Genomic DNA, 57,671 nt, shown 5'->3' with positions numbered 1-57,671 from the left:
GGCCGCCGACCCGGGCATGGAGAACTGGGACTACGCGCACTGCCTGCCGTACTTCAAGCGCATGGAGCACTGCGTCGCCGGGGCCGACCAGTGGCGCGGCCAGGGCGGCCCGCTGTGGCTGGAACGCGGTCCGGCGCGGAACCCGCTGTTCGCCGCGTTCCTCGAGGCGGCGCAGCAGGCCGGCCACCCGCTGACCTCCGACGTCAACGGCTACCGCCAGGAGGGCTTCGCCCGCTTCGACCGCAACATCCGCCGCGGCCGGCGCTGGTCGGCCGCGCGCGCCTACCTCCACCCGGTCAAGAAGCGGCCGAACCTGACGGTGCAGTGCTTCTCGCAGGTGGACCGGGTGCTGTTCAAGGGCAAGCGCGCGGTCGGCGTGGACTACCGCCGCTGGGGCCGGGAACGCCGGCGGGTCTTCGGCGGCGAGGTGATCCTCTGCGGCGGCGCCATCAACACGCCGCAGCTGCTGCAGCTCTCCGGAATCGGCAATCCCGACGAACTCCGGCCGCTGGGCGTCGACATGGTGCACGAACTGCGTGGCGTCGGCGAAAACCTCCAGGACCACCTCGAGGTCTATGTGCAGCACGCGTGCAAGCTGCCGATCTCGTACAACCCGTCGCTCAAATGGTCCCGGCGGCCCGCGATCGGTCTCCAATGGCTGCTTTTCCGCACCGGACCGGCGGCGACCAATCATTTCGAGGCGGGCGGATTCGTCCGCGGCAACGACGAGGTGCGCTATCCCAATCTGATGTTCCACTTCCTGCCCATCGCGGTGCGCTACGACGGCACGCCGGTGGACGCGGAGCACGGCTATCAGGTGCACATCGGGCCCATGTATTCGGATGTGCGCGGGTCGGTGAAAATCAAGTCCCGCGACCCGAAGGTGTATCCGGCGCTGCGGTTCAATTATCTGTCCACGCCCAATGACCGGAAGGAATGGGTGGAGGCGATCCGCGTCGCGCGCGAGATCCTCGCCCAGCCCGCCTTCGCCCTGTACGACGCGGGCGAGTTGTCGCCCGGCCCGGGGGTCGAGACGGACGAGGAGATTCTGGAGTGGGTCGCCCGCGACGCCGAGACCGCGTACCACCCGTCCTGCACCGCCCGCATGGGCGTCGACGAGATGTCGGTGCTGGACCCCGACACCATGCGCGTGCACGGCGTCGAGGGGCTGCGTGTGGTCGACGCGTCCGCGATGCCGTACCTCACCAACGGCAACATCTACGCGCCGGTGATGATGCTCGCCGAGAAGTCGGCCGACCTCATCCTCGGCAACACCCCGCTGCCCCCGGCCACAGTGGACTTCTACCGGCACAGCACCCAGGAGAGCTGACACCGTGTCGATCGACGGAGGAAGCGGCAACGTACCGGAGCCGCAGGACCCGGCAGCAGCGGTCACCGGCCCGGGGAGGGAGAGCAGGCTCAAGCCCGTCGTCTTCTTCGGGTCGTCCGTGCTCATCCTCGCCATCTCGATCTGGGCCATCATCACGCCGACGGGCGCGGAGAACACCATCGGCGTCGTGGTGGACTGGATCTCCTCGGTGTTCGGCTGGTACTACTTCCTCGCCGCCACCCTGTATCTGCTGTTCGTCGTGTTCGTGGCCGCTTCCCGGTACGGAGCCATCAAGCTGGGGCCGCAGCACTCCACCCCCGACTACGGGCTGTTCGCCTGGGCCACCATGCTGTTCGCGGCGGGCATCGGCATCGACCTGATGTTCTTCTCCGTGGCCGGGCCGGTCAGTCACTACCTCGCCCCGCCCGAGGGCGATCCGCAGACCGTGGAGGCGGCCCGGCAGGCGGTCGTGTGGACCCTGTTCCACTACGGCATCACCGGCTGGGCGATGTACGCGCTGATGGGCATGACCCTCGGCTACTTCGCCTTCCGTTACCGGCTGCCCCTGGCCATCCGGTCCGCGCTGTACCCGATCATCGGCAAGCGCATCCACGGCCGGATCGGTGACGCGGTCGACCTCGCGGCCATCATCGGCACGGTCTTCGGCATCTCCGTGTCGCTCGGCATCGGCGTCGTGCAGCTGAACTACGGCCTGACGTTCCTCTTCGACATCCCCCAGGGGACCGCCGCGCAGATCGGCCTGATCGTCCTCGCCGTGGTCCTGGCGACGGTGTCCGCCGTCGCCGGTGTCGACCGGGGCATCAGACGGCTGTCCGAGCTCAACGTCGTGCTCGCCATCATCCTGATGCTCTACATGCTGTTCGTCGACAGCCCGATCCGGATCCTCAACAGCCTCATCCTCAACATCGGCGACTACGTCAGCCGCTTCCCGTCGATGACGCTGAACACCTTCGCCTACGACCAGCCGACCGACTGGCTCAATGCCTGGACGCTGTTCTTCTGGGCCTGGTGGATCGCCTGGGCGCCGTTCGTCGGGCTGTTCCTGGCGAGGATCTCGCGCGGCCGCACCATCCGGCAGTTCGTGGCGGCGACGCTGGTCATCCCGTTCCTGTTCACGCTGACCTTCCTCTCCGTCTTCGGCAACAGCGCCCTGGGGCTGGTGCGGGCCGGCAACGAGGAATTCGGCGAGACCGCCGCGAACGCCCCCGAACAGGGCTTCTACGAGCTGCTCGCGCAGTTCCCCGGCGCCACGTTCAGCGCCGGGCTGGCCACCTTCGTCGGTCTGCTGCTCTACGTCACCTCCGCGGACTCCGGCGCGCTGGTCATGAGCAATCTCAGCTCCCATCTGCGCACCCCGCTGACGGACGCCCCCTCGTGGGTCCGCATTTTCTGGGCGTCGGCGACCGGACTGCTGACCCTCGCCATGCTCCTGGTCGGGGGGGTGGCAGCGCTGACCGACGCGACGATCATCATGGGCCTGCCGTTCTCGTTCGTGATGTTCCTGATCATCTGGGGCCTGTACAAAGCGCTGCGCATCGAACGGATGCGGGAGGACGCGCTGACCACCACGCTGCCGTCGTCGCTGTCCGGGCGGATGGTGCAGGCGGGCCGGGGCACGGAATGGAACTGGCGGCGGCGCCTGGCGAGGGCGATGAGCTTCCCCAGTCATCGGACGGCGGTCAGATTCGTCGACGAGGTCTGCCACCCCGCGTTCGAGGACGTCGCCGCGGAGTTGGGCCGGCAGGGAGCGGAGGCGTCGATCGTCGAGGGAGTCGACGACGTGAACGGGCTGCCGCACATGGAACTGCGGGTCCCGATGGGAGGGGACGAGGTCTTCATCTACCGCCTGTGGCCGGTCGAGGTCCCCACGCCGGCGTTCGCCCACCGCGTGGTCACCGAGCACGACACGTATGTGCGGTTCGAAGTGCACCTCGCCGACGGCAGCCAGGGCTACGACGTGATGGGTTACAGCAAGGAGCAGCTCATCGGCAACATCCTCGACCAGTACGAGCGGCACCTGGAGTTCCTGCGGCTGCACCGGGAGTCCACCGCACGCTCGGCGCTGCCCGACCACCGGCCCGACACGGCCGAGGTGCATCTGCCCGGCAAGGAGGTCTGACGCCGGACGCGGTGCCCCGCCCCGCCGTCCGGCGGGCCGTCAGGACGGCGGCACGGGGCGGACGGCGAGGACGGCGATGTCGTCGTCGCTGCCCGCGCCCAGCCCGATGAGGAGTTCGTCGCACAACACGTCGAGCGGTTCGCGGGCCAGCGCGGCGGCGTGCCGGCGGAGCCGGTCCATGGCGTGGCTCAGGGACTCGTCGCGGCGCTCGATCAGACCGTCGGTGTAGAGCAGTACGGTCGAACCGGCCGGGATCGCGTCATTGGCCCGGGGGCGGGGCATTTCGGGGTCCATCCCGAGCAGCAGTCCCGAGCCGCCCTCCAGGAACCGGGTGCGGCCGTCCTCGCTGATCAGCAGCGGCGGCAGATGCCCCGCGGATGAGTGCACCAGTTCCCAGGGGCCGTCCGCGGGCCCCTTGATCAGACCGTAGATGCAGGTGGCGGTGGCCTCCCGGTACAGACTGTGGTTCGCCATGTCCAGGCGGCGCAGCACCGTCTCCGGAGGCTCCTGCCGGTCCACGGCGATACCGCGCAGCATGCTGCGCAGCTGGCTCATGGCGATGGCCGCGTCGAGGTTGTGCCCGGTGACGTCGCCGATGACCAGCGCCGTGTCCCCGCTGGGCAGGGTGAAGCAGTCGTACCAGTCGCCGCCGACCTGGGCGGTGGTGGAGGAGGCCGCGTAACGGGCGGCGAGCTGGAGGTGGTCGATCTCCGGCAGTACGGGCAGCAGCGAGCGCTGGAGGCGCTCGGCGATGTTCCGCGTCTCCTGGTAGAGACGGGCGTTGTCCGTTCCCAGGGCGAGGCCGCGGGCCAGGTCGTCGACGAGCGGCAGATCCTGTTCCGTGAACGGCCGCTGCGAGCCGCCGCGGGCCACCGTCAGAGCGCCGATGACCTCCCGGCGGGCCCGGAGCGGTGCGACGACGGCGCTCGTCGCGCCCATTCTCCGGAACAGCTCCAGATAGTGGGCGTCCAGCGGACTCGCGCCCTGACTCGGCGGCGGGGGATCGGTGAGCAGCAGCGGGCCCGCGCCGCGCAGTGCGCGGGCCAGCGGACCCCGGGCGGCTTCCGACACCGGCGGCAGCCGGCCCTCGTACTCCTCCGGCCACGGCCCCTGGGCGGCGCAGCGGATCACACAGACCCGCTCCACCTGGGCGTCCTCCGTGATCAGGTCGACCGCGCACCAGTCGGCCAGCTGGTCGGTGAGGATCGCGCCCACCTGCTGCAGGCCCTCGTCCAGGTCCGTGGCGTTGCTCAGCGCGGCCCCGATGTCGGCCAGCAGGGTGAGCCGCTCCAGCGCCGACATGCCCGCCGGGCCGCGGTCCGCCCTGCGGTCGCCCTCGCGGACCGGCGCGGGCGCTCCGCCCGGCTCCTGCGGCGCGGCGGGCCGGACCCGGACGGGCGGGCGGGGCGACGGGCCGGGCGCGGCCGCCCGCGGGGAGAGCTGGGCGACGAACACCGTACGGCCGTCGGCCGTCTCCTGGGTCTGGATGAACAGCCGGACGGGGACCAGCCGGCCGTCGCGGTGCAACGCGGGCAGCGGGACGGAGCGGCCCAGGATCCGGGGCTGGCCGCTGAGCAGCAGGGACGTGAACGCCGTGATGTGGCGCTTGCGGAGGTGCTCCGGGATGAGTGTGGTCAGCGGCAGTCCGACGAGATCGTCCGCGGGCCAGCCGAGCAGGTCCGCGGCCAGTCCGTTCACCGCGATGACCCGGTTCCGCTCGTCGGCGGCGATCGTCGGATTCCGGCTGACCTGGACCTGGCTCGGGTCCCACGGCACCAGCTCGGAGGGGCCGGCGCCCGGCTCCCTGGGTACCACCGTCCAGGCGGTGGGATGTGCCCCGGCGAGCTGGTCGACGATCTGGTCGAACAGCCACTGGTGGAAGACGCGGCTGCGCGGCAGCGCCGGCAGCGTCAGCAGGCGCTCGTCACGGGCCGACTCCTCCGCCCGGTCCAGAACTCTTCGCAGAGCCTGCACCGCGGGGCCGGCGTCCGGCGGCATGGACAGGGGGAGCGAGCGGATCTCCGCCTCCGCGGCCCACTCCCGCAGCGCACTCGTCACACAGGCGCTGATCACGTTGCTCATGTCCTGGGCGGCCGCGAGGTCTTCCGGGGAGACCCCGGGGTCGGCCCCGGTGGCCGCAGCCAGGGTGAGCTCGCGCAGCAGCGTGTGCCGGTGCTGCTGGGAGGCGGCGTACAGCGCCGCCGGCACGTCGACCAGCGTCACGGTCTCTTCGGCGCCGGAGGCCGGCGCGACGGGCTGCCAGCCGTCCGGTTCCGGCCGCGCCCCGTCGGGCCGCAGCTCGAACCACACCGTCTTGGCCGCGTCGTCGGTGTCGACGCCGTACCGGGACGCCAGCCGTTCGACGAGGGCCAGGCCCTGCCCCGTACCGGCGTACGGAGGGCACTCGTTCGGCACCAGGGCGCGGTCCGGCCGCAGGTCCCTCACCCGTACGCGGACCGTGCCGCCGTCGGCGCCGGCCGACACCTCGGTCTCCGTGCGGGCATGGAGGACGGCGTTGGTCACCAGCTCGCTGACCAGGAGCTGGGCGGTGTCCACGATGTCCGGCGCGACGCCGGCGAGAGCGCCCCGCACGAACCGCCGGGCCTCCGCCACGCTCTCCGGTCCCCGGGGGAACCGCCGTGATGGTGCCTCCGGGGCAATGACGTCGCCCATGGATTCAGTCTGCCTCACGAGATCCGCCGCCGCGCTGACGCCCGCCCCACGCGTGGCGGACCGTCCGGGAGCCGGCATGCACCCCCGTGACGGGGACGGGGCGGGCCGGCTCGGGGATCAGGGCTGGTCGCGTGCCTGGTCGGCGGCCTGGCCGGCGGCGGCGGTCTCGGTGGTGGCGCCGCGCGTGCTGAGCCTGCCGCCGCTGGACTCGAGGTGGGCGCGGACGAACCACTGGAACAGTTCCAGCGAGCGAAGCTGCTCGATGAGCATGTCCTGGGTGACCGGGTCGGACGTCTCGGTGGCCTGCATGGCCTCGCGATGGTCCTTGATGACCGACGAGTAGACGAGGTCCAGCGCACCGAGGTGTTCGATCGACTCCGCACGGCCGATCGAGTAGTCGTTCCAGGTGCGCTCGTCGACCAGCGCCCCGGGGGTGCCGTTGGGCTCGCCGCCGAGGGTGGAGATCCGCTCGGCGAGGTCGTCCGTCATGTCGCGGACCTGGTCGACCTGCGGGTCGATCATCTCGTGCACCGCGATGAAGTGCGGTCCGACGACGTTCCAGTGGATGTGCTTCAACGTGAGGTGGAGATCGTTGAGGGAGTGCAGGCGCATCTGCAGCAGCGAGATGATCTGCCTGCTGTCCTGGGTGCTCATCCCCGGCACTGTGTACGAGATCTCCGGACGCTGTGACGACACGGCGGTGCTCCTTGGTGTCCCTGATGTCTTCGGCTGAGGTGTTCAGGAAATCAGCCGCAGCGGGACACCGCCGCTCGGCCGCGTGCGGGCGGAGCGAGGTTCACCGGTGCGGACGCAGACCGCGGTCACGCCCCCGCCGGCGGCCTGCGCGCCGCGTACGCTCCCGCGCACGACGCCAGCACCAGGACGAACCCGGTGAAGATCAGCCCGGCGGGGCGCAGTCCGAGCCAGGTCGCCAGCGCGCCGACGCCGACCACCGGCACCGAGATCCCCGCGTAGGCGACGACGAAGAACGCCGAGATGGTGCCGCCGCGGTGCCGGGACGGAGCCGCGCCGCTGATGAGGGTGAGCGCCGCGCGGAACGCCAGTCCCTGGCCACCGCCGCCGCACAGCGCGCCCGCGACCAGCAGCGGCAGCGACTCGGCGATCAGCGACGACGCCACCAGCAGCAGCCCGGCGACGAGGACGCCGCACCCCACGGGCAGCGCCCGTCGCGCGCCGATCCGCCCGGTCCCGTACTGCCCCAGGGTCGACGCGAGGAACACGCAGAAGACCACCGCGCCCGACACCGCGAGGTTGTGGACCCCCAGCGTCCGCGACGTGAAGCTCGGCGCGACCGCCGTGAACAGGCCGAGCAGCGCGAAACCGGCGAACGCCGCGACCGAGGCCGGCGCGAACACGCCCTTGACCTCGGGCGGCACCGTGACCCCCTGCGGAGCCGGCGGCGGCCACCGGCGCGTCACCGCCACGGTCTCCGGCAGGAACCAGGTCACCACCGCGGCCACCGCGACCAGCACGAGATGGATCCAGAACGGCAGCGTCAGCGGCCACGGCGTGTACTGCGCGACCAGGCCCGAGAGCAGCGGACCGCAGCCCAGCCCGCCCATGTTCGCCGCGGTGGCGGCGAACGCGGCCCGCTCCTTGTGCCGGGGGCCGGCGAGTTCGATCACGGCCGCCGTCGCCGCGCCGCTCAGCAGTCCGGCCGCGCCGCCGGACAGCAGCCGCCCCGCGAAGAGCAGCGGCAGACCGCTCTGCAGCAGGAAGCACCCCGCGCTCGCGGCCGACAGGGCCATGGCGCACAGCAGGACGGGCCGGCGGCCGGCCGCGTCCGAGTAGTTCCCCGCCAGCAGCAGCACCAGGATGACGGCGACGGCGTACACGGCGAAGACGACGGTCACCATCAGCTCGGAGAAGCCGATCTGCTCCTGGTACCGCCCGTACAGCGGCGTGGGCAGCGTGGTCCCGGCCATCCCCACGGCGAACACCCCGGCGGCCGCCGGGTAGCCCGGCCGCCTCCCCCCGCTCATGCCGTCACACCCCGTCGGGCTCGGGGTCGGCCTCCCGGCGCCGGGTCGACTGCGGCTTGGTGTGGATGTAGAGGTCCTGGCGCTGCGGTGTCGTGGCGCGGTGCGTGGGCAGCGGCAGTTCGTAGCGGACGGGCCGGCGGTGGTCGGCCATCTGGCGGTCGGCGTTGTAGACGCGGCCGAACTTCCACAGCATGCGGGCGAAGTTCGTCTGGCCGCGCAGCAGATTGCGCCCCAGGATGCCCATGGCCCCGACGGCGGTGCGCAGTCCGAGATGCTTGCGGTTCAGCACGCCCTGGGTGCGCACGAGTTCCCGGTAGAAGACCTCCAGCGGGAGCTTGGTCGGGACGACCGCGTGCTGGATGTCGAAGAGCCGGTAGTCACGGGTGGTCAGCTGCCGTGCCTCCGTGTGCCAGATCTCCGTGCCCGGATACGGCGTCATCACCGTGAGATGCACGATCTCCGGCACGGAGAGGGCGAACTCCCGTACCAGGCGGAACTGTTCCTCGTCCCACGCCGGGTCCACGATCAGGTTGATCGCCACCATGATCCCCATGCGGCGGGCGGCTTCCAGGGCGCGGAAGTTCTCGTCCGGGCTGACCCGCTTGCGGTAGAGGTCCAGCCCCTCCGCGTCGATGGCCTCCATGCCGAGGAACATGTACCGCAGGCCGAGCCTGGTCCAGCGTTCGAAGACCTCCTCGTTGCGCAGGAGGACGTCGCTCCGGGTCTCCAGGTAGTACTGCTTGCGGATCTTCCGGCGCTCCAGTTCGGCGGCGATGCCGTGGCCGTGCTCGGGCCGGATGAAGGCGACGTCGTCGACGATGAAGACGTTGGGCTCCCGGATGGTCGCCATCTCCTCCGCGGCGGCCTCCGGCGACGCCTTGCGGTAACTGCGCCCGTAGAACGTCCAGGCGGAGCAGAAGGAGCAGTCCCACGGGCAGCCGCGGGTGAACTCGATGGAGGCGCAGGGGTCGAGCTCCCCGATGAAGTAGCGGTTGCGCCGGCGCATGAGGTCACGCGCGGGCGGCAGGTCGTCGAGGGTGTCCAGCAGGCGGGGCGCCGGTCCGCGGCCGTCCGCGCACACCACGCCCGGCACGGTCGCCAAGCCCCCGTCGCGTGCCGCTTCCAGCAGCGGCGCGACGGCCGGCTCGCCCTCGCCGCGCACGATCGCGTCGACCGCGCCCTCGGCCTGTTCCAGTACGTGTTCCGCGATGAAGGAGACGCTGTGCCCGCCGAAGAAGACGAAGCATCCGGGGGAGGCGGACTTGACCTGCCGGGCGATGTCGATCGCCTCGGGGATGTTCGCCAGATAGTTGAGCGAGATTCCCAGCGCCTCGGGTGCGAAGGAGCGCATCTCCCGTTCGAGGAGTTCGTGCGACAGCACCTGGAGGTCCACCACCCGGACCTCGTGCCCGGCGGCCCGCGCCGCCGCCGCCACCCGTTCCAGCCCCAGCGGTTCGAGTCGCAGAAAGATCTCCGAGTACATCAGGGCGCTCGGATGGACGAGCATCACGCGCATGGGGAACTCCCAGGATGAAGGTGCACAGCCGCCGGACCCGGCGCCTACGTGGACATGCGCCGCGTCGACGGGCGGCGGAGCGGGCGGCGGCGCGGCTGCCGGACCGCGGTACGTGTGATCGATGCACCTCCCTGCGGTTTCCAGCCAGGAATACCGCATGGCCGCCCGGTCACGGAGACAGCGCGCGCCCGGCACGCCTTCGTGGCCGCCATACGGGTGGGCGGCGGTTTCCGCCCCCGCTTCCGGCCGGTGTCCGCCGGCGGCAGGCGGGGCCTTTTCGGGCGACGGCCCTGTGTCCTGCGCGCTTCGCGCGGCCCGGCCCGTGAGACTGGGCCCATGGAACCGGTCACCCTAGGGGTGGAAGAGGAATTTCTGCTGCTCGACCCGGAGACCGGGGTGCCGGTGCCGCTGGCGGAGCGGGTGCGCGCGGCCGCCGGTCTGGCGCCGGGCGTCGACGAGGAGGAACTGCAGTCGGAACTGCTGCAGGTCCAGGTGGAGCTGGTCACGCCCGTCTGCACGGACCTCGAGGAGGTCGGCGGCAACCTGCTGCGGATGCGGCACGCCGTCGGCGCGGCCGCGGAGGCGAACGGGTGCCGGCTCGCGGCCTGTGCCACCCCGCCGCGGCGGGGCGCCGTGTCGGCGCTGGTGACCGAGCAGCCGCGCTATCGCGCCATGCGGGCGCAGGCTCCGCAACTCGTCGCCGAGCACCTGGTCAACGGGATGCATGTGCATGCGGGGGTGCCGTCCAGGGAAACCGGGGTAGCCGTCCTGAACCGGCTGCGCGGCTGGCTGCCCGTCCTGGTCGCCATGTCCGCGAACTCGCCGCTGTGGGACGGCCGGGACACCGGATTCGCCAGTTGGCGAACCGTGATCTTCGGCCGCTGGCCCGTCAGCGGGCCGCCGCCGGTCTTCCGCGACCTCGCGGACCACGACGAGCGCATCGCGACACTGCGCTCCAGCGGCATCATCTCCGACACCGGGCAGCTGTACTGGCAGGCCCGGCTCTCCGACCGCTTCCCGACCGTCGAGGTGCGCTGCGCGGATGTGCAGCTGCGGGCCGACGACGCGGTCATGTTCGCCGGCATCGTACGTGCGCTGGTCACCGTCGCGATCCAGGAGGCCGCAGCCGGTACGCCGCTGGTCGCCGGGCCGCCCGAAGTGGCGCAGGCGGCGAACTGGCAGGCCGCCCGGCACGGGCTGAACGGGCATCTGATCACCGCGACGGGGGAGCGCAGAAGCGCCGGCGACGTCGTCGCCCTGCTCATGGAGCACATCGCGCCCGCGCTGGACGCCGCCGGCGACAGCCGGGAGGTGGTGTCGCTGGTGCACCGGTTGCTGCGGCAGGGCACACCGGCCGACCGGCAGCGGCGGGCACTGGCCGAGGGCGGCCTGAAAGCGGTGACCGACCTGGTCGTCGCGGAGACCACGGCCCCCTGATCAGGCCCCCGACACGCCGTGACGGCGTTTCCCGGGGCCCCGGTCGGGCGCCTGGGCCTCGGCCGACCGCGGACGCAGTCTGCGTCCGACGACGTCGGCCAGTGAGATGACCAGAGCGGCGACGACGAAGGCGACGGACACGAGGAGACCGGCGTCGAAGGCGGAGGACCAGTCGCCCGGACGGAGGCGGGCGAAGAAGACCGACCCGACGGCGGCGATCCCCACCGCGGAGCCGACGCGCTGAGCGGTCTGCAGTGTGCCGGCGGCACTGCCCGCGGAACCCACCGGCACCTGGTCCAGGGTCAGGGTCTGATTCGGTGCGATCACCAGGCCGCCGCCCAGCCCCGCGATCAGCAGCGGACCCGCCATGGCCCAGCCCGCCCCGCGGCCGGGGGCCAGGCCGACGGCGAGCGCGGTACCGGCGAGCCCCAGCGCGACCATCGTCAGACCGACGGTGATCAGGGGCCGGCCGAAACGGCTCACCAGCCGGCCCCCCACCGTCGCGGAGACCCCCGAGCCGAGGGCGAACGGCGTGATGGTGGCCCCGGCCAGCAGCGCGCTGTAGCCCAGACCGCTCTGGAGATAGAGCGTGGAGACGAAGAAGATCGAGGTGAATCCGGCGAAGTAGAAGAGGATGAGCAGGCACCCGAGCCAGTAGCTGCGGACCCGGAACAGCGACAGGTCCAGCACTGGTTCCTCGCCGCGGCGCTGCCATCGGCGCTCCCAGAGCGCGAAGCAAGCGAGCAGGACCGCGGAAGGGACGGTCAGCAGCCACTTCCAGGACCCCTCCCACTGGTGTGCCTGGACGAAGGGCAGCAGCAGGGTCAGCAGTCCGGCCCCGAGCAGCAGGACACCGACGGGATCGAGCCGGCGCACGGTGATCCGGCCCGCCGAAGGGGTGTCCGGCAGCAGCCGCCTGGCCAGGACCAGGCAGACCGCGCCGAGCGGGAGATTCACGTAGAACACCCAGCGCCAGCCCTCCTGGGCACCGGCGAGATGGATCAGCAGTCCGCCGAGCAGGGGGCCGACCGCCGTGGAGATGGCTACGACGGTGCCGAAGACTCCGAAGGCGCGACCGCGTTCCGGACCGGAGAACATCTGCTGGATCAGCGCCGAGACCTGCGGCGTGATCAGACCTCCCGCCAAACCCTGCGCCACACGGGCGACGACCAGCCAGGTGCCCGACTGGGCGGCCCCGCAGGCGGCGGAGGCGAGGGTGAACAGGACCAGCCCCAGCATGAACACCGCACGCCGTCCCCGGGCGTCGCCCAGCCGCCCGGCCGGGACCAGCACCAGACCGAAGGCCAGCGCGTACCCCGACAGCACCCACTGCAGGACGGACTCGGGCGCGTCGAGCCCCTCACGGATGGACGGCAGCGCCACATTGACGATCGACACGTCCAGCAGGGTCATGAACCCGGCCATCAGGCAGACGGCCAGCGCCTGCCACCGCTGTGCGGGGGAGAGGTCGCCTGCGCCGTGCGGCCGGACACCGCTCGGCGGCGCGCCGCCGGACGAACCCGAGGTCACAGGAACCACCCTCTTCGGCGCCGTGTCCGCGCCCGGTGCCACGGACGGCACGGACTCCTCCACCGCCACTCTGGCAGCTCCACGGCCGACCGGCTCGGGAACGCTGCGTCGTGCGCGGCGGCGGAGGACGCCCGGCCGGGGCCGCGGCCGGGTCGGCGTCCGCGGCCCCGGCGGGCCCTGCGCGGACGGTCAGGCGGCCCGCGCCGACCGGGCCGCTCCATGGGCGCGGATCAGGTCCGCGCAGTGCCGGCCGCTGCCCTTGACCGTGCGGCGCTGGGTCGCGTAGTCGACGTGGACCAGGCCGAAACGCTTGTCGTAGCCGTACGCCCACTCGAAGTTGTCCAGCAGCGACCAGGCGAAGTAGCCGGCCGGCGGCGCGCCCTTGCCGGCGGCGCGGGCGCAGGCGGCGAGGTGCTCCTCCAGATAGCGGGCGCGCTCCGGGTCGTCGACGGTGCCGTCGGCGCGGACCGTGTCCGGGTAGGCGGAGCCGTTCTCCGTGACGTAGAGCCTGCGGGCGCCGTACTCCTCGGTGAGGCGGAGCAGCAGGGTCTCCATGCCGCCCGCGTCGACCTCCCAGTCCATGCCGGTGCGAGGTACGCCCGGCCGGGGGATCTGCCGGGCGAACGGTGCGGGGCCCGTCGGGTCGTCGGTCACCACGGCCGGGAAGTAGTAGTTCAGCCCCAGCCAGTCCAGCGGCGCGGCGATGGTCTCCAGGTCGCCGGGGCGTTCGGGCAGTTCGACGCCGTACACGTCGAGCATGTCGGCGGGGAAGCCGCGGCCGTGGACCGGGTCGAGCCACCAGCGGTTGGTGTGGCCGTCCATCCGGCGGGCGGCGGCCAGGTCGCCTCGCTGTCGCTCGCCGGGGCCACGGTGGAGAGGTTGTTGACGATGCCGACCTGCGCGCCCGTCGCCGCCGCCCGGATCGCCCGGGCGGCCAGGCCGTGCCCGAGCAGCAGATGGTACGAGGCGCGGACGGCGGCCGTGAGGTCGGTCAGACCGGGGGCCACGTGGGCTCGGAGAGCGCTCTCCGATCGCAGAGACTGCCTGGCGCCGACGGGTGTGGTCAATACGTGCGACAGGGCTTTTCCTTAGCCTTGATTTTAAGTCGGAAGTTTGTCCCGTCCGGCGTCCGTGCTCGGTTGTTCGGAGGCGTGCTGCGTGGCGATCAACCCGCGGGCCGCGTGACCATGGAGAGGACGGGCAGAGAGGAGCGGTGGTCCGACATGTGCCGATGGCTGGCCTACACGGGCACGCCCGTCCTTCTCGACTCCGTGCTCTACCGCCCCGCCCACTCGCTCATCGACCAGAGCCTGCACGCCAGGATGGGCGTCGAGACCACCAACGGCGACGGATTCGGCATCGGCTGGTACAGCCCCGACATGGACACTCCGGCCGTGGTCCGGGAGACGGGACCCGCGTGGAACAACCGCAACCTCCGGGAGATCTCGGCGCACATCCGCTCCCACCTGTTCTTCGCCCACATCCGGGCGTCGACCGGCTCGGCCGTCCAGCAGACGAACTGCCACCCGTTCCGCCACGGGCGGTGGCTGTGGATGCACAACGGCGCGATAGCCGACTTCCACCGGCTGCGCCGGGACCTCTGCCTGGTCATCGACCCGTCCCTGTTCGCCGACATCGAGGGATCGACCGACTCCGAGGTGATGTTCTTCCTGGCGCTGACCTTCGGCCTGGACCAGGACCCGCTGACGGCCGTCGCACGCATGGCGGGGCATGTGGAGCACCTGGGCCGCCGGCACGGTGTGGACTCCCCGCTCCAGATGACCGTCGCGGTGACGGACGGAGAGCGGCTGTGGGCCTTCCGGTACTCCAGTGAGCGGCGCTCACGGTCGCTCTACTACAGCGCGGACGTCGACACCCTGCGCGCGCTTCACCCGGATCTGACGTTCCTGGACGGGCTGTCCCAGGAGACGCGCCTCGTGGTGTCGGAGCCGCTCAGCGGCCTGCAGGGCGCGTGGACCGAGTTCCCCGAGAGCAGCTGCGGTCTGGTCGGGGCGGGCGCGGACTTCGTACAGGACTTCGTCCCGCTCTCCGCGGACGGCGAACTGCCGCACCCGGCGGTGGGCTGACTTCCGCGCGGGCCTGGCTCAGGGTCATCGGCAGCCGCTGCTCGGCGGGGAAGTCCACCCCGACTTCCGCGCGCGCCCGGCTCAGGGCGCCGGATGGCCGGGGTTCAGATCGATGACGTCGCGGAGCGTGAGCGCCGATCCGCGCGGCAGGGGGCGGGCCCCGCCGTCGACGGGCGTCAGTGCGAACCCGACGTGGTCCCCCCAGTCGGCCCGGTCCTCGATCCTCCCGACGAACCAGGCGCAGGCGTCGTCGAGCACGGGTACGCCCTCGCTTCCGGGCGCCCAGCGGGCCCGGGCGAACTTGTCCACCCGGTCACCGGTCTCCTCACCGAACAGCCGCGCCAGGCCGCGCTGTTCGCGGCCCAGCAGGTGCACGCCGAGGAACGAGGCCCGGCACGCCACGCGGTAGGTGTGGTTCACCTTGGAGAGCCACACCGCGAACCGGACCGGGCTCAGCGAGCACTGCGAGGCGAAGCCGACCAGGCAGCCCGCCCGCTCCCCGTCCGCCGCCGCCGTCACCACGTACACGGGGGGATCCAGCAGGTCCACGAACCCGTCCACCGCCACCATGCGCCGCCCTTCCGTACGTCCGCCTCGCCCGCGAACATCATCCAGCACGGCCTCGTGCGTCGCGCCTCGACGGGGAGCATTCCGGCATACCGCGCGCTTCACGGGGCAGGCGGTGGGCGTGGGCCGAAGGGCCCTGCAGCACCGATCCGGAAAGGAGCTCCTCCATGTCCATGAAACTGAGCTCGATCGTCCGCGGCATTCGGCGCCACGGGATCGCGCCGCGCCGCCGCCAGCCCCATCCGCCCTCCCGCCTCGGGCGCGGACCGCACGGCATCTCGACCGTGGCCGTCGGCCGCAGGCTCGTCGACGCCCTCCGCGGCCGGGCCGGCTCACGCCGGCACTGACAGGGCGCCGGGGCGGGAGTCGGTGGGGGCATGACCTGCCGCGTCACGGCAGGGCGAGCCCCCGTCGCGCCTGGACGATCAGGTGCTGGGCCTGGGCCCCGAACATTGCCGACTCCTTCAGCTTCAGCCACACCCGCTGATACGTGGCGATGGTGTGGGTGTCGTCGAGCCAGAGTTCCGCGTGCCAGTCCTCGGTGATGGCGAGGCGGTCGTCGAAGATCCAGAAGCCGTCGGCGGCAGGAACCTCCAGAAGTGCCCCCATGGGCACGATGCCGAGTTCCACCGTGTCCATCCCGACGACTCCGGTGAGGCGGTCGAGCTGGGCGGCCAGCACCGAGGGCGGACAGACGAGGGCGTGAAGGGCTGCCTCCCCACAGCAGCACGTGGAGCTTGCTGCCCGGGCGGTACAGCCACTCCTGTCGCTTCATTCTCGAGCGCACGGCTTCTTCGGTGTCACGCGGCGAGTTCTGCAGTTCGGCGTAGCGGATGAAGACATGGCGTGCGTAGTCGGCCGTCTGGAGCAGGCCCGACACCATGGCGGGCTCCCATTCCTGGATGACGGAGGTGTCTGCCACGAGTTCGTTCCACGCGTCCTGCACGGGCCGGTGTCCGGCGGCGAGCTGCCGCCGCCACGAGCGGATGTGCGACTCGAAACCTCTGAGCCGCGCATGCAGCTCGTCGAAGGTCTCCGGCCGGCCGGTGGCCGTCGCCCACGCTCTCAGGTCGTCCGCGGTCGCCGTCTGCCGGCCGTTCTCCAGCTTGCTGACCTTCGACTGTGTCCAGCCGAGCCGGCCCGCCAACTGGGGCCCGGTGAGGGGGCCCTGTGGGCAGGACGTCCGAAGCTCCCGGAGCCTGGCTCCGAGAGCTGATCGCGCCTGCTGGTAGTCCGTGCTCACCTGCTCAACAACGCTCCGGGGCCCGCTCGTCCGATGCGGCCGAGCAGGCGGCGAACGTCTGGAACGGGACGGCGTGATGCCAGGCGGTGTCCCGGATCAGCGAGCGCGCGACCACCTCGGCCGGCTCGGTGATCAGCTCGACGTCCACGAGCCGGTCGTCGTCGGTGAAGTTGAGCCTGGCGACGATCCGGGAGTCGAAAATCCAGAAGTCCTCCTGAGGGAGCCGCAGCCGCTCGGCGTCGGGCCTCGACAGGTTTCTGATGTCCTCACCGATGGCGCTGTTCCGCCTGGCGTTGTCCAGCAGGTAGAGCTGACCGGTCGTCGGCGGCGTGTCGACGATGCGGACCCGTTCCACCCGCTTCCCCTGGCCGGTCTGCGCGCGAATCATCGCGCAGTACGCGTCATCGAGGTCCCACTGCGCCGCGCCGGTCTCGACGAACCGGCGATAGGTCTCAGTGGTCTCGTCGCTCGCGTACCTGCGTCGGGACTCCAGCCGCCAGGCCGTGTGCTCGAAGGTCCGGAACAGGTTCTCGAACTCTGCCAGGTCGATGATCCGCGCCGCGCGGGTCGCGTCCTTCGGCGCGTAGTCGACCAGCAGTTCGCGGGGCACCACGACAGCCACCTCGCCCTCGGAGAGATGCTGAAGCTGTGCCACGTCCGCCGGGTCGTCCAGCGGCCGGCCGTGAACGATGACCTCCCGGCTGTCCACGTCCTCATGGATGGACGGACAACCCGTGCCTCCGCTGCCCGTGCCGTTGAAGCGCAACCTGCGTGCCATGTCCGTGCCCCTCACGTGTCGAAGCCTGTCGGGTTCCAGGGTCCGGGCCGGCGTCAGCGAATGTCGAGGCATAGCGGATCCGGTCGCGAGAATAATCGAGAATATCCCTCACTTTGCCGAACTCGTCATCCGTAGCGTCCCGTTCATGAGCGAGCCCACGCGGTACCACACTGCTCCCCTTGAGTTGCCCATCGACAACTGGATCTTCGAGGCCCACCCCGCGAACGGCTGCGGTGTCTGCGCCGCACTGGACGGGGAGCTGGGCGAGGCCCGGAGGCGAGGGGAGGACAGGAAGGCATTCCTGGTCGCGGCCGAGATCCGGAACCATCCCCGGGATCACCGGTGACGGTCCCGAGGGCGGCCTACCGCTACGTGCTGCACCGCATCCGTCGAGCACCCGGACACCGACGTCACCTACGAGGCGGAGTGCCTGTGGTGCGAGTGGCGGGCGACGCCCTCGGAGGACTCGGCGGCGGTCGACGTCGAGTGCATGAGCCACACCGGCCGCAGCGGGCACACGTCGTTCCGGCGGCTGCGCACGTCGTTCGCTCTGGTGGTCCGGGCGGAGTGACGAACCGGGCGGCGGACGGGAGGCGCGGAGCAAGTACTGGTCGCCGCCCCGCCACCCCGCCGCCCCGGCCCGGGCTCGCGCGCCGCCCAGGGTCAGGCCGAGTCCCGGCGTACCAGTTCGGTCGGGAGGATGACGGCCGCCGGGTCGTCGCCGCCTATGCGGGCCAGGAGCATGCGCACCATCTCCCGGCTGATCCGGTCCCACGGCTGGCGGATCGTGGTGAGGCGGGGGCGGGTCGACAGGGCGGCGGGGGAGTCGTCGAAGCCGCCGACCGCCACGTCGTCCGGCACCGAGCGACCGACGCGGCTCAGTGTGTCGAGGACGCCCTGGGCCATCAGGTCCGAGGCGACGAACACCGCGTCGAGGTCCGGGGCGCGGTCCAGGAGGAGTTCGGCGGCCTGTTCGCCGCTCGACCTGCTGTAGTCGCCCGTCGCGATCAGCGACTCGTCGGCGGGCAGTCCGCATTCGGCCAGCGTCTCGCGGTAGCCGGCGAGGCGCTCGACACCGCCGGGCGTGTCCAGCGGGCCGGAGACCGTGGCGATCCGCCGGCGGCCGGACGCGTGGAGGTAGCGGACCATGTCGCGGGCCCCCTCCCGGTCGTCGGCCGCCACGTAACTGACCTTGGCCTGCTGGCCGATGGGCTTGCCGCAGGCGACCACGGGCACGCCCGCAGCCTGGAGCTCCCCGGCCACCGGGTCGCCGGAGTGGCTCGAGACCAGCAGCACCCCGTCGACGTGGCCGGCCTCGATGTACCGCAGGTTGCGGCGCCGTTCGTCCTCGCTGCCGGCGATCATCAGCAGCAGCGGGATGTCCTGCGCGGCGAGCGCCTGGGTGCAGGAGCGCAGCAGGACGTTGAAGTTGGGGTCCTCGAAGAAGCGCTCCTGGGGTTCGGTCAGCAGGAAGGCCACCGAGTCGGACTTTCCGGTGATCAGCGACCGGGCATGCCGGTTGACGACGTAACCGGTCCTGCGGATCGCGTTGTTGACGGCCGTCTGCGAGGCCGGGCTGACGTAGTGCCCGCCGTTGAGCACCCGGGAGACCGTGCCGCGCGACACTCCGGCCTCGCGCGCCACGTCGTGGATGGTCACCGGCCGGCGTTTGCCGTCTGGGCCGCGGTTCATGGTGTGTCCCCTCGTTCCCGTGCGGTCATGACTTTACGGCTCCGGACAGCAGGTCCAGGCTCCAGAACCGCTGGACGACCAGGAAGAGCGCGATGAGCGGGACGATGGCGAGCAGCGCGCCGGTGATCACCAGCGTGTAGAGGGCGGGTGTGCTGCTGCCCTGGGCGAGCAGGGTGAACAGGCCCACGGTCATGGGGAACCTCTCGTCGTCGCTGAGCATGATGTACGGCAGCAGGAAGTTGTTCCAGATCGCCACGAACTGGAAGAGGAAGATCGTCACCAGGCCAGGCGCCATCATGGGGACGCCCACCCGGAGGAAGATCCGCCACTCTCCGGCCCCGTCCATCCGGCCCGCCTCGACGAGCTCCATGGGGATGGCCGCCTGGGCGTAGATCCGCCCGAGGTAGACGCCGTACGGGGAGAGGATCAGCGGCAGCAGCACGGACAGATACGAGTCCGTCATGTCGGCCTTCGCCATCAGCAGGTACTGGGGGATGGCGAGGATGACCGGCGGCATGAGCACGCCGGCGAGCAGCACGTTGAACAGGGCCTCCCGGCCGCGGAAGCGGTAGACGGCGAGGGCGTACCCGGAGACGGCGGAGACGATCGTGGAGAGCACGGCGCCCAGGCCCGCGTAGAGACCGGAGTTGGCCATCCAGCGCCAGTAGATGCCGTCGCGGTAGGCGCCGAGGTCGGTGACGTTGTCGCCGAAGCCGCTGCCGGGCAGGAAGGTGAAGGTGGAGAAGAGTTCGGCACCGGACTTGGTGGAGGCGACCAGGACCCAGGCGACCGGCAGCAGGCAGTACAGCGCGCCGAGCAGCAGCGCCGCGGTGGGCAGCAGGGCGATCCGGCGGCCGGGCGGCGGTCCTTGGGAGGTGCCGGGGGTGGTGCCGGCGGCCGGGACGGTCCGGCGGCGCCGTGCGGGGAGGGTGGGCGTGCTCATCGGTTTCCTTGGCGCTTGGCACGGGAGTCGGAGGCCCGCAGCAGGGAGAAGGAGAGGACGAACGTCGCGGCGGCGAGGACCACGGCGGTGGCCGAGGCCGCGTAGACGTTCCCCGCCACGAAGGCGTCGTGGTAGACCTTCATCAGCGGACTCCAGGTGGTGGAGATGCCGTTGGTCAGCGGCTTGAGCGTGGTCGGCTCGCTGAAGACCTGGAGGGTGGCGATGACCGAGAAGAAGAAGGTCAATACCAGCGCGGGCACCACCATCGGGATCTTGATCCGCAGGGCGATCTGCAGCGGTGTCGCGCCGTCGAGCTTCGCCGCCTCGTACACCTCCGCGGGGATGGACCGCAGCGAGGTGTAGATCACGATCATGTTGAAGCCGGTGCCTCCCCAGACCGCGATGTTGGCCAGGGCCACGAAGAGCGGTCCGCCGTCGAGGAGGTCGGGCTGCGGCAGCCCCAGCCGTTCCAGGACGTGGTGGAAGGGGCTGACGTCCGGCAGGTACAGAAAGCCCCACAGCAGCGCGGCGACCACGCCGGGGATGGCGTACGGCAGGAAGATCGTGAGCCGGGAGAAGGATCGCGCCCGGACCCGCTCGGTGTCCAGGAGCAGCGCGAACAGCAGGGCCAGGCCCAGCATGACGGGGACGACGATCGCCCCGTAGCCGAGGACCCGCAGGGCGCCGTGTCCGAGATCGGAGTCGGTGAGGGCGGCGGTGTAGTTCTCCAGGCCCGCCCAGACCTCGGTCCGGGCGTTCTTGCCCAGGCCGAGGCCCTGGACGTCGACCTTGTGCAGGCTGAGCCAGAGCGCGTATCCGACGGGCAGCGCGAAGAACAGGGCGAAGAGCACGACGGCCGGCAGGAGGAAGCCGTACGGGGCGGTCCTCACCCCGTTCGGCGTCCTTCTCCCCGGTGCCCTTCGGCCGGCGGAGGACATGCTCACTTGGCGACCTCGAAGCCCTGCTTCTCCAGGTCCGCGACGGTGGCGTCCTGCATCCGGCCGAGGGCGGCGCCGAAGTCGGCCCTGGCCTTGGCGGCCTTGCCGAACTCGTCCTTGAAGGTGGCGTACGCGACATTCACGTTGGGGCCCCAGTGGGCGGGGGCGGCGGTCTTCGCGATCTCGGCGGCGCGGCTGTAGAAGTCGGGCTGGCCGGCGAAGAACTCGGGGGCCTCGACGAGGATGCCGCTGGTCTGGGCGGAGGTGGCGGCCGGGTAGATGCCGCTCTCCTTCACCAGGGCGGCCAGCGCCTCCTCGTCCGTGTTGAGCCAGGTGGCGAACTTCGCGGCGGCCGCCTTGTGCTTCGAGTCCGTGGTGACGGCGGTGGTGGAGCCGCCCCAGCTGCCGGTCACGTTCTTCGTGTCGTACCACTGGGGGAGCGGGGCCATCTTCCACTTGCCCTTGGTGTCGGGGGCCGCGGTGGTGAGCGTGCCGGGCGCCCAGACGGCGCTGACCCAGGCGATCTGCTCGCCGGTGTTGAGCGCCTTGTTCCAGGCGGGGGTGTACATCGGCTGGTTGTCGATGGCGCCCTCGGCGACGAGACCGCCCCAGAAGTCGGCGACCTTCTTGGTGGCGGGGTCGTCGATGCCGACCTTCCACTTCTCGCCGTCGATGGTCCACCAGCGGGCTCCGGCCTGCTGCGCGAGCCCGGCGAAGAGTCCGGAGTCGTTGGAGGAGAAGGTGGTAAGGGCCTTGTCCGGGGCCTTCTTCTTCAGTTCGCGCGCGGTCTGCGCGAACTCCTCCCAGGTGACCGGGACGTCGAGGCCGTACTTCTGGAACAGGTCGTCGCGGTAGTAGAACATCATCGGCCCGGAGTCCTGGGGCACCGCGTACACGGCGTCGGAGCCCAGGGTGGTCTGCTGCCACACGCCGGGGGCGAACTCGTCCTTCGCGTCGCCGACCTCGTCGGATATGTCGGCGAGGGCGTCGTTGCTCACCAGCGTCGGCAGTGCCTGGTACTCGGCCTGGACGAGGTCCGGGGCCTTCTTCGCCTTGTGCGCCGTGATGATCTTGGTGACGAGGTCGTCGCCGGAGGCCTGCTTCTGGACCGTGACCCGGATGTCAGGGTTCTTCTTGTTCCACAGGTCCGCGACCTTGTCCATGCCGGGCGCCCAGGCCCAGTAGGTGAGCTTCACAGGGCCGGACGCGGCCTGGTCGCCACCGTCGGACGAGCCGCAGGCGGTGAGCGCCGTCGCACCGAGGGCGACGGCGGTGGCGGTGGCCGCGAGGCGGCGGTGCAGCGAGTGGGACATGGGTTGTTTCTCCCTGGCCGAAGGGCCGGTCCGCGGGGCGCGGTGGCCGGCTCTGCATCTGTGAGCGTTCACAGTAGAGAAACGTCCCGGACGCTTGTCAATGGTTGTTCGTGTGCGGTTATGTTGCGTCATCGCATCGATATGGATGTGTGCACGTTCCCAGAATCTTTGATTCATGTTGGATCCAATGCCTCAGGAGAGATTCATGCCGGAGACCACTCACCAGGGCCGCGCCCGGCTCGCCTTCGGCGGGGACTACAACCCCGAGCAATGGCCGAAGAGCGTCTGGGACGAGGACGTCCGGCTGATGCGCGAGGCCGGAGTGACCATGGTGAGCGTCGGGATCTTCTCCTGGGCCCTGCTCGAACCCCGGCCCGGCACATACGACTTCGGCTGGCTCGACCGGCTGCTGGACCTGCTGTACGAGAACGGCGTCGACGCCGACCTCGGCACCCCCACGGTCTCCCCGCCCGCCTGGTTCTACCGCGCCCACCCCGACGCCCTGCCCGTCAGCCGCGAGGGCATACGCCACGCCTTCGGCTCACGCGCCGCCATCTGCCACAGCAGCCCCGCCTACCGCGAGGCCGCCGCCGCAATCACCACCCGGCTCGCCGAGCGGTACGCCGGCCACCCCGCGCTCGCCCTGTGGCACGTCCACAACGAGTACGGCGTGCCCGTCAGCGCCTGCTACTGCGACAACTGCGCCGCCCACTTCCGGCGCTGGCTCCAGGGCCGCTACGGCTCCGTCGAGGCGGTCAACGACGCCTGGGGAACCACCTTCTGGGGCCTGCGCTACGGCACACTCGACGAGATCGACCCGCCGCGGCTCACCCCCACCGCGGGCAACCCCGCCCACCAGCTCGACTACCGCCGCTTCGCCGACGACACGATGCGCGAGAACTTCCGCGCGGAGCGCGACATCCTGCACCGCCTCGCCCCCGGCGTCCCCGTCACCACCAACTTCATGACCGCGCTCAGCCAGTGCGACACCGTGGACTACTGGGCCTGGGGCCGCGAGGTCGACCTCGTCACCAACGACCACTATCTGATGACCGACGGCCGCCGCACCCATGTCAACCTGGCGATGGCCGCCGACCTCACCCGCTCCGTCGCAGGCGGCGGCCCCTGGCTGCTGCTCGAGCACTCCACCAGCGGCGTCAGCTGGCAGCCCCGCAACCCGGCCAAGCGCCCCGGCGAGATGGCCCGCAACTCCCTCGCGCACGTGGCCCGCGGCTCGGAGGGCGCCATGTTCTTCCAGTGGCGCCAGTCCCGCAAGGGCGCGGAGAAGTTCCACTCCGCGATGCTGCCGCACGCCGGTACCGACTCCAGGATCTGGCGCGAGGTCGTCCGCCTCGGCGCCGACATCGGCTCGCTCGCCGCGCTGAAGGACACCCGTACCGTCGCCGACGCGGCCATGGTGTGGGACTGGCAGTCCTGGTGGGCGCAGAACCTGGAATGGCGCCCCAGCGAGGACCACGACGCCCGCGAGCGCGCCGACAGCTTCTACGAGGCGCTCTACGACCGGCACCTGACCGTCGACTTCGCCCACCCCGAGGCCGACCTGTCGGCCTACCCGCTGGTCGTCGTGCCCGCCCTGTACCTCGCCACCGGAGAAGCCGGCCGCAATCTGCGCGCGTACGTGGGATGCGGCGGCACGCTCGTCGTCTCGTACTTCTCCGGCATCGTCGACGAGCACGACGCCGTGCACCCCGGCCCCTACCCGGGCGCGCTGCGCGACGTGCTCGGCCTCACGGTGGAGGAGTGGTCGCCGCTCGGGGAGGGCGAGAGCGTACGCGTCGACGGCCCCGGCGCAGCGCCTGTGACTGCCGACGTCTGGACCGAGTTCGTCGTCCCGCGCGGCGCCGAGACCGTGTGGACGTACGCAGACGGCCCGGCCGCCGGGGGCCCGGCCGTCACCCGGCACCGGCTCGGCCGGGGCACCGCCTGGTACGTGTCCACCCGGCTGGGCCCGGCCGGACTGGACACGGTCCTCCAGAGCGCCGGTGAGGACGCGGGCCTCGCACCGCGCACCGGACTTCCCCGTGACGTCGAGGTGGTGCGCCGCTCCGGAGAGAGCGGCGACTTCCTCTTCGCGATCAACCACACGGAACACGACGCCAAGGTGCCGCTGGAGGCGCCCGGCACCGAACTCCTCGGCGGCGAGCGCGCCGCCGGGCAGCTCACCGTCCCGGCCGGCGCCGTCAGGGTCGTACAGCTCGACGCCTGACCTGCCGACCGGACCAGAACTCCCCGGGGGCGGCCGCCGAGCCTGCCGCGAACCGACCGGAGGGCGCGACGGTGTCGAAAGCGACGCGAGGCCGAGGGAGCGAAAGGCGACCGCGGGCCGAAGAACGTCGACACCGGCATCGAGCGCCCGCCGGGAAGCGAGCCCAGGAGGCGGCCGCCCCCGGGCAGGTGCACCACCCGTCCTCGCCCACCACCGTCGAAGGGACTCGACGATGCACGTCCAGGCACGACGCACCTCCCGCCCACGGCTGCTGAGAGCCGCGGTCCTGCCCGCGCTCGGCGCCCTGCTGTTCACCGCCCTGCCGGCCCAACAGGCCGGCGCGGCCTCGACCCTCACCAACGCCGGCTTCGAGTCCGGCACCTCCGGCTGGTCCACCTACTCGGCCACCGGTCAGGACGCGGCCTCGTACGCCGAGGCCGGCGGGCACAGCGGCAGCCGCCGCCTCTCCCACTGGTCGTCCTCCGCGTACAAGGTGGAGACGTACCAGTACCTGACCGGCCTCAGCAACGGCAGCTACCGGCTCAGCGCCTGGGTGCGCTCGAGCGGCGGCCAGAACTCCGCGTACCTCGCCCTGCGCAACTGCGGCTCGGCCGAGCAGCGGACCGACCTGCCGCCCACGCCCGACGGGAAGTGGATACGGATCGTCACCTCCGTCCGGGTGACCGGCGGTCAGTGCACCGTCAGCATCAACTCCGACGCGAAGGCGGGGAACTGGATCAACGTCGACGACCTCGCCTTCACCCCCGGCTCCTCCGGGCTCCCGGTCAAGGGCGTCGACGTCTCCATGCTCAAGAAGAGCGAGGACTTCGGCGGCACCTACCGCACCAGCGGCGGCACGGCCGGGGACGCGCTCGGCATCCTCGGCTCCGCGGGCGCGAACTACGGCCGGCTCAAGGTCTGGGTCGACCCGGCCGACGGCTACAACGACAAGGCGCGCGTGCTGGAGATGGCCCGGCGCATCAAGGCCCGGGGCATGAAGGTGCTGGTCGACTTCCACTACTCCGACATCTGGGCCGACCCGGGCGCCCAGACCAAGCCGGCGGCCTGGTCCTCGCACTCGTACGAGCAGCTGAAGAAGGACGTGTACGACCACACGTACGACGTCCTGAACGCCCTCGAGGCGCAGGGCACCACCGCCGACATGGTGCAGATCGGCAACGAGATCAACACCGGGATGCTCTGGCCCGAGGGCTCCACGGCCGACTGGAGCCGCACCGCCGGACTCCTCAAGTCCGGGACCGACGCGGCGAAGGCGGTCTCCTCCTCCACCCGGGTCGCCCTGCACCTGGCGCACGGCGGGGACAACGGCCTCTACCGCTGGTGGTTCGACAACGCCACCGCGCAGGGGGTGCGCTTCGACGTCATCGCCCTGTCCTTCTACGGCTACTGGCACGGCGCGCTGTCCGACCTCCAGACCAACCTGGACGACATCTCCGCCCGTTACGGCAAGCCGGTCATGGTCGCGGAGACCGCGTATCCGTTCCGCCTGGACGACGAGGACGGCCACGAGAACATCATCGACCTCCCCGGCGAGCTCGTCGCCGGCTACCCGGCGACGCCGGCGGGGCAGGCGGCCTGGGTGCGCGACGTGATGAACGTGGTCGAGGCGGTGCCCGGCGGGCGAGGGCTGGGCGTCATCTACTGGGACCCGACGTGGACGGCGGTCAAGGGCAACGGCTGGGACCTGGCGGATCCGTCGTCGGGCAACGCGTGGGAGAACCAGGCCCTGTTCGGCTACGACGACAGGCTGCTGCCCGCGGCGGGGTGGCTGGGGCACCGCTGAGGGCGGTGGTGAGTGGGTGAGTCGAGATCGTGAATCGATTCATGATCCCGGCTCGCCTGACGGCGCGACTGGCCGTCACCGGTGTGCGGCCCTGGTTGCCGCCCCCGGGTGCTCCTGGGGTGCGCGGCCCGGGCGGTGGGCCGTGTGCGGCGGGCCCGGAGCCGCCACCTCCGGGGCGACGGGCGCCGCACGGTCCCGCGTTCACGCCACGCGCGCGGCGGGTCGGGCCGGCCTCGCCGCAGCCCCGCCGCGCGCCGTGGTCGTGATGACCTTCGGCGTCGCGATCCTCTTGCCGCCCGGCCCCCGCGCGCAGCCCGTACGGAACGGCCCCGCACGAACGGCCCCGCACGGAACGGCCCCCGTACGGGCTGCGCCGAACCGGCCCGGACCCGCCCGCCCCCGCCCCGCCCCCGCCAGAGCCGCGCGCAGGGACTCTGGCGCAGGCCCCGGGCGTCCGTTACCGTCGTCCAACGTCCGGCATCCCGCATGATGTTCGGCATGTCGGACGGACGGTCGTTGAAATTCGGCGTCGCCCAAACCGTTGACGCGATCTCGCCACGCCCATACATTTCGTGGCAAGCGCTTTCCTGAAACGATTCATTCATCAGGCAGTCATCAACCGAGTCATCACACATCAAGTCATCATGGCGAGAGGGTGCATCATGCGTATGTCCAGGCACGTGGAGAGGCGGACCTTCCTCAAGGCGGCCGGCGCGTCCCTTGCCGGTGCCGGTCTCACCGCCGCCGGCTGCGGCGCGGGCAGCGGCTCCTCCAGCGGCCCCGTGACCATCCGCTACGCATGGTGGGGTGCGGACGACCGGGCCGAGAAGATCAACAAGACCATCGCCCTCTTCGAGGAGAAGCACCCGAAGATCAAGGTCAAGACGGACTTCCAGCAGTACGCGGACTTCTGGAAGAAGTTCAACACCCAGGCCGCGGGCGGCAACCCGCCCGACGTCTTCCAGAACGCCGTCGGCTTCCTGCGCAAGTACGACGCCAAGCGCGTGCTGCTCGACCTCGCCCCGCAGGCCGAGAAGGGCAACCTGGACCTGACCGACTTCCGGGCCGGCCTGGAGAAGTTCGGCGAGATCGACGGCAGGCTCCTCGGCGTCCCCGTCGGTTCCAACTCGATGGGCTACATCATCGACGAGAAGGTCTACGAGAGGGCCGGCGTCACCCCGAAGGCCGGCTGGACCTGGGACGACTGGGACGACGCCCTCGTCAGGATCCACGACAAGGCCGGCCGGGCCGGCGACTCCGGCCCCTTCGGCATCATGTACCTCTACGACCTGATACTCCGCCAGAACGGCAAGGCGTTCTTCACCGAGAACGGACTCGGCTTCACCGAGAGCGACCTGATCCCGTACTGGACGGAGGCGATGAAGCGCGTCAAGTCCGGCCTGTACGCCGACCCGAAGAAGGTTGAGCAGATCAAGCCCAAGTCCGCTCTCGCGCAGGGGCTGGCCGGCGGCGAGTTCACCTGGGACAACTTCACCGCGCGTTACACCGCCGAGGGCGACAGTTCGTACGCCATCGCGCCCATCCCCACCAAGGACGGCAAGCGGACCGGCCAGTACCTCGGTTCGCTGATGCTCAGCGGCAGCGCCCGCACCAAGCACCCCGCCGAGGTCGCGACCTTCATCAGCTTCATGGTCCACGACCCCGAGGCCGGCCGGATCATGGGGTACGACCGCGGAGTGCTCTCGACCACCGAGCAGTTCGAGGCGTTCGAGCCCGCCGACCCGGTCAGCAAGAAGATCGCCGCGTACGAGCAGCAGATAGCCGACGCCGGTGTGTTGGAGCCCATCACCCCGCACCCCGCCGGCGCCGACATCGTGGAGGCGGCGTTCCTGCGGATCTCCGGTGACATGGCGCTCGGCAAGGCCCCTGTCGAGAACTCCGTGAAGCAGTTCTTCACCGAGGCGAAGACGGCTCTGGACTCCTGATGGGAAGCACCACCGTGACGAAGCCCGCGGCGGCCGAGGGGCAGGCGGGCGAGCCGCTCCCGGCCCGTGGCACGGCCCCGCCCGCCGCCCGGGGCCACGTGCGGCGGGACGGGCTGGTCGGCTATCTGTTCATGACGCCCTGGATGGCCGGCTTCCTGCTGCTCACCGTGGGCCCGATGGTCGCCTCGCTCTACTTCGCCTTCACCGACTACGACCTCTTCGCCTCCCCGAAGTGGATCGGCCTCGGCAACTTCTCCGAGATGTTCGCCGACCCCCGTTGGCGGACCTCCGTCGAGGTCACCGTCAAGTACGTCCTGATCGGCACCCCGCTGAAGCTGCTCCTCGCCCTCGGCGTGGCGCTGCTGCTGGCGCAGAGCCGGCGCGGCCAGGCCTTCTACCGGGCCGCGTTCTACGCCCCGTCGCTCGTCGGCGCCAGCGTCTCCGTCGCCATCGTGTGGCGCGCGCTGTTCTCCGACGACGCCGTGGTGGACCGGGCCCAGTCGTTCTTCGGCATGGACGTCGGCGGCTGGATCGGCGACCCGGCGTGGATCCTCTACAGCCTGGTGGCCCTCACCGTCTGGCAGTTCGGCGCGCCGATGGTCATCTTCCTCGCCGGACTCAAGCAGGTGCCGCGGGAGCTGTACGAGGCGGCCCAGGTCGACGGCGCCGGACCGTGGCGGCGGTTCTGGAGCATCACACTGCCGATGATCTCGCCGGTGATGTTCTTCAACGTCCTGCTGGAGACCATCCACTCGTTCCAGATCTTCGGGTCGGCGTACATCATCAGCAACGGCACCTGCGGGCCCGCCGACGCCACCCTCGTCTACACCTGCTACCTGTACCAACAAGGCTTCGAGAACAGCCGGATGGGCCTCGCCTCCGCCATGGCCTGGATGCTGCTCGTCGCGGTCGGCCTGGTCACCGCGGTGCTGTTCTGGTCCCAGCGGCGCTGGGTGCACTACGAGGAGGCGGCCCGATGAGCGGCACATCCACCACCGTCCGGCGGCGTCGCACCGGCTCGCTGAGCTGGCACGTCGGCGCGCTGGCGGTGCTCGGCGTCGTGCTCTACCCCGTCGCCTGGGTGATCGGCGGTTCGCTCAAGCCGAGCGGTGACATCGTCGGCAGTCTCGACCTGTTCCCCACCGAGCCGATCGCCGACAACTACCGGCGGCTGACCGAGGGCATCGCCGACATCCCGATCTCCACCTTCTTCGTGAACTCCACACTGCTCGCGGTGGGTTCCGTGGCCGGCGTGCTGCTGTCCTGCTCGCTCGCCGCGTACGCCTTCGCCAAGATCCGGTTCCCCGGACGGAATCTGATGTTCGCGCTGATGATCGGCACCCTGCTGCTGCCGTACCACGTGATCCTGATCCCGCAGTACGTGCTGTTCCAGAAGATGGAACTGATCAACACCTATGTGCCGCTGCTGCTCGGCAAGTACCTCGCCACCGACGCCTTCTTCGTCTTCCTCATGCTCCAGTTCATGCGGAACCTGCCGAAGGAACTGGACGAGGCCGCCCGGCTCGACGGCTGCGGGCATCTGCGGATCTACTGGTCGATCGTGCTGCCGCTGTGCCGGCCCGCGCTCATCACCAGCGCCATCTTCACCTTCATCAACGCCTGGAACGACTTCATGGGCCCGCTGATCTATCTGAACGAGCCGGAGAAGTACACCGTCTCGCTGGGTCTGAAGATGTTCATCGACCAGGACGCCGTCGCCGACTACGGCGGCATGATCGCCATGTCGCTCGTCGCGCTGCTGCCCGTGCTGGCGTTCTTCCTCGCCTTCCAGCGCTATCTCATCGACGGCATGGCCACCTCCGGCCTGAAGGGCTGACCGCCCATGGCAGCGCGATCCGCGACACAGCACACCTCCCGGCTCTCCACCGGCTTCGGCGTCTTCGCCGAGTGCCTGCTCACCGGGGTGTGGATGGCCCTCGCCGCCCTGCCGCTGCTGACGGCCCCGGCCGCGTTCGCCGCCGGGGCCCGTCATCTGCGGCGCCATCTGCGCCACGACGCGTCCGGGTGGCGGCTGTTCGCGGCCGACTTCACGGCCGCGGCGCGCGGCGGTTGGCTCGTCGGCCTGTCCGGCCTCGTGGCGCTGTGGCTGCTCTGGGTGAACCTCGCCGCCGTACGGGCCGGGCTGCCCGGCGGGCCGTTCACCGGCACCGTCGGCGTCCTCGCCTTCATCGCCGCCGTCGTCGCGGTGCTGCGCGCGGCCGCCGCCTGGCACCCCGGCGCCCGCTGGCGCGACCTGCTGCCCGCGGCGGCCCGGCGCACCGTACGCGACCCGGCCGGATCGCTGCTGCTGGTCGGCGGGTTCGCCGTGGTGGCGGCCTCCGCCTGGTTCATGGCGCCGCTCGCCGTCCCGGTGACCGGCGCCGTCGCGGCGGCCGCGGTGGCCGTCGAGACACGGTACGCCGCCCGCTGACCGCTTTGTCCGTACCGCTTCCTCTTCCCGCCCGCACGGTCGTACGGAAGGAATTGTCATGTCCCCCATCTCCCGCAGAACCCTGCTCTCGGCGGCCGCGGCCGCCGGCGCGGCCGCCCAGTTCAGCTGGGCCCTCGGCGGCAGCACCGCCCAGGCGGCGCCCAGGGCCGAGGCCGCCGACCCCCAGCCGGTGACCCTGAAATGGCTCGAGGCCGACGGGCTCGGGGCCGCCCCCGGCACCACGCTCGGCGTGCCCTGGCCCAAGGGCGCCTACCCCAAGGACCAGACCTTCTCGCTGGCCACCCCCGACGGCCGGGAGGTCCCGGTCCAGTCCTGGCCCCTCGCCCAGTGGCCCGACGGGTCCCTCAAGTGGAGCGCCCACGCCATCGGCCCCGAGCGGACCGCGGACGCGTTCACCCTCACCGCCGGCAGCGCCGCAGCCCCCGCGCGGCGGGTCACCGTCACCACCACGGGCGGCACGGTCACCGTCTCCACCGGCGTCATCACCGCGAAACTCGGCAGAAGCGGATCCAGCCTCGTCAAGTCCGTCACCCGGGGCTCCACCGAGATCGCCAGGGACGGACGGCTCGTCATGCTCCGCCAGGGCGAGATCGAGGACGGCGACCAGGGCAGGGAGATCTACGAACGCTTCGAGAGCCACATCGCCGAGACCCGGGTCGAACAGGACGGGCCCGTACGCGCCGTGGTCCGCATCGACGGCAAGCACCGCCGCGGCAACCGCAGTTGGCTGCCCTTCTCCGTCCGGCTCTACTTCTACGCGGGCGCCGAGTCGTTCCGCATGGTGCACACCATCACCTACGACGGCACCCAGGAGCCCGGCATGGCGAGCGGCGACTTCATCCGCGGGCTCGGCGTCCGCTTCACCGTGCCGATGCGGGACCCGGCGTACGACCGGCACATCCGGATCGGCGGCGACGGCACCGGCATGCTGCGCGAAGCCGTCAAGGGCGTCACCGGACTGCGCCGCGACCCCGGAGCGGCCGTCCAGGCGGCCCAGTTCGAGGGCCGGAAGCTGCCCGACCCGGCCACCTGGGACCAGCGGGTCACCAGCCGGCTCCACCTGGTGCCCGACTGGGGCGACTACACCCTCAGCCAGCTCTCCGCCGACGGCTTCACCGTGCGCAAGCGCACCAAGAAGGGCCACGGCTGGATCGCGGCCGGCGGCGGCCGACGCGCCTCCGGCTTCGGCTACGTCGGCGGCGCGAGCGGCGGTCTGTCCTTCGGGCTGCGCGACTTCTGGGAGAAGCACCCCGCTGGACTCGACATCCGCGACGCCCACACCGACAGCGCCGAAGTCACCCTCTGGCTCTGGTCCCCCGAGGCCCAGCCGATGGATCTGCGCTTCTACCACGACGGCCTCGGCCAGGACACCTACGAGAAGCAGCTCGAAGGGCTCAACATCACCTACGAGGACTACGAGCCCGGCTTCGGCACCCCCTACGGCATCGCCCGCACCAGCGAACTCCTCTTCTGGGCCCACGACTCCACCCCCGGCGCCGGCACCCTGGCGAAGGAGACGGCCGCCGTCCGCACCCCGCCCCAGCTCGCCGCGCCGCCCGCCCAACTCGTGTCCGCCAAGGTCTTCGGCGGCCTGTTCGCCGAGCCCGACCGCTCCACCCCGGCCAAGGCCCGGATCGAGGACCACCTCGACTTCCTCTTCACGTACTACCGCGACCAGGTCGACATGCGGCGCTGGTACGGCTTCTGGGACTACGGCGACATCATGCACAGCTACGACCCGGCCAGGCACCAGTGGCGCTACGACGTCGGCGGCTACGCCTGGGACAACTCAGAACTCTCGCCCGACCTCTGGCTCTGGTACGCCTACCTGCGCTCCGGCCGCGCCGACATCTTCCGGTTCGCCGAGGCCATGACCCGCCACACCGGCGAGGTCGACGTCTACCACCTCGGCGAATGGGCCGGCCTCGGCACCCGGCACGGCATCCAGCACTACGCCGACAGCGCCAAGCAGCAGCGCATCGCCAACACCACGTACCGCCGGTTCTACTACTTCCTCACCGCCGACGAACGCACCGGCGACCTGATGCACGCCAACGTCGACTCCGACGAGACCTTCCTCGCCCTCGACCCCATCCGGAAGATCCGCACCGAGCCGTACACCCCCGACCGCCACGCCCTGTCCATCGGCTTCGGCACCGACTGGAGCGGCCTCGTCTCCGCCTGGCTCACCGAATGGGAGCGCGGCGGCCCCAAGGCGGCCAAGGCGAAGGCCAGGGTGCTCTCCACGATGGAGACCATCGCCGCCCAGCCCAACGGCTTCGTCCAGGGCAGCGGGCTCTACGACCTCGACACCGGCCGGTTCGCGATCGACAAGGAGCCCAAGGTCGGCGTTTCGCACCTCTCCGCGGTCTTCGGCCTGAACGAGCTGTGCGCCGAACTGATCGACCTCGTCGACATGCCGGAGTTCAAGGAGGCATACCTTGACTACTGCCGCTACTTCAACGCCACCAAGGCCGAACAGGCCGCGCGCTACGGCTCGCACTTCGGCTCGCTGATCCTCTTCCAGGGCCACTCGCGGCTCGACGCGTACGCCGCCGTGCAGACCGGCGACGAGAAGCTGGCCCGGCGCGCCTGGGAGAAGTTCTACAACAGCGACGGCTACAAGGAGTCCGCCCCCTGGGCCACGGAGGAGGTCGGCGGCCCGGTCACACTGGTGCCGGGCAGTGAGGCCAACTGGGTCCACACCAACGACACCTCGCTCTACGGCCTCGCAGCGATCGAGAACCTGGCGCTGCTGGGCGACCGTATGCCGTAACGCCCTTCGGACTGTGTCACCAGGACCGCAGGCGGGACTCGATCCCCCTGCGGTCCAGTGCGCCGTCGGCCACCACGATCCGGTAGCGGTAGGCGAAGGCGGCCTCCGGCGGGAGCGCGAACTCCTCGTGGAACGCCCAGGAGAAGGCGACCGTCGGGGTCGGCTCCGACCGTACGAACCAGTGGGACGGATGGATCGCGCGCTCGTTCTCCGGCGCGTGGGCGAAGACGAGGGTGCTGGACGCGTCGACCTCGTCGTGCACGGCGGTGAAGGCCAGCCAGGGCGTGTGCCGTCCCATCAGAGCGGCGGCCCCCGCCTCTCCGTCGCCGTGCCGGCCCTCCGGTCCGTGCTGACTGTCCGGGCCGTTCGGGCCGAAGACCTGCCCGCCGGTGAAGTCGCGCGGGCCGCGCCAGTGCAGCCCGGTGTAGCCGGCCGTCTGACGGCCGGCGGTCGTCGGTGAGCCGAAGCGCAGCGGCTCGTCACGCACGTTGGTGAGGTGTATGGACCAGTCGAGCGCCCACGACCCGGCCTCCGGCTCCACGGAGTGGACGGTGAGGGTGCGCCGTTCGCGAGCCCACTCGGTCCCGCCGTTCTCGATCCAGGTGAGCCGCTCGGCCAGCGTCAGCCGGTCGTCCTCGGCCGTCAGGGCGTCGAAACCGTCGTGCCGCATCCAGCCGATCCGGTCCGGCAGCGGAAGGTAACCCTCGCCGTGCACATAGGAGTTGCCGCCCCAGAAGTTCTGCCCGGACAGATGGCTGGCCGTCATCTGCAGGCCCTTGTGCCAACGGTGGTCATTGGGGCGGTAGCCCGTGACGACGCGGCCGGACAGCGTCCGCAGCGGATGGACGTACGGCTTGCGGGACTCGAACGCCTCGGGGTCGGGCGGGTAGACGTACGTCATCAGCTCCACGCCCGCGCACGAGACGACGACCTTCTCGCCGTGCGTGTGCGTGATCTGGACCGGGGCGCTCACCGGCCGCCGCCCGTGGCGGGGACGGGCGCCCAGTCGGGGTGACCGCCGTGCATGGCGGAGTAGTACGGGTCGCCGGGCGTGATCTCACGGGCCCGCACGGGCAGTCCGGTGAAGGCCGACTTGTACAGCGCGGCGACGAACTCCAGGGTCCGGCGGGCGTCCGGCCCGCCGCCGGGCGGCCGCGTCCCCGCGCGCATCGCCGCGAGGACACCGGCCAGCTGGGCGGAGTGCGAGCTCGGCACCTCGGCGGCGGGCGTCCGCCACGCCTTGACGCGCTGCTCGTCGGCGGCGGCGTGCGGGGCGGGGGTGTAGCTCCAGTCGTCGTTGGAGTGCCCGTAGAGATGGGTGAGTTCGACGGTCGCGTCGGCGCAGTCGACGCGGATCCGGCTGACCTCCTGCGGCGACACGACGCTGTTGACGACGGTGGCCATCGCGCCGTTCGCGAAGCGCACGAGCGCCGTGGAGACGTCCTCGCTCTCCACGTCGTGAACGAGGCGGCCCGCCATGGCGCGTATCTCGGTCCACTCGCCGAGCAGATGCAGCAGCAGGTCGATCTGGTGGATGCCGTGCCCCATGGAGGGGCCGCCGCCCTCGGTGGCCCAACGGCCGCGCCACGGTACGGCGTAGTAGTCCGTGTCGCGGTACCAGGTGGTCTGGCAGTGGGCGACGAGCGGCGCGCCGAGCTTTCCGGCGCTCAGCAGCTCGCGGGCGTGCTCGGCCCCGGAGCCGTAGCGGTGCTGGAAGACGACGGACAGATACGGCCCGCCCGAGCCGTCCTTGCCCTCGGCCGCCGCCATCGCGTCGAACTCGGCGAGCGACAGACACAACGGCTTCTCGCACAGTACCCAGGCGCCCGCCCGCAGCGCCGCCACGGTCTGCTCGCGGTGGAACGCGGGCGGCGACGCGAGCAGCACCAGGTCGGGGCGGGCGCCGGCCAGCATCTCGCCGACGCCGGCGTAGCCCTCGACGCCCGCACCGGCGACGGCGCGGAACGCGTCGAGCTGCGCGGTGTTCACATCGACGGCGGCGATGAGTTCCACGGCGTCGGCGTGGTCGGCCAGTGCGGGCAGATGGCTGCCGCGCGCGATGGCTCCGGTACCGACGACGGCGGCACGCAGCCGCCTGGTGGGGCGAGACATGGGGTTGCTCCTCAGGGAGAGCGCGCTAGAAAGCGCTTGCTGTCCGGCCACTTTACGGGTGCGGGCCGCGGCGGGACAAGGGACGGGTGCGCGTGGGGCGAGGGCCGGGCACGTCAGAACGTGACCCGGGCCCGGCCCCGGCGGATCAGGGACTCAGGACCTCCCGAGGGTCGCCGGGGCGGGGCGCGGGCCGCGGCTACGCGCGCCGGGACTGACCGGTCAGCCGCCGGGCGTGGTCGCCTCGATGCGCAGGAACGTCACCGAGTTCGGCGGGAACGTGTGGCTGAAGGCGTTGTCCACGCCGCGCAGCACCGAGCGTTTCGGGCTGATCGGGGTGGCCGTCGCCGTGTTGACCGCGTCCGGGTCGCCCGCGAGGGTCGTCAGGCGGGCGACCGGTGAGACGTCGGTCCGGCGGCCGAGGTCGATACGGGTGCGGGCCGACGCGTCCTGGGCGTTGACGACCTTGACGACGAGCTCGCCGCGGGCCCGGTCGTAGGTCACGACCTGGCGGAAGGGCTCCGCCGGTCGGTCGGTGAAGCTGCCCCACTCCTTGCCGTCGAGGAAGAGCGTCACCTGCCGGCCGCGGATCTTGACCAGCAGGTCGTACTCCTGGCCCGCGTTGATCGTCGTGCCGTCCTCGATCACGACGTTCTTCGCGCCGTGCTCGGCCTGTTCCACGGCGGAACGGGTGTTGTTCCAGCCGCCGAGGTTCCACCAGTAGTGGTTGCCGGTGTCCTTGACGCCGAAGGCGACCAGGAAGCCCTCGCGGCCCGACTTCTTCGTGGCCTTCACCCGCAGGTCGTAGTTTTCCCACTGCGGGTCCCCGGCGGTGACCATGGTGTCCTCGGCGGCGTCGTCGGACTGGACGAACGCCCCGTCCTCGATCTGCCAGGAGCCGCGGCCCGCCGCCCTGGTCCACTGGGAGTCGGTGCCGGAGAAGTCGTCCCGGAGCAGGGTGCGGCCGTCGGCGGAGGTGACGGAGACGTCGTCGTACGAGGCGCTGGTCGCCCAGGTCGACAGCCCGACCGCGCCGGTGATGCCGGCCTCGGCCGCCGGGGTGCCGGACGCCTCGCTGGGCACGACGTGGTCGCCGACGTTGGTCATGAACAGCTTCTGCATCTCGTAGTTGGCCGAGCCCCACGACCGGTGGTTGTCGAACCAGATCATGTTCGGCTGCCACTGCACGTAGTCCTCGTTGGCGAGCAGCGGTGCGTAGGACGCCATCTTGACGATGGCCGCGTTGCGTTCGAGGCCGGTCATGAAGGCGGCCTCCGCCAGGGCGTTGCGGAACCGGTTGTCCCGGGAGGCGTACTCGCCGAGGAACACCTGGGGGCCCTCGCGGTCGTACGAGTCGTAGCGGTCGTTGTTCTCCAGGAACCACGACGGGTTGTTGTAGTAGTGCTCGTCGACCATGGCGGCGCCTGCCGCCCGGCTGAGCTCCCAGGCGCGGTCGAACACGGGCCCCGTGTCGTCCGGGCCCGAGTTGCTGATGACGGTGATGTCCGGGTACCGCTCCGCGATGGCGTCGCGGAATTGGGTGAAGCGGGCCATGAACTCGTCGGGGAGGTTCTCTTCGTTGCCGACCGCGAGGTGGGTGAGGCCGAACGGCTTCGGGTGGCCCATCTCGGCACGCTTCGCGCCCCAGGGCGAGGTCCTGGGCCCGTTGGCGAACTCGATCAGGTCCAGCGTGTCCTGGATGTGCCGCCGCAGCAGCTCGGGGTCGTCGGTGGCGCGGTTCTGGCCGCAGCCGGTGACCAGCGCGGGGACGACGGGTACGGGCATCGCGCCGATGTCCTCGGCGAACTGGAAGTACTCGTAGTAGCCGAGGCCGTAGGACTGGTTGTAGCCCCAGAAGTTGGCGTTGGTGGCGCGCTGCTCGACGGGCCCGATGGTGTCCTTCCACTGGTAGGAGCGGCTGCGTTCCCAGTCGGGCGCCTCGTAGGCCTCGTGGCTCCCGGTGTTGACCAGGCAGCCGCCGGGGAAGCGCAGGAAGCCGGGCTGCAGGGCGGCGATCTTGCGGGCGAGGTCCTCGCGCATGCCGTTCGGCCGGTTCTTGTACGTGTTCCTCGGGAAGAGCGAGACCATGTCGAGCCGCAGCGTCCCGGAGCCGCCGGCGCCGACGGTGAGCCGGCCCTCGGTGCTGGTGCGGCTCGCGGTGAGGGTGCCCGTGTAGCGGGTCCAGCGGTCGCTGCCGGCCCGGACGGTCAGCGGCTCGGCGAGGGCTCCGGACGCGTCGTCCAGGGAGACGGTCAGCGGGGTGCCGCCGGTCCGGTCGGTGCGGGCCCACACCGAGAAGTCGTACCGCTGCCCGGCCCGCACGGCGATGCCGGTGTTGTATCCGCTGTTGGTGAGCCGCACGCCGGCGTCGGGTCCGTCGAGGGACACCCGCAGATAGCGCCTGTTGCGTTCGTTCAGGCGGCCGTCGTCGTCGACGACCTCGGCGGTGGCGGCCCCCGCCGTGGTCGTGGCCCATGAAGTCAGGGGCGTGTACGAGGAGTTGTCCGTACGGTCGTACTCGAAGGAGCGGTTCTGTACGAGCTCCGCGTACAGACCGCCGTCCGCGGCGCGGTTGATGTCCTCGTAGAAGATGCCGTACATCGAGTCGTCGATCGAGGCGCCGCGGCCGGAGGGATCGACGGTGAGGCTGTAGTCGGTGACAGGTGCGGCGGGTGCGGCGGGCGTATCGGCCGCGGCGGCCGCGCCGGGCACGTCCGACGCGGTGGCCGGGCCGGCGCCGAGGGTGCAGGCCAGCAGGATGCCCGTACACAGACGGGGCCACGGCTTCGTCCATGGGCGTCGGGATGGCGCGCGCGTGCTTGTCGTGCGGGTTGCCATGGGGCTCTCCTAGAGACAATTCGTTCGAGATGCCGAACGTTGTGCGAAATAGCGCATGGCGAGCATGGGGGAGCCGGTCCGGGTGCGTCAATACGCGGGTCTGCGCGGGCTGTTGACATGACGCGAACCCGGTCGTTGACTTACGCCACCTTCTCGAACGTTGATCGACATATCGAACAGGTCGCAAATTCGGCGGCCGGCGAAGGAGTGATGAGGAACCATGACGACCAGCAGGCGCGCGGTCCTGGCGGCGGCCGCGGGCGCCGCAGCGGCCGCGGCCACCACGACGGCAGCAGCGGCCGACCCGGCTGCCGGAGGGGCCGCCCGCGCACACGAGCCGGTCCGCGAACGCTTCGGGACACTGGCCGACGGCACCCCCGTCGACCGGTGGACCGTCGCGAGCGGCGGTACCCGGCTGCGGGTCCTGTCGTACGGCGGCATCGTCCAGGCGCTCGAGATCCCCGACCGCCGCGGCCGCCCGGCGAACGTGTCGCTCGGCTTCGCCGACCTGGCCGGCTACGTCGCGAAGAGCCCGTACTTCGGCGCCCTCATCGGCCGCTACGGAAACCGCATAGCCGGCGCCCGGTTCACCCTCGACGGCACCGTGTACCGGCTCCCGGCCAACGACGGCCCCAACAGTCTCCACGGCGGGGACCAGGGCTTCGACAAGCGCGTGTGGGACGTCGAGCCGTACCGGAGGGGGGCCGACACCGGGCTCACCCTGCGCCGCGTCAGCCCGGACGGCGAGATGGGCTATCCCGGCGCCCTGACCATCCGGGTCGACTACGTCCTCACCCCGCGCGGCGACTTCCGCATCGACTACGAGGCGACCACGGACCGGCCCACCGTCGTCAACCTCACCAACCACACCTACTTCAACCTGGCAGGGGAGGGCAGCGGCGCCGTCCACGACCACCGGCTGCGGATCGACGCCTCCCGCTACACGCCCGTCGACGCCACGCTCATCCCGACCGGCGAACGGGCGCCGGTGGCACGGACGCCCTTCGACTTCCGGCACGCCAAGCGCATCGGCGACGACCTGCGCGAGGGCCACGAGCAGATACTGCTGGGGCAGGGGTACGACCACAACTTCGTGCTCGACAAGGGTGCCACCGCGACGCCGGAGCAGGTGATCACCGTGGTGGAACCCGCCTCCGGACGGATCATGAGGATCGCCACCACCGAGCCGGGAGTGCAGTTCTACAGCGGGAACTTCCTCGACGGCACCCTGAAGGGCACCTCAGGACGGGTCTACCGCCAGGGCGACGGCTTCTGTCTGGAGACCCAGCACTTCCCCGACTCGCCCAACCGGCCCGGCTTCCCCTCGACCGTGCTGCGCCCCGGGCAGACGTACCGGTCCTCGACGGTGCACTCCTTCGCCACCTTCTGACGGAGCTCGGGAAGCGGGCGCGCGGAGGCGGCGCTCGGCACCCCGTCGGCCCCGTCCCGGCCCGGACGGCGGCGGGCCGCCGGTACGGAAGTTCGTACCGGCGGCCCCGCTCGCCCGGCGTCAGTCAGTAGGTCAGGAACCGACCTTGCGCTTGTTCCAGACGTCGAACCCGACCGCCGCCAGCAGCACCAGCCCCTTGATGACCTGCTGGTAGTCGCTGCCGATGCCGACGAGCGACATGCCGTTGTTGAGCACACCGAGGACCAGGCCGCCGATGACCGCGCCGAGCACCGTCCCGACGCCGCCGCTCATGGACGCGCCGCCGATGAACGCCGCCGCGATGGCCTCGAGTTCGAAGTTCACGCCCGCCTGCGGCACACCGGCGTTCAGACGCGCGGCGTAGACGACGCCGGCCAGCGCCGCCAGCACACCCATGTTGACGAACACCAGGAACGTGACGCGCTTGTCCTTCACGCCCGACAGCTTGGCCGCCGCCTGGTTGCCGCCGAGGGCGTAGACATGGCGTCCGACGACCGCGTTGCGCATCACGAAGCCGAAGCCGACGAGCAGGGCGGCCAGGAGCAGCAGCACGACCGGGGCGCCGCGGTAGCTGGCGAGGGTCATGGTGAAGGCGAGGACCGCCGCCGCGAGGGCGGCGCACTTGGCCAGGAAGAGGCCCCTCGGCAGCACGTCGAGCTCGTACTTCTGCTGCCGGCGCCGGTCGCGGACCTCCTGCCACAGGGCGAACGCGAGCAGCGCGAGACCCAGCAGCAGCGTCAGGTTGTGGTAGTTGGTGACCGGGCCGATCTCCGGCAGATAGCCGGTGGAGATCTTCTGGAACCCTTCGGGGAACGGCCCGAGGGAACGGCTGCCGAGCAGGATCTGGGTGCCGCCGCGGAACAGCAGCATGCCCGCCAGCGTGACGATGAACGACGGGATGCCGACGTACGCGATCCAGAAGCCCTGCCACGCCCCCGCGACCGCGCCGAGGCACAGGGCCAGCACCAGGGCGAGCATCCACGGCACGTCGTGCTCGACCATCATCACCGCGCAGGCCGCGGAGACGAAGGCCGCCAGGGAACCGACCGACAGGTCGATGTGGCCCGAGATGATGACGATCATCATGCCGATGCCGAGCACCAGGATGTAGCTGTTCTGGAGCACGAGATTGGTGACGTTGTTCGGCATCAGCAGGACACCGTCGGTCCATATCTCGAACAGCACGACGATGAGCGCCAGGGCGACGAGCATCCCGTACTGCCGCATGTTGCGGCGGGCCGCGTCCATCAGGAGCGACTTCGTGCCGGCGCGTGCGCCCGGCGGCGCCGGGCTGGGCCGGCTGTTCTTGGCGTCGGTGGTGACCGGGCCCATGTCTGTTACCTCTTGTCGCTGGTGTCGGTCATGCGGCGCATGAGGACTTCCTGGGTCGCCTCCCCGCGCGGCACCTCGCCCGTGAGGCGCCCGGCGGACATCGTGTAGATGCGGTCGCACATGCCGAGCAGTTCGGGGAGTTCGGAGGAGATGAGGACGACGGCCTTGCCCTCGGCGGCGAGCCGGTCGATCACGGTGTAGATCTCGAACTTCGCGCCCACGTCGATGCCGCGGGTCGGTTCGTCGAGGATCAGCACATCGGGACCGGCGAAGATCCACTTGCTGAGGACGACCTTCTGCTGGTTGCCGCCGGACAGCCGGCCGACCTGCTCCATGACCGTCGGCGCCTTGATGTTCATGCTGGTGCGGTACGACTCGGCGACCCGGCGCTCCGCGTGCTCGTCCACGATGCCGCGCCGCGAGACCTTGGACAGGGCGCTCATGGTGATGTTGCGGCCGATGGTGTCGATCAGGTTGAGGCCGTAGTGCTTGCGGTCCTCGGTGACGTACGCGATGCCGTGTCCGACCGCCTCCGGGACCGTGCGGGTCCTGATCTCCTTGCCGTCCTTGAGCACCGTTCCGCTGATGTTGCGTCCGTAGGAGCGGCCGAAGACGCTCATGGCCAGCTCCGTGCGGCCGGCCCCCATCAGCCCGGCGATGCCGACGATCTCGCCCCGGCGGACGTCGACGGACACGTTGTCGACCACCTTGCGCTGCTGATCGATGGGGTGGTGCACCGTCCAGTCCCGTATCTCCAGCGCGGGGTGGGCGCCCTGGTCGCCGGTCCACGGCGTGCGCTCCGGGAACCGGTGGTCCAGGTCGCGGCCGACCATGCCGCGGATGATGCGGTCCTCCGTGGTGTCGCCGTCCCTGACGTCGAGCGTCTCGATGGTGCGGCCGTCGCGGATGACGGTGACGGAGTCGGCGACCTCGGCGATCTCGCCCAGCTTGTGCGAGATGATGATCGAGGTGATGCCCTGCTCCTTCAACTCCTTCATCAGGACGAGGAGTTTGGCGCTGTCCTCGTCGTTGAGCGCGGCCGTCGGCTCGTCCAGGATCAGCAGCTTCACCTTCTTGGAGAGCGCCTTGGCGATCTCCACGAGCTGCTGCTTGCCGACGCCGATGTCCGCGACCCGGGTCTGCGGATGCTCCCGGAGGCCGACGCGCTGGAGCAGGGCGGCGGCGTGGCGCAGGGTCTCGTTCCAGCTGATGACGCCGCGCCGGGAGTGCTCGTTGCCGAGGAAGATGTTCTCGGCGATGGACAGGTACGGCACCAGGGCGAGTTCCTGGTGGATGATGACGATGCCGCGGTCCTCGCTGGCCCGGATGTCCTTGAAGGCGCACCGCTCGCCCTCGAAGAGGATGTCCCCCTCGTAACTGCCGTGCGGATGCACCCCGCTGAGGACCTTCATCAGCGTCGACTTGCCGGCGCCGTTCTCCCCGCAGATGGCGTGCACCTCGCCGGGCGCCACGGTCAGCGTCACGTCGGACAGCGCGCGCACCCCGGGGAACGACTTGCCGATCGAGCGCATCTGGAGGATCGGCGCGGCGGCGCCGCCCGTCACAGGTCGCTCGCCTTGATGTAGCCCGAGTCGACGAGCACCTGCTGGTAGTTGGACTTGTCGACGCTGACCGGGTCGAGCAGGAAGGCGGGCACGACCTTCTTCTCGTTGTCGTAGGTCGTGGTGTCGTTGACCTCGGGCTTCTTGTCGTTCAGCACGGCGTCGGCCATCTGCACGGCCTGCTTGGCGAGCGCCCGGGTGTCCTTGTAGACGGTCTGCGTCTGCTGCCCGGCGATGATGGACTTCACGGAGGCGACCTCCGCGTCCTGCCCGGTGACCACCGGGTACGGCTTGGCCTTGGTGCCGTAGCCGTCGGACTTGAGCGCGGACAGGATGCCGATCGAGATGCCGTCGTACGGGGAGAGCACGGCGTCCACGGTGTCCGAGGAGTACGAGCCGGTCAGCAGGTCGTCCATGCGCTTCTGCGCGGTGCCGCCGTCCCAGCGCAGGGTGGTGATCTGCTCCAGCCGGGTCTGCCCGCTGCGGACCACGAGCTGCTTCTTGTCGATGTAGGGCTTGAGGACCTTCCACGCGCCCTGGAAGAAGAAGCGGGTGTTGTTGTCGTCGGGCGAGCCGGCGAACAGCTCGACGGTGAACGGGCCCTTCGCGCCGCCGTCCTTCAGGCCCAGCTTCTCCACGATGTAGCCGGCCTGGAGCTCGCCGACCTTCTCGTTGTCGAAGGACGCGTAGTAGTCGACGTCGTCGCTGCCGAGGATCAGCCGGTCGTACGAGATCACCTTGATGCCCTGATCGCCCGCCTGGCGCAGCACGTCGCCCAGCGCCCGGCCGTCGATGGCGGCGACGACGAGGACGTCGACGCCCTTGGTGATCATGTTCTCGATCTGGTTGACCTGCTGGTCGACGTCGTCGTCGCCGTACTGCAGATCCGTCTTGTAGCCGAGCTTCTGGAACTGGGCGGCCATGTTGTCGCCGTCGGCGATCCACCGCTCCGACGACTTGGTGGGCATGGCGATGCCGATGGTGGAGCCCTTGCCGCCCTTGTCCTCCTGCTTGCTGCCGCCCGTGCTGTTCTGGCCGCAGGCGGCGAGGGACAGCGCGAGCGCGGCGGCGACGGCGGTTGCGAGCGTGGTTCGGCGGTTACGCATCATCATCAGTCCTTCAGAGGTGAGAGAACGACCGCCGGAGCGGCGCCGGGCAGGTCTGTGGGCAGGTCGGTGACCGGGAAGCGGTGCAGCGGGCCGGGGAGGCGGGAGCCGAGCGGCGACATCCCGCCGTCGGCGCCGTGCCGGGCGAGCAGGTCGAGCACGAGCCGTCCGCGCCGGACGCGTTCGCGGGCCGATGCCAGCATCGCGTCCCGCATCTGGGCGCCGTACGGGTAGAAACCGGGAGCCCTGCTCAGCCCGAACTTGAGGTACAGCGGGGCGCCGCGCCGGATCAGTTCGGCCGTCTCGTACATGCGGACGTAGCCGCCGAGGTCGTCGGGGGCCTCGACGTAGAGGTCCATCGGCGCGCCGCTGACCCGGCGGATCTCGGTGAGGTGAGCCGGCGTCAGGTCCGAGGGGACGTTGACGGAGTCGGCGCCGAGACGCTCATGGACCGCGTACGCGGCCGGGTTGACCGGGCCGACGAGTGCGGAGACCTTGAACGTCGTGTCGGCCGGCAGCACCCCCTGCGCCCGCAGCCGGTGCAGGCACCAGAGCACCCCCTCGTCCGCGACGAGCAGGCACCGGACGCCGAGGGAGGCGGCGCGCAGGGCGTCCTCGACGCACCCGGCGAGCGCGTCGTGACCGCGGGCCCGCAGCCCGGAGCCGCCGGAGTCGGTACGGGTCGACGCGCCGGTGTCCCAGGTGCCGCGCGGTCCGGTGAACAGGCAGAGCTCGATGCCGCGTTCGGCCGTCGCCTGCACCATCTCGGTGATCTCGCGGTCGGTCAGCATCCAGACGCCGCTGCCCTGGCTGACGCGGTGGATCGGCAGGTCCAGCCGGGCGGCCTCGTCGAGTACGACGGCGAGCACCTCGGGGCCCTCGCAGGAGGGGATCTCGGTGCGCCAGCCGCCCCCGTCGGGGAACCGGTGCGGGGAGGCGTCCGCCGGGTTCTCGGCGGGAGCGGCCAGGCCGAGTGCGGCGAGCGCCGGCTCGCCCGGTCGGCGTTTGCCGGTGGCCGGCGCGGAGGGAGGAGTCACGAGCAACCTCAATGTTCGGTATATCGGACGGTGTTCGAGATTCTGCGGTGAAGGTAAGGACCGTGGAGGGCGGGTGTCAATGGGTCGGACAGCGAAAACAGCAGATCCGCACCGCTTACCGGCGGAAGGCTGCGGCGATAGACTGTTCGCTCAGTCGGTCAAGCGTTGATATCTCGAACAGTCGCTTCTCGAACGTTGCCATCTCGAACAAGGGGGAAGTCATGGGGCGCCACGTGCCCGCTGTCACCCGGGCTCTCGACATTCTGGAGCTCTTCCTCGACGGGGACGGGACGCTGTCGGCCCCCGACATCGTCCGCAAACTCCAGCTGCCGCGCACCACTGTGCACGAACTCATCACCACACTCACGGCCCGGTCCTATCTCGTCGCCGTGGAAGGCCAGTCCGGGCGCTACCGGCTCGGCGTCCGCACCTACCAGCTCGGCAGCCGCTACGCCGAGCAGCTCGACCTCGCCCGCGAGGGCCAGGAGGTCGCTCGGTCCGTCGCGCAGACCTGCGGCGAGACCGTCCACGTGGCGATCCTGGACGGCTCCCAGGTCCTCTACGTCGCGAAGGTCGACTCCACCCACGCCGTCCGCATGGTCTCGGCCGCGGGCCGGAGCCTGCCGGCGCACTGCACCGCCGTCGGCAAGATGCTGCTCGCCTCCCTCCCGGAGGACCAGCTCGACGCCCGCCTCGCACCGGGCACCGAACTGGTGGCCATGACGCCGAACAGCATCACCGACCCGGCCGCGCTGCGCTCCGAGCTCGCGACCGTGCGGTCCGCCGGCGTCGCCCTGGAGCAGCGCGAGTCGAACGCGGACGTCAGCTGTGTCGCCGCGCCGGTGCGCGACCGCTCCGGACGGGTCGTCGCGGCGCTCTCCATCTCCGTGCCGATGATCCGCTGGAGCGAGGAACGCCTCGCGGAGCTGCGGCCGCTGGCCGCCAAGGGCGCCGCGGACCTGTCCGAGCGGCTCGGCCACCGGGCCGCGCTGTGAGGCGCCCCGAGATCGCGGTGCGGCACGAGGCCGTACTGGGCGAGGGCCCCACCTGGGACGCGTCGGCCGCCCGTCTGCTGTGGGTCGACATCCTCTCCGCGCGCGTGCACACCTACGACCCCGCCACCGGCCGGCGTAGCGTCATGGCCACCGAGCAGCACGTGGGAGCCGCCAAGCCGCGCGCCGGCGGGGGACTGGTCGTCAACCTCCGGGACGGCGTGGGACTCTACGACGCCGACGGCGCCTTCCGCTGGCTGCACCGGGCCCCGGTCGAGGGGCGGCGCGGCAACGAGGCGGCCGTGGCGCCGGACGGCTCCCTGTGGGCCGGGACCATGCGCTACGACGAGGCGCCCGGCGGCGGGACGCTCACCCGGATCGCACCGGACGGCACGGTCGCCCCGCTGCTGACCGACGTCGCCGTCAGCAACGGCACGGGATGGAGTCCGGACGGCAGTCGGATGTACTACGTCGACTCGCCGACCCGCCGCATCGACGTGTTCGACGTACGGCCCGGCGACCCGGTGCCGGTGAACCGCCGTCCGCTGGCCGTCGTCGAGCCGGGCGCGGGCTACCCCGACGGGCTGACCGTGGACGCGGACGGCTGCCTCTGGGTGGCCCTCTGGGACGGCGGCGCGGTGCGCCGCTACACGCCCGAGGGGGAGTCGGACCGCGTCGTCGCGCTCCCGGTGCGCCGGCCCACCTCGTGCGCCTTCGGCGGCGCCGGCCTCACCGACCTCTACATCACCTCCGCCCGCAAGGGACTCGCCGCGCCGCATCCGCTGTCGGGCTCGGTGCTGGTGCTTCCCGACGCGGGCAAGGGGCTGGCGCAGCCGGCGTTCCTCGGCTGAGCGGCCGGGGTGGGCCGGTGAAGGCCCCACCGCCCACACTGGCGTTCGGTATATCGAACCTTGTTCGTCATTTCAGCGAAAGTCATTGACGGCTCGTTTCCCCGCGTCTACGGTCCCGTTCGAAGTCGCGAGCATGTGCCGGTATTTCGAACGTCTACGGCTGCTCCCCCTTCCCTCTCCCCGTCGAATGAAGGAGCCGCCCTTCATGAATGCCGCCCGATCCGGACGCCGCAAGCACCTCGGAACCGCCGTCACCGCCACCGCGCTGGCCGCGGCCCTGTGCGGCGCCGGCGCCCTGCCCGGCCACGCCGCCGGCCCCGCGGGTTCTGCCGCTCCCGCCCCGGCGTCCGCCGCCGCGTACCCGGACCCGCGCCCCGTCACCGGGGACACCGAGGTCCACGACCCGTCCGCCGTCCGGCTGGCGGACGGCAGCTACGTCGTCTACTCCACCCACAACAAGATCGAGGCCCGCGTCTCCCAGGACGGCCGGACCTGGCGGCGCGCCGGCTCCGCCTTCACCGAGATCCCCGACTGGTGGCGCGCCTACTCGCCCGAGGGCGACCCCTGGGCGCCCGAGGTCACCTACCGGGGCGGCGTGCACTGGCTCTACTACGCCGTCTCGTCCTTCGGCTCCAACCACTCCGCCATCGGCCTCGCCACCTCCGTCTCCGGCCGGCCCGGCACCTGGCAGGACCGCGGCGTCGTCTTCGCGACCACGACCTCGGACCACTACAACGCCATCGACCCGGCCGTCATCGAGGCCGACGGCAAGGTCTGGATGAGCTTCGGCTCGTACTGGACCGGCATCCGCATGATCGAGCTCGACCGCCGCACCGGCAAACCGGCCACCGACGACCCCGAGGTGCTGCACCTGGCCACCCGCCCGGACGAGCCGTACGCCGTCGAGGCGCCGTACATCGTCAAGCACCGCGGCCGGTACTACCTCTTCGTCTCCTACGACCGCTGCTGCGCCGGCACCGAGTCGACGTACAACATCCGCGTCGGCCGGGCCACCAGCCCCACCGGCCCCTACTACGACCGCGACGGCACCCCCATGACCGAGGGCGGCGGCGAGCTGCTGCTCGCCGGACACGGCAGGTACGTCGGCACCGGCGGCCAGTCCGTGCTCCGCGACCGCGGCCGCGACGTCCTCGTCTACCACTACTACGACGCGGCGGACGAAGGCCGGCCCAAGCTCGGCCTCAACGCCCTGACCTGGGGCAAGGACGGCTGGCCGGCCGTCTCCCGCTGACGCCCGCACCCCTTCGGAAGGACACCATGCCCGAGCGCAACGCCCGCTTCACACTCGACCCGGCCTTCACCGTGGGAGAGGTGAATCCCCGTCTCTTCGGCTCCTTCGTCGAGCACCTGGGCCGCTGTGTGTACACCGGCGTCTACGAGCCCGGCCACCCGGCCGCCGACGAGGCCGGACTGCGGACCGACGTCCTGGAACTGGTCCGCGAACTCGGCGTCACCGCGATCCGCTACCCCGGCGGCAACTTCGTCTCCGGCTACCAGTGGGAGGACTCCGTCGGCCCCGCCGAGGAGCGGCCGCGCCGGCTCGACCTCGCCTGGCGGTCCACCGAGACCAACCGCTTCGGGCTGAGCGAGTTCATCGCCTTCCTGAAGAAGGTCGGCCCCCAGGCCGAGCCGATGATGGCCGTGAACCTCGGCACCCGGGGCGTGGCCGAAGCGCTCCAGCTCCAGGAGTACGCCAACCACCCGGCCGGCACCGAACTGTCCGACCGGCGTATCGCGCACGGCGACAAGGACCCGTTCGGCATCCGCCTGTGGTGCCTCGGCAACGAGATGGACGGGCCCTGGCAGACCGGCCACAAGACGGCCGAGGAGTACGGCAGGCTGGCGGCCGAGACCGCCCGGGCGATGCGCCAGATCGACCCCGGTCTGGAACTCGTCGCCTGCGGCAGCTCCAGCCAGGCCATGCCCACCTTCGCCGCCTGGGAGGCCACGGTCCTCGCGGAGACGTACGACCTGGTCGACCACATCTCCCTGCACGCGTACTACGAGGAACTCGACGGCGACCGCGACTCGTTCCTCGCCTCCGCCGTCGACATGGAGTCCTTCATCGAGAACGTCGTCGCCACCTGCGACCACGTCGGCGCCCGGCTCAAGTCGAAGAAGAAGATCCAGCTCTCCTTCGACGAGTGGAACGTCTGGTACCAGCGGCGCTTCCAGGCCGAGAGCGAGGCCAACCCGCTTGACTGGCCGGAGGCGCCGCGGCTGCTGGAGGACAACTACAGCGTCACCGACGCCGTCGTCTTCGGCTCGCTGCTGATCGCGCTGCTGCGCCACGCCGACCGGGTCACCGTCGCCTGTCTCGCCCAGCTCGTCAACGTGATCGCCCCGATCATGACCGAACCGGGCGGCCCCGCCTGGCGGCAGACGACGTTCTTCCCCTTCGCCCAGGCCTCCCGGTACGGGCGCGGCGAAGTCCTCGACGTACGGGCCGAGTCGCCCACGTACCGCACCGCCGCCTACGGCGAGGTGCCGCTGCTGCACGCCACCGCCGTACGCGACCCGGAGAGCGGCGCCGTCACCGTCTTCGCCGTCAACCGCGACCAGCACGAGCCGCTGCCGCTGCGCGTGGCCCTCTCCGGGCTGGACGTGAGCCGCGTCGTGGCGCACAGCGTGCTGAGCGACGCCGACCCGGACGCGCGCAACACCCTCGCCGACCCCGAGCGCGTCGTGCCGCACGCCGGTGACGGCGCCCGGCTCGACGCGGGCGTCCTCGACGTCACCCTCGAACCGCTGTCGTGGAACGTGATCCGCCTGGCCCCCGACGCCTGACCTTCCCCCGCCCCTCCCGCACAAGCCGCCGCCCGCCCCCGCCTCGCCCCGGGCACCGGGGCCGGGCGGCCCCCGGCACCGACCCGCCGCGACCTCAGCCGCGACTTCAGCAACTTCAGCCACCGACCGAACTTCCGCAGAGACGAGCCGCCATGCACCCTTCCCTCCTCACCCGGCGACGAGCCCTCGCCGGCGGCGTCGGCGCCCTGGCCGGCGCCGCGGCCCTGGGCCCCCTGTCCGGCTGCGCCGCGCCGTCCGCCACCGCCGGCCCCGGACAGACCCCACTGCGGTTCTGGCATCTGTTCGGCGGCGGCGACGGCGTCAACATGCAGGGCATGCTCGACGACTTCCGCGCCGAGCACCGGGACGTGGCGCTGGAGGCCGTGACACTCCAGTGGGGCGCCCCCTACTACACCAAGCTGGGCATGGCGGGCGCCGGCGGACGCGCTCCCGAACTGGCCGTGCTGCATCTCGCCCGGCTCGCCGGCTTCGCCCCCGGCCGGCTCCTCGACCCGTTCGACCTGGACCTGCTCGCCGACCTCGGAGTGCGCGAGCAGGACTTCCCGCCGGACATCTGGCAGCGCGGCCAGGTGGCCGGAAAGCAGTACGCCGTACCGCTCGACACCCACCCCATGGTGCTCTACTACCAGACCGAGGTGTGCGAGAAGGCCGGGCTCATGACGGGCGGCCGGCTCAAACCCATCGAGGGGGCAGAGGAGTTCGCCGACGCGTTGCGCGCGGCGAAGAAGGCCACCGGCCTGCCCGGTCTCGTGACCGAGACCCTCGGCCCCGACTGCATCACCCCCTGGCGGCTGTTCGCCACCTTCTACTCCCAGACCGGCGGCAAGGTCCTCTCCGAGGACGGCAAGCGCCTCGCGCTGGACGACGCGAAGGCACTGCGCGTCCTGACGTACATGGCCACGCTCTCGGAGGAGGGGCTGATGGTGCGCCGCGCCGACTACGGCGCCTCCGTCGGCATCTTCAACGGCGGGAAGACGGCCTTTCACCTCAACGGCGAATGGGAGATCAGCACCTTCCGCACGGCAGGGATCCCGTTCTCCATGACCCGCGTCCCCGCCCTCTTCGGCCGCCCCTCCGTCCAGGCCGACTGCCACGCCTTCGTCCTGCCGCACCAGGCCGGCCGCGGCGGAGCGTCCAACGAGGCCGCCCACACCCTGGTCGCCTGGATGCTGCGCAACTCCGTCGCCTGGGCCGAGGGCGGCCATGTGCCCGCGTACCGCCCGGTCCTGAAGGACCCCGCCTATCTCGAGCTGAAGCCCCAGTCCGAGTACCGCGGCGTCATCGACGACGTGGCGCTCGACGAGCCCGCGTGGTTCGCCGGCTCCGCCTCCCGGATGTGGATCGAGCTCGGCGCCGTCTTCTCGGGCGTCCTCACCGGCTCCCGCACCCCCCGCGGCGCCCTGACCGAGGCCAAGTCCCGCCTCAGGAACCTCCTCGACACCCGTAATCCCCTTCCCGGAGTCGCGTCATGACCACCACCACCGCGGCACCGCCGCCACCGGTGGCGAAGGACCGCACCGCCGCCGGCCGCACGCCGGTCCGCTCCGTCCACCGCAGCTGGACCGAGCACGGCCTGGTCTTCGTCGCCCCGTTCCTGCTCGTGTACGCGATGTTCCTGCTGTGGCCGCTGATATCCGGCGTCGGCATGAGCCTGACGAGCGAGAACATCACCGGCACCGGGGGCGAGTTCGTCGGCCTGGCCAACTATGCCGAGGCCATCGCCGACCCGGACGTCTGGTCCTCGCTGTGGAACACGGTCTGGTTCACCGTGCTCTCCACCGTCCCGCTCGTCCTCGTCGGCCTGGGACTGGCGCTGCTCTCGCACCAGCTCCGGGTGGTGCAGTGGCTGTGGAGGCTGAGCTGGTTCGCCCCGTTCCTGCTGCCGTCCGGGGTGGTCTGCCTGCTCTTCGCGCAGATGATCTTCCCGTCCGGCTTCGGCCTCGCCGACCAGATGCTCGCCTCCGCCGGCCTCGAGCGGGGCATCGGCTGGCTGAGCGAGGAGCGCTACGCGATGCTCTCCATCGTGGCGACCACCGTCTGGTGGACGGTCGGCTTCAACTTCCTGCTCTACCTGGCCGCGCTGCAGGCCGTCCCGGTCCATCTGTACGAGGCCGCGGAACTGGACGGCGCCGGCGCCTGGCACCGCCTGTGGCACATCACGCTGCCGATGCTGCGCCGCACCACCGGACTGGTGATCGTCCTCCAGGTGCTGGCCTCGCTGAAGATCTTCGACCAGGTCTACATCATGACCGGCGGCGGCCCCGACGAGTCCACCCGGCCCATCCTCCAGTACGTCTACCAGCAGGGATTCACCGGATACCGCATCGGCTACGCCTCGGCCGTCTCCTACATCTTCTTCGCCCTGATCCTGATCGTCTCCCTGGTGCAGCCCGTGCTGTCCCGGCGCCGAGCTGAGGAGGCCGCAAAGTGAGCGGTTCCGTCACCGCCAAGATCCCGTCCGTCCGCCGGACCGCCACCGACGCCGGCGGTCGCCGAATCCGCTGGACCGGCGGCAGGATCGCCCTGCTGGTGATCGCCCTGGTCGTGGCCGTCGCCTGGCTGATCCCGCTGGCCTGGGCCGTGGCGACCTCGCTGAAGCCCGAGGCGGAGACGACGAGCACCCCGCTCGAATGGATCGGCTCGCGCATCACCTTCGAGGCGTACACCAAGGTGTGGGAGTCCGGCGATCTGATGCGCTGGATGCTGAACTCCGCGTACATCTCCCTGATGACGACCGTGCTGACCGTCCTGACGTGCGCGATGGCCGCCTACGGCTTCACCCGCACCGACTTCCGCGGCCGCAAGCTGCTGTACGGGCTGGTCCTCGCGGGCATCATGGTGCCGCCGCAGGTGCTGATCGCGCCGCTGTTCACCGAGATGGTGCAGCTCGGTCTGGTCGACACCTACTGGGGTGTGATCCTGCCCCAGGTCGCCGTGCCGGCCATGGTCTTCATCCTGGTGAAGTTCTTCGAAGGGGTGCCGCGGGAGCTGGAGGAGGCGGCCTTCGTCGACGGCGCGGGACGCTGGCGGGTCTTCTGGACGATCGTGATGCCGTTGTCCCGGCCGGTGCTCGCCGCCGTCGCGATCTTCACCTTCATCTCCACCTGGAACAACTTCCTGTGGCCGTTCCTGGTGACCACCGACCCCGCCGGGATGACGCTGCCCGTCGGCCTGGTCAACGTCCAGTCGTCGTTCGGCGTCCGCTACGCGCAGATCATGGCGGCCCTGGTCATCGCCGGGCTGCCCCTGCTGATCGTGTTCATGCTCTTCCAGCGGCAGATCGTGCGCGGCATCGCGCACACGGGTCTCGCCGGCCAGTAGTGACGGGCCCGGAGCGGGCCCGCCGACACGGTTGTCCGAAAAGGAGTCATCGCAATGAGCCGCACAGCACTCCTGCCCCGCCCGCTCGCACGCGCACTGGTGTCGATCCCCCTGGCCACACTGCTGGCCCTGGCTCCGGGTACGGCTCTCGCCTACCCGGCGCCGGGGCACGTGACCGGTGACATCGTCGTGCACGACCCCACCATGGTCCGCCGTTCCGACGGCACCTATCTGCTCTACTCCACCGGCGGCGGACTGGCCATGCGCTCGTCCACCGACCGGACCGCCTTCCGCGCCGGAGGCTCCGCGTTCCCCACCGTGCCCTCCTGGTGGAGCCGCTACTCCTCCGTACCGGAGGCATGGGCCCCCGACATCTCGTACCACGGCGGCAAGTACCTGATGTACTACGCCGTTTCCCGCTTCGGCTCCAACACCTCGGCGATCGGCTTCGCGACGTCCTCCACCGGAATGCCGGGCACGTGGACCGACCACGGCATCGTGCACAGCACGGACGGATCGAGCGACCACAACGCCATCGACCCGAACCTGTTCGTCGACGACGACGGTACGTGGTGGCTCACCTTCGGTTCCTGGTGGACCGGGATCAAGATGATCCGCCTCGACCCGGGCACGGGCAAGCAGCACGCCGGCGACAGGACGCGGTACTCCCTCGCCTCCCGTCCCACCGGCAGCCGCGCGGTCGAGGCGCCCCAACTGGTCAAGCGCAACGGCGTCTACTACCTCTTCGCCTCGTACGACACGTGCTGCGCCGGCACCTCGTCCACCTACAAGATCAAGGCCGGCCGGTCGGGCCGGGTCACCGGGCCCTACACCGACCGGGCCGGCGTACCGATGATGAACAACGGTGGCACGCTCGTCCTCGAGTCCCACGGCCGGGTGATCGGCCCGGGCGGGCAGTCCGTCATCAAGGACGCGGACGGCCACCTCCTCGTCTACCACTACTACGACGGCCAGGACGGCGGCACCCCCAAGCTCGGCATCAACCGGCTGGGCTGGGGCGGTGGCTGGCCGTCCGTCTACTGACCTGCCCCCACTGACCCGCCCCCACTGAACGGCGCGAAGGCCGGGGCGCACCGATCGGTGCGCCCCGGCCTTCGCGGTGTCTCAGACGCCGGCGTCCTCGAACCGGTGCAGCTCGCCCGGCAGCCGCGCACCGAGCGGCGACATCGCGCCGTCGGCCCCGTGCCGCGCCAGCAGATCGAGCGCCAGCCTGCCCCGGCGCACCCGCTCGCGGGCGGTGCTCAGCACGGTCTCCCGCAGATGCAGGCCCGACGGATAGACGGACGGGGCCTTGGCCAGGCCGAACTTGAGGTAGAGGGGAGCGCCGCGCCGGATCAGCTCGGCGATGTCGTACATGCGGACATAGCCGCCGAGGTCGTCCGGCGCCTCGACGTACATGTCCATCGGCGCACGGCTCACCCGGCGGATCTCGGTGAGGTGGGCCGGCGTCAGGTCGCTGGGTACATTGAGGGAGTCGGCGCCGAGGCGCTCGTACACGGCGTACGCGGCCGGGTTGACCGGGCCGATGAGCGCCGAGACCTTGAGGGTGGTGTCGGCGGGGAGGAGGCCCCGCGTCCGGGCCCGGTGCAGGGTCCACAGCACCCCCTCGTCGGCGACGAGCAGGCAGCGGACGCCCAGTTCCGTGGCGCGCAGGGCGTCCTCGACGCAGCCGGCGACCGCGTCGTGCCCGCGGGCGCGCAGACCCCCGCCGCGGGAGTCGGTACGGGTCGAGCCCCCGATGTCCCAGGTGCCGCGCGGTCCGGTGAACAGGCAGAGTTCGATGCCGCGTTCGGCCGTCGCCTCCGCCATCTCGGTGATCTCGTCGTCGCTGAGCATCCACACGCCGCTGCCCTGGCTGATGCGGTGCACGGGCACATCCAGCCGGGTCGACTCCTTGAGTACGGCGGCCAGCGCCTCCGGGCCCTCGACGGACGGGATCTCCACCCGCCAGCGGCCGCCGTCGGGGAAGGTGTGCGGCGAGGCGTCGGCGGGGTCGCGGGCCGCGCCGCCGAGGCCGAGAGCGGACAGGGCGGGCTCGCCGGGGCGGCGCGGTGGTGAGGACGGGGACATGGATCTCCTCCGGCTGACTGAAGGGTGTCGTCGACTATGTTCGATATCCCGAATATCGTTCGAGATATCGAGTGTGGGCCGGGACGGCTCCGATCGCCGCCCCGGCCCGCGTGGGGGGTGGGTCTCAGGGACGCAGCAGTACCTTGCCGACCGCGGGATCGCCGGCGCCCACCAGCTCCATGGCCTGCTCGAACGCGTCGAGCGTCAGCTCATGGGTGACCAGCGGCAGCGGCGTGAGCAGCCCGGCGGCGAAGGCGCGCACCGCGTGCGCCCAGGCGGCCGGCGGCGCGCCGAACACGGTGTGGACCTCCAGCTGGCGCACCACGAGATCGGTCGGGTCCAGCCCGAGGGCGCCGGGCGCGGGAATGCCGGTGAGCACCAGGCGGCCGCCGCGCCGCAGCAGCGCGGCCGACGTACGGGCGGCCGACGCCGCCCCGGCGGCCTCGACGACGACGTCGAACCCGACCGGCAGGGGCTCCTCCTCCACCGTGCGGTAGTCCGTCGCCCCGAAGGAGCGGGCGAGAGTGGCCCGGTCGGACCGGGTGCCCACCATCAGCAACTCGGCGGGGGAGCAGGCCCCAAGGAGCTGCGCCGCGAGCATCCCGAGGGTGCCGGTGCCCACGACGGCCACGCGCTCACCGGGCCGGACGGCCGCCTTGAGCGCCGCGGCGGCGACACACGCCGCCGGTTCGAGCAGGGCGGCGGCCGCCAGGTCGGCGTCGTCCGGCAGCGGGTGGAGCAGCCGGGCGGGCAGGGTGAGGGTCGAGGCCATCGCCCCCGGCCGGGTGAACCCGGTCTCCTCGTAGCCCGCGGTGCACAGAGTGGTCTCACCCGCGTGGCAGCGGTCGCAGACCTGGCAGTTGCGGAAGCCCTCGCCGACGACCTTCCGGCCGACGAGCGAGCCGGGCACACCGTCCCCGACGGCCGCCACGGTGCCCGACCACTCGTGCCCCGGGACGACGGGATAGCGGACGTAGCCCTCCGGCCGGGTGCCCTGGAACACCTCCCGGTCGCTGCCGCAGATGCCGACCGCCGCGACCGTGACCTGCGCCTCGCCCGGGCCGGCCGGGCGCGGGCTGTGCGCGGCGAGCCGGAACCGGCCGGGACCGTCGAGCACGATCTCCTGCGGCGGGCGGTCCGCCCCGGGGGTCATGCCTGGTTCCCCGTGGGGTCGCGCTTCTCCCAGCCCTCGGCCCACAGGTCGAACCGGGCCCGCTGCTGCGGGAATTCGGCGGCCGCGTCGGTGTCGAGCTCGACCCCGAGCCCCGGTTCGTGCGACAGCTCGAAGTAGCCGTCCACGACCTGCGGCGCACCCTTGACGACCTTCTTGATCTCCGCGTCGGCGAAGTCGTTGAAGTGCTCGAGGATCTTGAAGTTCGGGGTGGAGAACCCGACTTGGAGCGAGGCCGCCGTCAGCACGGGCCCGCCCACGTTGTGCGGTGCGACGAGCATGTAGTGCGTCTCTGCGGTCGCGGCGAGCTTACGGGTCTCCAGGATGCCGCCGATGTGACCGACGTCCGGCTGGAGGATGTCGGCGGCCTGCGACTCGAAGAGTTCGCGGAACTCGATGCGGTCGTGGATGCGTTCACCCGTGGCGATCGGCATGTCGACCTTCTCCGCCACCTTCGCCAGCGCCTTCAGGTTCTCCGGCGGCACGGGCTCCTCGAGCCACGCGGGCCGGTACGGGGCGAGTTCACCCGCCAGCCGCACGGCCGTGGACGGGGAGAAGCGGCCGTGCATCTCCAGCATCAGCTCGGCGTCGGGACCGATCGCGTCCCGGACCGCCTCGATCAGCGACACCGAGTACAGCGTCTCCTGGTGCGACAGCTCGTAGTGACCCGTGCCGAACGGGTCGATCTTCAGGGCCCGGTAGCCCTTCTCCATGACCGCGCGGGCGGCCTTGTGGTAGGCCTCCGGGGTGCGCTCCGTGGTGTACCAGCCGTTCGCGTACGCCTTGACCCGGTCGTGGACCTTGCCGCCCAGCAGCTGCCACACCGGCACGCCGAGCGCCTTGCCCTTGATGTCCCAGCAGGCCATCTCCACGCAGGCGATGCCCGACATGACGATCTCGCCGGCCCGGCCGTAGTCGCCGTACTTCATGCGGCGGACGAGGTCCTCGATCGCGAACGGGTCGGACCCCGCGATGTGGTTCGCCTCGGCCTCACGCAGATAGCCGACGAGGGCGTCGGTGTGGCCCAGCATGCGGGTCTCGCCGATGCCGGTGAGTCCTTCGTCGGTGTGGACCTGGACGTAGGTGAGGTTCCGCCAAGGGGTCCCGATCACATGTGTACTGATTCCCGTGATGCGCAAGGCAGTTGACTCCTGTCATGTTCGATATCTCGACACATGTTCGAAATTCTGCCGCGACAGTAAGGACGGAGCTTGTCGCGTGTCAATGGGGCGCGAACGCCCTTGACCGCCTTTCTCTGTGGAGCATAACCTGCAGAGGTTCGAAATAGGGAACGCAGTACGAAATCTCGAACAACTTGTCTGGGAGGCCGACGCAGTGGCAGCAACACCGGTATGGAGCATCGACCCGCGCACGGGGGCACAGCGTGAACGGGTCGCGGACGAGGCCGACGCCCGTACGGTCGACGCGGTGGTTCGGGCCGCCCACGAGGCCCGTGAGGCCCTGCGGGACCGGGTGGTGCGGGCGGCGTTTCTGCGGTCGGCGGCGGGGGGGGTGGAGTCGGCTCGGGAGGGTCTGGTCGAGGCGGCGGACGCGGAGACGGCGTTGGGGCCGGTGCGGTTGTCGGGTGAGCTGGCGCGGACGTGTTTC

The 57,671-nt window shown here is 71.1% G+C and carries 44 protein-coding genes and 3 pseudogenes (1 of these 47 running past the window's edge); 24 read left to right on the top strand and 23 right to left on the bottom strand.

What is annotated here, in order from left to right; translation table 11 throughout:
• Together betA and betT are read left to right on the top strand one after the other, a co-directional pair.
• Window positions 1-1,330, top strand: partial view of a choline dehydrogenase gene (betA, locus tag ACWD01_RS08610; RefSeq protein ID WP_451159490.1) — the 3' portion only. The gene continues 329 nt to the left of window position 1, outside the view; 1,330 of the gene's 1,659 nt are visible here — the last part of the coding sequence; its start codon lies off the left edge, out of view; it ends in the stop codon at window positions 1,328-1,330.
• A gap of 4 nt (window positions 1,331-1,334) precedes the next feature.
• On the top strand, window positions 1,335-3,470 hold the full coding sequence (betT, locus tag ACWD01_RS08605; RefSeq protein WP_451159488.1) for a choline BCCT transporter BetT: 2,136 nt from the start codon (window positions 1,335-1,337) through the stop codon (window positions 3,468-3,470).
• A gap of 39 nt (window positions 3,471-3,509) precedes the next feature.
• Here the strand turns inward: betT and ACWD01_RS08600 are convergent, their stop codons facing one another.
• The 4 genes from ACWD01_RS08600 to hpnR all read right to left on the bottom strand — a co-directional run bounded on the left by ACWD01_RS08600 (window position 3,510) and on the right by hpnR (window position 9,662).
• Window positions 3,510-6,143, bottom strand: coding sequence for a SpoIIE family protein phosphatase (locus ACWD01_RS08600; RefSeq protein WP_451159486.1), 2,634 nt, complete (start codon window positions 6,141-6,143; stop codon window positions 3,510-3,512).
• Between the two features lie 117 nt (window positions 6,144-6,260).
• Complete coding sequence (locus tag ACWD01_RS08595; protein WP_451159866.1) at window positions 6,261-6,797, bottom strand: Dps family protein; 537 nt, start codon at window positions 6,795-6,797, stop codon at window positions 6,261-6,263.
• A gap of 167 nt (window positions 6,798-6,964) precedes the next feature.
• A complete protein-coding gene (locus tag ACWD01_RS08590; RefSeq protein ID WP_451159484.1) occupies window positions 6,965-8,146 on the bottom strand; it encodes an MFS transporter in 1,182 nt (393 codons plus the stop codon).
• A gap of 4 nt (window positions 8,147-8,150) precedes the next feature.
• Window positions 8,151-9,662, bottom strand: a complete 1,512-nt coding sequence (gene hpnR, locus ACWD01_RS08585) for a hopanoid C-3 methylase HpnR (RefSeq protein ID WP_451159482.1) — start codon at window positions 9,660-9,662, stop codon at window positions 8,151-8,153.
• Between the two features lie 336 nt (window positions 9,663-9,998).
• Between hpnR and ACWD01_RS08580 the strand changes: the two genes are divergently transcribed.
• Window positions 9,999-11,099, top strand: a complete 1,101-nt coding sequence (locus tag ACWD01_RS08580; protein ID WP_451159480.1) for a carboxylate-amine ligase — start codon at window positions 9,999-10,001, stop codon at window positions 11,097-11,099.
• Here ACWD01_RS08580 and ACWD01_RS08575 read toward each other — a convergent pair whose 3' ends face one another.
• Window positions 11,100-12,629, bottom strand: coding sequence for an MFS transporter (locus tag ACWD01_RS08575; protein ID WP_451159478.1), 1,530 nt, complete (start codon window positions 12,627-12,629; stop codon window positions 11,100-11,102).
• A 189-nt stretch (window positions 12,630-12,818) separates the two neighbouring features.
• Window positions 12,819-13,636 (bottom strand): annotated as a pseudogene (locus ACWD01_RS08570) (family 1 glycosylhydrolase).
• A gap of 216 nt (window positions 13,637-13,852) precedes the next feature.
• Here ACWD01_RS08570 and ACWD01_RS08565 point away from each other — a divergent pair.
• Window positions 13,853-14,716 (top strand): class II glutamine amidotransferase, encoded by an 864-nt coding sequence (locus ACWD01_RS08565; protein ID WP_451159476.1) that lies wholly within the window; start codon window positions 13,853-13,855, stop codon window positions 14,714-14,716.
• 81 nt (window positions 14,717-14,797) lie between these two features.
• On the opposite strand, the gene ACWD01_RS08560 is transcribed toward ACWD01_RS08565, so the two are convergent.
• Complete coding sequence (locus ACWD01_RS08560) at window positions 14,798-15,286, bottom strand: flavin reductase family protein (protein ID WP_451159474.1); 489 nt, start codon at window positions 15,284-15,286, stop codon at window positions 14,798-14,800.
• A 164-nt stretch (window positions 15,287-15,450) separates the two neighbouring features.
• On the opposite strand from ACWD01_RS08560, the gene ACWD01_RS08555 reads away from it, so the two are divergent.
• Window positions 15,451-15,630, top strand: coding sequence for a hypothetical protein (locus ACWD01_RS08555; RefSeq protein ID WP_451159472.1), 180 nt, complete (start codon window positions 15,451-15,453; stop codon window positions 15,628-15,630).
• A 43-nt stretch (window positions 15,631-15,673) separates the two neighbouring features.
• On the opposite strand, the pseudogene ACWD01_RS08550 reads toward ACWD01_RS08555, so the two are convergent.
• Together ACWD01_RS08550 and ACWD01_RS08545 are read right to left on the bottom strand one after the other, a co-directional pair.
• Window positions 15,674-16,526: pseudogene (locus ACWD01_RS08550) on the bottom strand (helix-turn-helix domain-containing protein).
• Between the two features lie 4 nt (window positions 16,527-16,530).
• Window positions 16,531-17,304 carry a DUF6879 family protein gene (locus ACWD01_RS08545; RefSeq protein WP_451159470.1) on the bottom strand — a complete coding sequence of 258 codons (774 nt, stop codon included), beginning with the start codon at window positions 17,302-17,304 and terminating at the stop codon, window positions 16,531-16,533.
• A 145-nt stretch (window positions 17,305-17,449) separates the two neighbouring features.
• Between ACWD01_RS08545 and ACWD01_RS08540 the strand changes: the two genes are divergently transcribed.
• Window positions 17,450-17,650 carry a hypothetical protein gene (locus ACWD01_RS08540; protein WP_451159468.1) on the top strand — a complete coding sequence of 67 codons (201 nt, stop codon included), beginning with the start codon at window positions 17,450-17,452 and terminating at the stop codon, window positions 17,648-17,650.
• A gap of 84 nt (window positions 17,651-17,734) precedes the next feature.
• Window positions 17,735-17,875 (top strand): DUF7848 domain-containing protein, encoded by a 141-nt coding sequence (locus tag ACWD01_RS08535; RefSeq protein ID WP_451159864.1) that lies wholly within the window; start codon window positions 17,735-17,737, stop codon window positions 17,873-17,875.
• 92 nt (window positions 17,876-17,967) lie between these two features.
• Here ACWD01_RS08535 and ACWD01_RS08530 read toward each other — a convergent pair whose 3' ends face one another.
• From ACWD01_RS08530 to ACWD01_RS08515, 4 genes are read right to left on the bottom strand one after another with little or no spacing between them, the layout of a single operon-like run.
• Window positions 17,968-18,996 (bottom strand): LacI family DNA-binding transcriptional regulator, encoded by a 1,029-nt coding sequence (locus tag ACWD01_RS08530; RefSeq protein ID WP_451159466.1) that lies wholly within the window; start codon window positions 18,994-18,996, stop codon window positions 17,968-17,970.
• Between the two features lie 25 nt (window positions 18,997-19,021).
• Window positions 19,022-19,939 (bottom strand): carbohydrate ABC transporter permease, encoded by a 918-nt coding sequence (locus ACWD01_RS08525; protein ID WP_451159464.1) that lies wholly within the window; start codon window positions 19,937-19,939, stop codon window positions 19,022-19,024.
• The gene (locus ACWD01_RS08520) at window positions 19,936-20,877 is read right to left on the bottom strand and encodes a carbohydrate ABC transporter permease (RefSeq protein ID WP_451159862.1); all 942 of its coding nucleotides are present in this window, start codon (window positions 20,875-20,877) and stop codon (window positions 19,936-19,938) included. The genes ACWD01_RS08525 and ACWD01_RS08520 overlap by 4 nt, the downstream gene beginning before the upstream one ends.
• A gap of 2 nt (window positions 20,878-20,879) precedes the next feature.
• Window positions 20,880-22,190 (bottom strand): ABC transporter substrate-binding protein, encoded by a 1,311-nt coding sequence (locus ACWD01_RS08515; protein ID WP_451159462.1) that lies wholly within the window; start codon window positions 22,188-22,190, stop codon window positions 20,880-20,882.
• A gap of 205 nt (window positions 22,191-22,395) precedes the next feature.
• Between ACWD01_RS08515 and ACWD01_RS08510 the strand changes: the two genes are divergently transcribed.
• The 7 genes from ACWD01_RS08510 (at window position 22,396) to ACWD01_RS08480 (ending at window position 33,395) form a co-directional block, all read left to right on the top strand.
• Window positions 22,396-24,417 carry a beta-galactosidase gene (locus ACWD01_RS08510; RefSeq protein ID WP_451159460.1) on the top strand — a complete coding sequence of 674 codons (2,022 nt, stop codon included), beginning with the start codon at window positions 22,396-22,398 and terminating at the stop codon, window positions 24,415-24,417.
• A 232-nt stretch (window positions 24,418-24,649) separates the two neighbouring features.
• Entirely contained in the window at window positions 24,650-26,221 is a 1,572-nt protein-coding gene (locus ACWD01_RS08505) for a glycosyl hydrolase 53 family protein (RefSeq protein ID WP_451159458.1), read from the top strand.
• A 662-nt stretch (window positions 26,222-26,883) separates the two neighbouring features.
• Window positions 26,884-28,167, top strand: coding sequence for an ABC transporter substrate-binding protein (locus tag ACWD01_RS08500; protein ID WP_451159456.1), 1,284 nt, complete (start codon window positions 26,884-26,886; stop codon window positions 28,165-28,167).
• Entirely contained in the window at window positions 28,167-29,147 is a 981-nt protein-coding gene (locus ACWD01_RS08495) for a carbohydrate ABC transporter permease (protein ID WP_451159454.1), read from the top strand. Before ACWD01_RS08500 ends, ACWD01_RS08495 begins: the two co-directional genes overlap by 1 nt.
• Window positions 29,144-30,004, top strand: coding sequence for a carbohydrate ABC transporter permease (locus ACWD01_RS08490; protein ID WP_451159452.1), 861 nt, complete (start codon window positions 29,144-29,146; stop codon window positions 30,002-30,004). The genes ACWD01_RS08495 and ACWD01_RS08490 overlap by 4 nt, the downstream gene beginning before the upstream one ends.
• A gap of 6 nt (window positions 30,005-30,010) precedes the next feature.
• A complete protein-coding gene (locus tag ACWD01_RS08485; RefSeq protein ID WP_451159450.1) occupies window positions 30,011-30,598 on the top strand; it encodes a hypothetical protein in 588 nt (195 codons plus the stop codon).
• Window positions 30,599-30,656: 58 nt separating this feature from the next.
• A complete protein-coding gene (locus ACWD01_RS08480) occupies window positions 30,657-33,395 on the top strand; it encodes an exo-rhamnogalacturonan lyase family protein (RefSeq protein ID WP_451159448.1) in 2,739 nt (912 codons plus the stop codon).
• A 16-nt stretch (window positions 33,396-33,411) separates the two neighbouring features.
• On the opposite strand, the gene ACWD01_RS08475 is transcribed toward ACWD01_RS08480, so the two are convergent.
• From ACWD01_RS08475 to ACWD01_RS08465, 3 genes are all read right to left on the bottom strand, one after another.
• Window positions 33,412-34,368, bottom strand: a complete 957-nt coding sequence (locus ACWD01_RS08475) for a DUF6807 domain-containing protein (protein WP_451159446.1) — start codon at window positions 34,366-34,368, stop codon at window positions 33,412-33,414.
• Window positions 34,365-35,507: a Gfo/Idh/MocA family protein gene (locus ACWD01_RS08470; protein WP_451159444.1), complete on the bottom strand. Its 1,143-nt coding sequence runs from the start codon at window positions 35,505-35,507 to the stop codon at window positions 34,365-34,367. Before ACWD01_RS08470 ends, ACWD01_RS08475 begins: the two co-directional genes overlap by 4 nt.
• A 219-nt stretch (window positions 35,508-35,726) precedes the next feature.
• Window positions 35,727-38,342: an alpha-L-arabinofuranosidase C-terminal domain-containing protein gene (locus ACWD01_RS08465; RefSeq protein ID WP_451159442.1), complete on the bottom strand. Its 2,616-nt coding sequence runs from the start codon at window positions 38,340-38,342 to the stop codon at window positions 35,727-35,729.
• 220 nt (window positions 38,343-38,562) lie between these two features.
• Here ACWD01_RS08465 and ACWD01_RS08460 point away from each other — a divergent pair, with 220 nt between their 5' ends.
• Window positions 38,563-39,732, top strand: coding sequence for an aldose epimerase family protein (locus ACWD01_RS08460; protein WP_451159440.1), 1,170 nt, complete (start codon window positions 38,563-38,565; stop codon window positions 39,730-39,732).
• A 132-nt stretch (window positions 39,733-39,864) separates the two neighbouring features.
• Here ACWD01_RS08460 and mmsB read toward each other — a convergent pair whose 3' ends face one another.
• From mmsB to ACWD01_RS08440, 4 genes are read right to left on the bottom strand one after another with little or no spacing between them, the layout of a single operon-like run.
• The gene (gene mmsB, locus ACWD01_RS08455) at window positions 39,865-41,103 is read right to left on the bottom strand and encodes a multiple monosaccharide ABC transporter permease (protein ID WP_451159438.1); all 1,239 of its coding nucleotides are present in this window, start codon (window positions 41,101-41,103) and stop codon (window positions 39,865-39,867) included.
• Window positions 41,104-41,108: 5 nt separating this feature from the next.
• Complete coding sequence (gene mmsA, locus ACWD01_RS08450) at window positions 41,109-42,635, bottom strand: multiple monosaccharide ABC transporter ATP-binding protein (protein WP_451159860.1); 1,527 nt, start codon at window positions 42,633-42,635, stop codon at window positions 41,109-41,111.
• 29 nt (window positions 42,636-42,664) lie between these two features.
• Window positions 42,665-43,771 carry a multiple monosaccharide ABC transporter substrate-binding protein gene (gene chvE, locus ACWD01_RS08445; RefSeq protein ID WP_451159858.1) on the bottom strand — a complete coding sequence of 369 codons (1,107 nt, stop codon included), beginning with the start codon at window positions 43,769-43,771 and terminating at the stop codon, window positions 42,665-42,667.
• A gap of 5 nt (window positions 43,772-43,776) precedes the next feature.
• Complete coding sequence (locus tag ACWD01_RS08440) at window positions 43,777-44,808, bottom strand: hypothetical protein (RefSeq protein ID WP_451159436.1); 1,032 nt, start codon at window positions 44,806-44,808, stop codon at window positions 43,777-43,779.
• Between the two features lie 221 nt (window positions 44,809-45,029).
• Here ACWD01_RS08440 and ACWD01_RS08435 point away from each other — a divergent pair, with 221 nt between their 5' ends.
• The 8 genes from ACWD01_RS08435 to ACWD01_RS08400 all read left to right on the top strand — a co-directional run bounded on the left by ACWD01_RS08435 (window position 45,030) and on the right by ACWD01_RS08400 (window position 53,845).
• Window positions 45,030-45,803, top strand: a complete 774-nt coding sequence (locus ACWD01_RS08435; RefSeq protein WP_451159434.1) for an IclR family transcriptional regulator — start codon at window positions 45,030-45,032, stop codon at window positions 45,801-45,803.
• Window positions 45,800-46,651, top strand: coding sequence for an SMP-30/gluconolactonase/LRE family protein (locus ACWD01_RS08430; RefSeq protein ID WP_451159432.1), 852 nt, complete (start codon window positions 45,800-45,802; stop codon window positions 46,649-46,651). The genes ACWD01_RS08435 and ACWD01_RS08430 overlap by 4 nt, the downstream gene beginning before the upstream one ends.
• A gap of 205 nt (window positions 46,652-46,856) precedes the next feature.
• Window positions 46,857-47,903, top strand: a complete 1,047-nt coding sequence (locus ACWD01_RS08425) for an arabinan endo-1,5-alpha-L-arabinosidase (RefSeq protein WP_451159430.1) — start codon at window positions 46,857-46,859, stop codon at window positions 47,901-47,903.
• A 26-nt stretch (window positions 47,904-47,929) separates the two neighbouring features.
• On the top strand, window positions 47,930-49,459 hold the full coding sequence (gene arfA / locus ACWD01_RS08420) for an arabinosylfuranosidase ArfA (RefSeq protein ID WP_451159428.1): 1,530 nt from the start codon (window positions 47,930-47,932) through the stop codon (window positions 49,457-49,459).
• Window positions 49,460-49,611: 152 nt separating this feature from the next.
• Window positions 49,612-50,952, top strand: a complete 1,341-nt coding sequence (locus ACWD01_RS08415) for an extracellular solute-binding protein (RefSeq protein ID WP_451159426.1) — start codon at window positions 49,612-49,614, stop codon at window positions 50,950-50,952.
• Window positions 50,949-51,911 carry a carbohydrate ABC transporter permease gene (locus tag ACWD01_RS08410; protein WP_451159424.1) on the top strand — a complete coding sequence of 321 codons (963 nt, stop codon included), beginning with the start codon at window positions 50,949-50,951 and terminating at the stop codon, window positions 51,909-51,911. Before ACWD01_RS08415 ends, ACWD01_RS08410 begins: the two co-directional genes overlap by 4 nt.
• Entirely contained in the window at window positions 51,908-52,801 is an 894-nt protein-coding gene (locus ACWD01_RS08405) for a carbohydrate ABC transporter permease (protein WP_451159422.1), read from the top strand. Before ACWD01_RS08410 ends, ACWD01_RS08405 begins: the two co-directional genes overlap by 4 nt.
• 54 nt (window positions 52,802-52,855) lie before the next feature.
• Window positions 52,856-53,845 carry an arabinan endo-1,5-alpha-L-arabinosidase gene (locus ACWD01_RS08400; protein WP_451159420.1) on the top strand — a complete coding sequence of 330 codons (990 nt, stop codon included), beginning with the start codon at window positions 52,856-52,858 and terminating at the stop codon, window positions 53,843-53,845.
• 81 nt (window positions 53,846-53,926) lie between these two features.
• On the opposite strand, the gene ACWD01_RS08395 is transcribed toward ACWD01_RS08400, so the two are convergent.
• From ACWD01_RS08395 to ACWD01_RS08385, 3 genes are all read right to left on the bottom strand, one after another.
• On the bottom strand, window positions 53,927-54,892 hold the full coding sequence (locus tag ACWD01_RS08395) for a hypothetical protein (RefSeq protein ID WP_451159418.1): 966 nt from the start codon (window positions 54,890-54,892) through the stop codon (window positions 53,927-53,929).
• 124 nt (window positions 54,893-55,016) lie between these two features.
• Window positions 55,017-56,045 carry a zinc-dependent alcohol dehydrogenase gene (locus ACWD01_RS08390; protein WP_451159416.1) on the bottom strand — a complete coding sequence of 343 codons (1,029 nt, stop codon included), beginning with the start codon at window positions 56,043-56,045 and terminating at the stop codon, window positions 55,017-55,019.
• Window positions 56,042-57,202, bottom strand: coding sequence for a mandelate racemase/muconate lactonizing enzyme family protein (locus ACWD01_RS08385; RefSeq protein WP_451159414.1), 1,161 nt, complete (start codon window positions 57,200-57,202; stop codon window positions 56,042-56,044). Before ACWD01_RS08385 ends, ACWD01_RS08390 begins: the two co-directional genes overlap by 4 nt.
• A gap of 196 nt (window positions 57,203-57,398) precedes the next feature.
• Here ACWD01_RS08385 and ACWD01_RS08380 point away from each other — a divergent pair.
• Window positions 57,399-57,671, top strand: a pseudogene (locus ACWD01_RS08380) (aldehyde dehydrogenase (NADP(+))); the annotation flags it as partial.

The sequence above is a fragment of the Streptomyces sp. NPDC002835 genome (assembly GCF_053591995.1).
Note: the sequence above shows the minus strand (reverse complement) of the source record. Positions and strands in the feature narration are given on the sequence as shown.

Coding starts and splice junctions, on each gene's coding strand:
- ACWD01_RS08600 (WP_451159486.1), bottom strand. CDS start 6,143: ATGGGCGACGTCATTGCCCCGGAGGCACCATCACGGCGGTTCCCCCGG.
- ACWD01_RS08595 (WP_451159866.1), bottom strand. CDS start 6,797: ATGAGCACCCAGGACAGCAGGCAGATCATCTCGCTGCTGCAGATGCGC.
- ACWD01_RS08590 (WP_451159484.1), bottom strand. CDS start 8,146: ATGAGCGGGGGGAGGCGGCCGGGCTACCCGGCGGCCGCCGGGGTGTTC.
- hpnR (WP_451159482.1), bottom strand. CDS start 9,662: ATGCGCGTGATGCTCGTCCATCCGAGCGCCCTGATGTACTCGGAGATC.
- ACWD01_RS08580 (WP_451159480.1), top strand. CDS start 9,999: ATGGAACCGGTCACCCTAGGGGTGGAAGAGGAATTTCTGCTGCTCGAC.
- ACWD01_RS08565 (WP_451159476.1), top strand. CDS start 13,853: ATGTGCCGATGGCTGGCCTACACGGGCACGCCCGTCCTTCTCGACTCC.
- ACWD01_RS08560 (WP_451159474.1), bottom strand. CDS start 15,286: ATGGTGGCGGTGGACGGGTTCGTGGACCTGCTGGATCCCCCCGTGTAC.
- ACWD01_RS08555 (WP_451159472.1), top strand. CDS start 15,451: ATGTCCATGAAACTGAGCTCGATCGTCCGCGGCATTCGGCGCCACGGG.
- ACWD01_RS08545 (WP_451159470.1), bottom strand. CDS start 17,304: ATGGCACGCAGGTTGCGCTTCAACGGCACGGGCAGCGGAGGCACGGGT.
- ACWD01_RS08540 (WP_451159468.1), top strand. CDS start 17,450: ATGAGCGAGCCCACGCGGTACCACACTGCTCCCCTTGAGTTGCCCATC.
- ACWD01_RS08530 (WP_451159466.1), bottom strand. CDS start 18,996: ATGAACCGCGGCCCAGACGGCAAACGCCGGCCGGTGACCATCCACGAC.
- ACWD01_RS08525 (WP_451159464.1), bottom strand. CDS start 19,939: ATGAGCACGCCCACCCTCCCCGCACGGCGCCGCCGGACCGTCCCGGCC.
- ACWD01_RS08520 (WP_451159862.1), bottom strand. CDS start 20,877: ATGTCCTCCGCCGGCCGAAGGGCACCGGGGAGAAGGACGCCGAACGGG.
- ACWD01_RS08515 (WP_451159462.1), bottom strand. CDS start 22,190: ATGTCCCACTCGCTGCACCGCCGCCTCGCGGCCACCGCCACCGCCGTC.
- ACWD01_RS08510 (WP_451159460.1), top strand. CDS start 22,396: ATGCCGGAGACCACTCACCAGGGCCGCGCCCGGCTCGCCTTCGGCGGG.
- ACWD01_RS08505 (WP_451159458.1), top strand. CDS start 24,650: ATGCACGTCCAGGCACGACGCACCTCCCGCCCACGGCTGCTGAGAGCC.
- ACWD01_RS08500 (WP_451159456.1), top strand. CDS start 26,884: ATGCGTATGTCCAGGCACGTGGAGAGGCGGACCTTCCTCAAGGCGGCC.
- ACWD01_RS08495 (WP_451159454.1), top strand. CDS start 28,167: ATGGGAAGCACCACCGTGACGAAGCCCGCGGCGGCCGAGGGGCAGGCG.
- ACWD01_RS08490 (WP_451159452.1), top strand. CDS start 29,144: ATGAGCGGCACATCCACCACCGTCCGGCGGCGTCGCACCGGCTCGCTG.
- ACWD01_RS08485 (WP_451159450.1), top strand. CDS start 30,011: ATGGCAGCGCGATCCGCGACACAGCACACCTCCCGGCTCTCCACCGGC.
- ACWD01_RS08480 (WP_451159448.1), top strand. CDS start 30,657: ATGTCCCCCATCTCCCGCAGAACCCTGCTCTCGGCGGCCGCGGCCGCC.
- ACWD01_RS08470 (WP_451159444.1), bottom strand. CDS start 35,507: ATGTCTCGCCCCACCAGGCGGCTGCGTGCCGCCGTCGTCGGTACCGGA.
- ACWD01_RS08465 (WP_451159442.1), bottom strand. CDS start 38,342: ATGGCAACCCGCACGACAAGCACGCGCGCGCCATCCCGACGCCCATGG.
- ACWD01_RS08460 (WP_451159440.1), top strand. CDS start 38,563: ATGACGACCAGCAGGCGCGCGGTCCTGGCGGCGGCCGCGGGCGCCGCA.
- mmsB (WP_451159438.1), bottom strand. CDS start 41,103: ATGGGCCCGGTCACCACCGACGCCAAGAACAGCCGGCCCAGCCCGGCG.
- mmsA (WP_451159860.1), bottom strand. CDS start 42,635: ATGCGCTCGATCGGCAAGTCGTTCCCCGGGGTGCGCGCGCTGTCCGAC.
- chvE (WP_451159858.1), bottom strand. CDS start 43,771: ATGCGTAACCGCCGAACCACGCTCGCAACCGCCGTCGCCGCCGCGCTC.
- ACWD01_RS08435 (WP_451159434.1), top strand. CDS start 45,030: ATGGGGCGCCACGTGCCCGCTGTCACCCGGGCTCTCGACATTCTGGAG.
- ACWD01_RS08425 (WP_451159430.1), top strand. CDS start 46,857: ATGAATGCCGCCCGATCCGGACGCCGCAAGCACCTCGGAACCGCCGTC.
- arfA (WP_451159428.1), top strand. CDS start 47,930: ATGCCCGAGCGCAACGCCCGCTTCACACTCGACCCGGCCTTCACCGTG.
- ACWD01_RS08415 (WP_451159426.1), top strand. CDS start 49,612: ATGCACCCTTCCCTCCTCACCCGGCGACGAGCCCTCGCCGGCGGCGTC.
- ACWD01_RS08410 (WP_451159424.1), top strand. CDS start 50,949: ATGACCACCACCACCGCGGCACCGCCGCCACCGGTGGCGAAGGACCGC.
- ACWD01_RS08400 (WP_451159420.1), top strand. CDS start 52,856: ATGAGCCGCACAGCACTCCTGCCCCGCCCGCTCGCACGCGCACTGGTG.
- ACWD01_RS08395 (WP_451159418.1), bottom strand. CDS start 54,892: ATGTCCCCGTCCTCACCACCGCGCCGCCCCGGCGAGCCCGCCCTGTCC.
- ACWD01_RS08390 (WP_451159416.1), bottom strand. CDS start 56,045: ATGACCCCCGGGGCGGACCGCCCGCCGCAGGAGATCGTGCTCGACGGT.